The organism is Bacillus sp. SD088, assembly GCF_017355205.1.
Lineage (GTDB): Bacteria > Bacillota > Bacilli > Bacillales > Bacillaceae_C > Lederbergia.
Genome location: NZ_JADIJK010000012.1, coordinates 57672 through 115342, shown reverse-complemented (window position 1 = coordinate 115342; position 57671 = coordinate 57672). Strand labels below are relative to the sequence as shown.

Genomic DNA, 57671 nt, shown 5'->3' with positions numbered 1-57671 from the left:
GGCAGCTGAATTAGCTGGTCTGGAAGTGGATAGATTAATTAGTGAGCCTACTGCAGCTGCTCTTGCCTATGGGTTAAACCAAAAAGAACCCGAGACAAAATTTTTAGTTTTTGATTTAGGTGGAGGGACGTTCGATGTCTCTATCCTCGAATTATTTGAGGGGATTATCGAGGTACAATCAATCGCAGGCGATAATTATTTGGGTGGGGAAGACTTTACAAAGCTGTTAATCTCCCATTTTATTGAACGGCATCAATTAGAGCAAGATCACTTAGATCCAAAGACAAAATCACTACTCAATACGCAAGCGGAACGCTGCAAACTTTCACTTTGTGAATCTTTAATCGGGACAATGAGCGTCACTATTAATGGAGAAACTTTTGAAACAAAGATCAAAAAAGCAGAGTTTGAAAAACTTTCGCAACAGCTACTTCTACGACTTCGTTATCCCATTGAACATGCTTTTTGCGGCAGTTGATTGGGCCTGGGCTATCTATGTCGAGTTGGAAGGAGACTCGGGTATTTAACGAAAGATGAGGCAAAAGCACTGATGATCAAAGCTGCCCAACTCTCGCAAGAGTCTTATTCAACTTGGAATGAATATTTTACTGCCTTTCATTTAGGCAACTATTTTAAAGCCGAGGACAGCAATCATAATCATTATGCTAAATATGGATTATCTGCGATTTTTGGTTTATTAGGTGGTACTAAATCACCGTTATTAAAGATAAAATGGAAGAACAATTTAGTGGACAACTAAAAAAAGCTGGGACATAAGTAAAACGTTAAACTTCAAGAACGAACGATGCATTATCTTAGCAGAGGAATATCCATAGACTTCTGAGAGAAGTGAGGCTTGCCACTCGCCCTCGGAAAGCAAAGTATATTCCCGGAGCGAGGGCATATGCATCCTTATCATTCGTTTTCTCTTTGGTGAAAATACTTATGTCTCAGCCTCTTCTATTTTTTTATCCCTTTTCCCACTCATTTACCAGCTCTTGTACCTGCTGTTGAAGGGTATCTTTTGCTTCGGGCGCAATATCTTTTTGCATTTGTTGCTTGTCTAATGTATCTAAGCACTTTTTCAAAAACTTAATCGCTTGTTTTTTATGTTCTTTTTGCTTATGATGCTCTGCCTGTCTTAATGTGTTGGCTAATTGATTACTTAGTGGCTTTCTGACTTTATTATCCGCAATGAATTCATCAAGAAGTATACGGACGTCACCAATACTCACTGTTTCCTCTTGCATCCCGGTAGAGAAGCTCCACATTGTAGATCTTGCTTTTTCTCCTTCTTCATTCTCAATCGTTGTGTACCAATAATAAGTCTTATTTTCGTCCAAATTATTCCATGGAACGGTTAGCAACTCATCATCTACAAACCTTTTACTGACTGTATCGATCTTTTGATCTACATAGGCATTGATCGCTAAATAGTTTGTTGATACACGCTTCGTCATTGGCTCTAAATCAAGTTCCAGGGTGTATGGTGGAAATAAGTCATAGTCATCGAGTGTTGGTGAATACGTATTGACATAGATTTTATCCCTTTCCATGTCTATATTCATCACATTCATATATCCATCACCGCCGCGATTCGCATCTTGGAAATTCCCCAATAATTGATGAACAACCCGATTAGGCGTCCCATCCTCATTATCATCCACTTCAGTCGATAACACTCGAATAGGTTGAGAAGCGTTTTTCAGGAGCACTTCACTTCCATGATAATGGCCACCAAGGACGAGCTTTACATTTTCATTTGGTAACACTACATCTTGGTAAATACGTTCTCCAATATTTGAACGTTCTCCATTCCCATTCAAATATTCATGAAAATTTAAAACAGCAAAACGATCAGGATATTGCGCTAACACATCATTCATCCACTTAATCCCATTCTCATCTGGTTGCCATCCCATATAGACCATTATATAATCCATACCATGTGAAGAAATTAAATCATAATGCCCACGGTTATTTTGATAAGAACCGCCATAGTATGGTTGATGTAGGAATCGATCTTCTCCAAAATAAGTATAGTAATTTGTATAATCAAATTTTGGACGTAATTGAATATCATGATTTCCCGCTAAAACACCATACGGGACATCTGCGTCCTCTAATATCTTCATATATTGATCAGCAAATTCCCATTGATACATTTGATTATAGGTATTAACAATATCTCCTGTATGGAAGACATATTCAATATTCAGCTCATCTTTTTTGTCTGCAATCCAATTCACCTGCGATTCATACAGTTCTGGGAATACTTCTGTGTAAAATTGCGTATCAGATAACCAGACAAAACTGTAGTCATACTCCTCTCTTGGTGGAATTTCATCCTGTACAAGCACATTGATGACTCCATCATGTACATAATTCTCTATACGCACTTCCCCTTTTAAAGAAAAGTTTTCTTCGGAATCCGCAACAAGGAAATCGACAATCTCCCATTTACTCGAATCGAAATTCCAAGCATACATCGTTACTTTTCTTCCCTCAAGGGAGGAACCTTGCCACACGATCTCCACTTCGTTTTGTTGTAACGAAACCTCATCTAACGGGATCTCAAAGCGATGGTATGGGAATTCGCCTTCAGCATCTGTTGTAATTTTCCCATCCTTCGAATCTCGTAATATTTCATATTCTTCCTCAGTGAACTCCGTTTCTCCAGCAGGTACTCTTTCTGCCGGTGGTTCCGTATCCACCGCGTTTTTGTATATTTTCATTTGCTGATCCTGGGCAGTGTTTATCGATAAGCCTTCATAAAAATGTACACCTAACATCGCTTCTTCTTCATTAGGGATCGTGACACTTAAGTCTATATCTGTCTCTAAATCCGCTGCATGATTTTCTGGTGATTGAAGATTAGCAGGTTCTACTATCTTCTCTTTTTCTAAAGTGAAGGTCTCTGTTTTCGTCTGATTGAAACCATTTGATGCAACAAAGTAATATTGAAGATCATCATTTCCAAATTCAATTGTAGATTGAAATACCCCTGTCTCTTCATCACTTGTTAATGAAACAGATTGAAAATCTGCTTCCTCGGCCTCTTTATAGAACAACTTCACATCCGCAACTAAAAAATCATCCTCTACTGTTGCTCTGATATCCACCTTTTCCCCTGGTTGAGCACTTTCTAACTCGGTTTGATTTTGGATGATTGGTTCAGTGTTTGAATCAATAGATTGTAATTCTCTTGGAATTAAATCTGCTTCCACTGTTCCTGGTGTAGCAGGTTCATTGTCACGAACTTTAATTAGTTCATTTGAACCGATTGGGAAATGATAGAAGATCCCCATATTCTCGTACACATCATTTGTTGCTTTATTATAGCCTGCTACCGCGATCTCATCATTAGTATTAGTTGAAATGACTAGATCACGTTCAGCCCCGTTTGCCATCCCTCCACCAGCAGGTGCTTTGACAATATCGACATTTTCCTCTAAATCCGTTCCATAATTTTCATTAAAATCAGCTACCGTTACTTCATCATTTTTCCCATTTTCCACCCAAAGAACAAGAGGGCTTCCTGGTTCAATCATAATATCTGTCAATCCTTCAAACCAAACAGCTTCTGAGCCTGTTGGATATCGGTAAATAATATGAAAGTCTCCGAAATTTAATGGCTGATTCGTATTATTATAGACTTCGATAAATTCATACGCATCCGCTCCATTTAAGTTTGAAGAGTCTGGAACTACCTCAGTAATGAATAATGGTGGTATCTGATTATTCTCTGCTTCCGTAATGGTGATAGAATGTTTATCCGTTGACGTTTGCTTAAACCCATTAGAAGCCTCTAAATAATATTCTATCTCCTCCTTATCAATTAAATGTTGGATAGGAATCTGGTGACGATAGGTCCCTTGTTCATCCTTTTCTAATTGAAGAGAATGATATTCCTTGTCTTCTTTCCCTTTATAAAATAAGGTCATAGTTGTGATAAGAAAATCATCCTCAGCTTCAGCAACTACTTGAACATGATCAATCGGTTGTTGAGACTTTGTCTGATTTTCCACCCGAGGAGCTTGTTCAGGGTCAATTATCACAGGATTCTCAGGTACTAACTCACTCTCAACAATTCCAGGAGTACCCAATTTCTCAGCTGCACTCACCTTTACCATCTGATTAGAACCATCTTGCGGATACTGATAGAAAATCCCTAAATTTTCCGCAACATCAAAAGTAGCTTTATTATATTGAGCAACAGCTACTTCCTCTCCTGTGTTGGTTCGAATAATAATATCTCGCATTCTTTGATTGGCCATTCCACCTGGCATTTTTACAATATTTTCGTTTTCAATTAAATCACTGCCATAAACTTCATTAAAATCTGCGACTGGCGTATCCTTATTTCCACTATTTTCAATCCATAACACGAGAGCCTTCCCAGGCTCAATCTGAATTTCTCTCTTATTTGGCGTCCAAACTGCATCATCTTCGGGTCCTACAGGATACCGATAAATAATTTGATAATCCGCAAAGTCTATTACTTGATTGGTATTGTTGTAAACCTCAATAAACTCAAAGCCGTCGACAGAATTAACACGGGTAGATTGAGGAACAATTTCTGTAATTAATAACGGCGGGGCTGTATTCTCATTAACTTTTTTTTCAGAATCCTCTGCGTGAGCTGTTCTATGTAAGGCAAATGTAGAGAACAGCATAACAGTAACGAGCAACATAGATAGAACGCGACTTATATTCCTTTTAGTCGGAAAATAACTCTTCATCTAACCTCTCCCTCATATAATAAATTGAATAACTCGCACAAGCCTCCTCCCATATAAATAAATTGAATAACGCCTATTATAGATAGCGTTTTCATATCTGAATTTTCACTTTATCCAATTTTTGGTAATTAGTCAATGGACTTGATTTAATTTTTAATGTGCATTCTATTCTTATGAATAAGATAATTTATCCATGTTTTTCCTAAAACTCTTGGCAAAAGTGTTATAATTTAACTGTACAAATAATTTCATTTTTAAGCGGTTTGCTAAGGAGGACGATGATTTGAAAGCAAAGTTTGCGCGATCCATTGCAGCTGATTGGGTTTATACACAGGCTCAGCATGAACAAGGATATGGAGGGGCTTATTTTAGTGGTTCCATCATTGGACTATCTGATCAAACAGATTTAGATCCCTCTTCTGATGTAGATATTGTGGTTGTGACTGAAAAAGAAGAACCTCCTCTTAAACTAGGGAAATTCATTTACAAAGACGTTTTATTAGAGATCACTTATTTAACTTGGAAGCAATTGGCCACGGCTGAGGAAGTTCTCACCTCCTATCACCTAGCGGGCAGCTTTCGTGTCGATACAATTATCGATGATCCAACAGGGCGTTTACGAGTTCTACAAAAGGCGGTTTCCCAACGCTTTTATCAGTTGGAATGGGTGAAGAGTAGATGTCTAAATGCCCGGCAAAAGGTAGAGAATGGCCTAAGCTCCATAGATAGAAAAGCCCCTTTTCATGAACAAGTGACCTCTTGGCTATTTCCAACAGGCGTCATGACTCATATTATTCTTGTTGCTGCACTAAAAAATCCGACTGTTAGAAAGCGTTATCTTGCAACTAGAGAAGTATTAATCCAATATGGACATGAAACTCTTTATAATGATTTATTGTCCTTATTAGGCTGTGCTCACTTGCAGCCTCAACAAGTACAAAAGCAGTTGACTGCGCTTAGTCAAACATTCGATAAAACAGTGGAAGTGGCCAAAACGCCCTTTTTCTTTAGCTCGGATATTACCAGTATATCTCGTCCGATTGCGATTGATGGAAGCCAAGCCCTTATTGATAAAGGACACCATAAAGAAGCTGTATTTTGGATCATCGCCACCTTTGCACGCTGTCATACGATCCTTGCTATCGATGCCCCTTCCTTACATCATGAATATTTCCCCTCTTTCCAAGCAGCTGTTGGTGATTTAGGTATATTTTCCACAGTGGACCTACTCCAACGTGCTGAGACAGCCTTGCAATTTCTCCCTGGATTATGGACAGTAACGGAGGATATTTTAAATAACAATCAACAAATCCAATAAAAAAATAACTCATGGATGGTGTTTCTCCCATCCATGGGTTATTTTAAGTTAGTGCAGCTTTACTCTTCTTCATCCATATCATTATCGGATTCAGTTTGGAGATCTGCTTCACCTGAATCGTCCTCTGTTTGCTGTCCATTTGGTCCTTCTACCGTTAAGGTCTGTCCTACTTGGATATTATTAGGGTCACTAAGATTGTTCCATTCTACAAGATCGTCCTCTGTTACGCCAAATTGTGTAGCAATGCTTGTTAGTGTGTCATTTTCTTCAACTGTGTAGGTTTCTCCATCTGAGTTTGCTAATGAATCATCCGATAGCTCTAAATGCTCCCTTAATAACGTTTGGTATTTCTGAACCTCTTCTTCATCTGGGAAATAATACCAGTATTTCCCAATTTTACCTCCATCGCCTTCTTCAAATTGATATTGCTCGATATTCTTTTCTATCCCTTTATATTGTTTTTGCAGACTGACCATTTCCTTAAAGGAAAAATTTGTTTTCACTTGGTCCCCTAACTCGTTTAGCACATCATCATACTTTAATAATGAAGATAAGCTTCTTGCTTTATTTAAGATTGCTTGAATGATTTGCTTTTGCCTGATCTGGCGACCAAAGTCCCCTCGCGGATCTTCATAACGAATCCGTGAAAAAATAAGGGCTTCCTTTCCAGTCATCGTGATTTCTCCCTCTGGAAAATGATGTTTTTTATAGGTTAAATCCATATCATTCTTAACAGTCACTCCATCAAACGCATCGATAATCCCTGTAAATCCCTCCATATTCACTTCCACATAATAGTCAATTGGAATATTTAAAAATTGTTCGACCGTGTCAATGGACATTTTCGCTCCACCACGGGCATACGCATGATTAATTTTTTCCGTTGTGCCATTTCCAACGAGCTCTGTCCGTGTATCCCTGGGAATACTTAACATTTTAATTGAATTTAACTTTGGATTTACAGTTGCCACAATCATCGTATCAGATCTTCCTACATCACCATCTTCATCATCGATTCCTAAAAGTAGAACAGAAAACGGGTCTTTATCTTGAATCGACACTTCCTCTTCCCGTTTTTCAGACCTATCTACCTTCTCATGCATATTATCTAATGCTGAAGTAAAGGAAAAATAGAGATTGGCAACATAGATCCCCACTCCAATGACGAGAATCAAAAACACACTCAAGATTCCCCATATTATTTTCTTTTTTTTCTTTTGCTTTGGTTTGTTTGCTCTCATTTTTCTCTCCCCATTAAAACAGTTTTATTTTTCTTCTAGTAAAGAAAGCATTATTCGTTCCATTTCTTGCTTGGATAGAGTACTCGCATAAATCACGTTTTATAGGCCGAATTTTCACCTGCGGCGGGAACAAGCATTTTCATGCCTGTCGCACTACTATCGTTATACATCCCATAAAAAAACTGATTTCCTGTCAGTTGATAGGATTTAATCGTATCAAAGTTGCCTTCAAAAGGATCTCGATCTCCAGTTATTACTTCAGATTGTTCGATACTTATGCTGGCTTCTCCATTCATACTATACCGTGTACTCACAATCGGCTTTGGATGGCTTGATGTAATATCGGGGTCTATGACCTCTTCTTCTATATCATACCCCTCTGGAAGATAAGCTGGAGAATCCAGGGGGAAACCTATAAGAGCTTGGACTTCCTCTTTAGTATATATAAAATGGGGCATAATTTTATCCCAATAGTCAGAGATCTTTTGATCGATTTGGTCAAGTTTATTTTGCTCTTCTTTACTCATATTCATCATAGCCTCTAACGTAGACAAGCCATCTTGCTTCTTGGCTTCGTATATCTTGATCCGTTCACTTTCTAAACGAACATAATCGTTTAACTCATCTTCTGTCAAATATTTTTCCACTTGCATCTCATGAATGCGCTCTTCGTTTCCCTCTGATGTCATATGAAAGTGTTCCTCCTGTTGATAGATCATCTTTCGTTCCAATATGCGGATTCGTCGCCATGCCTGTCGTCTCCAGTCTTGTGACTTTCTCACAATGAGGCCATGCAACCAGAAGCGGAAGGAGCGCGTTGAATCATATTGCTTTATTGATCTCTGGTAAAGTCCTTCCTAACATATATTCGCCCTTCTTGTCGAAAAGGTTCATTTTTTCTGTAAAAAATATATATACTATAGAATGAAGGAAATCCTTGCAAAGAACAAGGGATATTGCAAAATTTCATTTTAATGACAATTTGGCATCGCTCTGCCCCCTAAGAGAATTATAAAGAGAATTCAGGCGCCTATTTTAATGAAAAAGCAACCTAAGAACACTGGAATCTTATAGTTTACTAGTAAAAAGCAAAAAACCCGAAATGTTCCATCACATTTCGGATTTAATCGACTTCTTATTCCGTTATCCCGCATGAACGGACAGCAATCTTCCCACTGATTGAAGTTTCACTTTATCTCTATTTGATGTTCTTCATGTTCGTGTAAATCCTCATCATCCTGAACATGGATTCTTATATGATAAACACCTGTTTCCTCAAAAGTAAATGACGAAGAGTATTCCCCTGGTGTTCCTTCTTCAGCATCAAGCCAATCATGTTCTTCGGCGTCATCTTTCCAAACTTCGTAACGAACTCTGGCATCTTTCAATGGTTCGTTTTCAAGTTGCAGATGGACAATAAAGTCTACTTCATTATCCTTTTTTACATCTTCTGGCTCCATAAAATGCATACTAAAGCCTTCCGCATGTGCTTCATGGTTATGATCTCCATGCTCATGGTCCTCTTCTTCTGCTGCTCCTTCTCCTACCGTCACAGTTTGCTTGGGCATATTGTGCATACCTCTTGCTGTCACATGCACCTGAACAGTGAATGCACCGTCATGATCAAAAGTTGTTTCAGCCTCATACGTCCCATCCTGATTATTCACAGCATCAATCATGGTGCTTTCCTCTTTTCCTCCTTCTTCCCAAATTTCAAATTGGACTTCATCCGCATCGGCGACATCTTCATCCCCTTGTGTTACCACAGCTTTTAGATCAACCTTCTCATCCACTTCAACATGTTCGGCTACTTCTAGCTGCACTTCCAGTATCGCAGGTACCTCATCATCTTGACTTTTGGCATCATTTCCACAAGCCACTAACGTTAAAAGCGCAATTCCTAGCAAGATACTTCCAATTGTTTTTTTCATATAGATTCTCCTCATTATCTTTATTTCGAATGCGGACATTTAGACCCATTCATTTTTTTATCAATCGCCGCAACAGCCTCATCAAATGGGTAAAGTTCTCCGCCAAAACCTGTTTGGAATTGGGTCGCCTGTTGGAACGATTCAAATACAAGCACTTGTGGTTCACAACAATTTAAGTTTAAATTAGTTCCCATCATAAATGTTGCCATTTTTGCACTGATAGTCGTATCCTTTAAAAAATCACGACAAATGATTTGTGATACATCTTTTTTAATATCTTTATAGCGTAGTAGTCCACAATGAGCACAGCAGGTTGTTTCAATTTTTTGGTCTACTCTGATTAATTGAACCGAAAATCTTGATTTTGCTGGCTTAAAACAATATGTACAGACATCTGGAGGTATAGATTGTTCTGGTGAAATGGAAATTCCTTTAGAAGTCTTTAACACTTTTTTCTGATCCAATAACGGTTTAATATCACGATATATCGTCATTTCTGAAACATTGAATCGTTTACTAATGTCCGATATACGCAAGCTTCCTTCTTCCTCCAGCCATATTAAAATTTGTTGCTGTCTTTCAATTGGTAGCACGCTATCTCCCCCTCCTTCTCTATTATGCCTAATCTAAATTCGTCCTGGCAAGTATACCTACGATAAAATATGTGAATATTTGTTGAAGTTTAACAAAAATAACACATCTAGGAAATTCATTCTGTTTGAATAATATGTTCGCGTATTTCAATTAAATTAAGTAACGTTGAAATTGATTAAAGATAAAAAATGTGTTGAATCGAAATTTGGCATGCTTTGTTCATTTCTAATTACCTTATGAATAGAGCAAACAATTGAAATTCCTCTTGACACAATTGCATTCTCGCTATAGGATTAATGACAAATACATAGACTATTCTTATCAATAAAGATGGAGGGATTTTTAACAAAATAGTTTCTCTAATTTTCTAAAACAATCATCTCCAAGGTAAAAAGAGTAGTAAAATGATGTGTTCAAACAGGAGGATAAAAAGGACCAAGGAGTTCGAGGCGGCGTAGCTTTGAGGAGCGGATAAGCAAGCCAACGAACTTGGGCGTGTGTGATGACTTCGACGTTTGACACAGGACGTGTCGTTGCTTAGTCGAAGATCATTTATCCCACAGTGTCATTTTTACCGGACTTTTTGAACATCCTCTAAAAGGGATTTTTCAACCTCTTCCGATATTTTGAAGGGGTTATACTTAGTTTAAAGGAGCGGGGAAAATGACAAGAACACTGGCAAAAACACCATTTCGAGCAGATATTGTAGGAAGTTTCTTACGACCACAGGTATTGAAGGATGCGCGAAAGCAATTCCAAGAAGGAGAGATAACGAAAGAAGATTTGCGTTCAATTGAAGATTCAGAGATCGCTAAGCTTGTAGAAAAGCAAAAAGAGTCTGGTTTACAAGTCGTAACAGATGGAGAGTTCCGTAGAAAATATTGGCACGCTGACTTCATTTGTGCTATTGAAGGAATTCGTACTGTAGAAGTAGAAGTTGCCGGCTTTTTCCAAGGGGAAATGAAAAAGCTTACATCATACACAGTTGCTGCTCCTTTAAAATTCCCTAAAGACCATCCATTTTTAGCTGACTTTCGCTATTTGAGTGAAGTAGCGGGTGATCATACGGCTAAGATTACCATTCCGGGTCCAAATATGATTTTTCATTCTGGTGTGCTGAATAGTGACATCTATGCAGACAACCCTCCATACCCATCCTTGGATGCTGTCGCAAAAGATATTGCAAAGGTTTATCAAGATGCAATTCAAGCCTTTTATGATGCAGGTTGTCGCTACTTGCAACTGGATGATACAAGTTGGGGCGCCTTTTTCAGTCAAGCATCACGTGAGAAGATGGAAGCTAAGGGCTGGGATGTAAATGAAGTCATGGAAAGATTTGCCGATATCACCATAGAATCGATTGCTCATAAACCAGATGATATGATGATTTCACTCCATGTTTGTCGAGGCAATTTTAAATCGGCCTGGTTATATGAGGGAGATTACGAAGCTGTTGCTAAGCCATTATTTTCTAAAGTTAACGTTGATGCTTTCTTCTTGGAATTTGATAATGAACGTTCAGGAGATTTTGATCCACTTCGCTTCATTCAGAAACAAAACGTAGTATTAGGATTAATTACGACTAAAACAGCAGAATTGGAGAATTCAGAGGAAATCAAGCAACGAGTAGCAGAAGCTGCTGAGTATGTTGATCTTGATCACCTATGTCTAAGCCCGCAATGTGGATTCGCTTCTACTGAAGAAGGAAACCTCATTACAGAAGAAGAGCAATGGGCGAAAGTACGCCATGTTGTTCAAATTGCTCATGAAATTTGGCAAGAAGAGAGATAAAAATCAAGAGGCTGGGATATAACTAAAATGTTAAGCTCCAAAGACGAATTACCTTAGCAACGGAAATATACGTAGACTCCTGCGGGAAGTGAGAGTCCGGCAAGACCCCGAAAGCCTGAGGAGGCTTTCCACTCGCCCGTGGAAAGCGAAGTATATTTCCGTAGCGAGTATATTCACCATACTAGTTCGTTTTTTTCTTTGGTGAAAACATTTTTATCCCAGCTTCTTTTTATTGCCTTTGATCATTCTATTAGTCCTCGTCTTTGTAAAAAATCAATCACTTGATTCACAGATGTTTCAATATCTTGTTGATCGTTTTCTATCACCATTTCGGGATTAACAGGTTCCTCATAAGGGGCATCAATTCCGGTAAATTCCTTGATTTCTCCAGCTCTTGCTTTTTTATACAATCCCTTAGGATCCCTTCGTTCACATTCTTCTAGACTACATTTTACAAACACCTCGATGAATTCATCAGGCCCAACCATTTCTCTCACAAGCTTTCGATCTTGCTGATAGGGGGAAATAAAAGCTGTGAAGGTGAGGATGCCCGCATCGATAAATAATTTACCCACTTCACCGATCCTGCGAATATTCTCGGAACGATCTTCTGGGCTAAAACCAAGATTTTTATTTAGACCATGGCGAATATTATCCCCATCTAATACATATGTGCTTAATCCTTGTTCATGTAATTTTTTCGCGATCGCAGCACATAATGTCGATTTTCCTGAAGCCGAGAGCCCTGTGAACCAAACAATCGCACTTTTATGACCATGCAATTGTTGTCTTTCCTGCTTTGTCACTTGTTGAGCTTGCCAAGTGATATGTTGTGATTTCACCCAGTTTTTCTCCTTTCAATCTATATGTGACTGTAATCCATCAATTAATACTTGCGCTACTTCGGGACGAGAAAATTCGCTCGGTGGTTTTTCCCCTTTTCTTAGCAGTTCTCTAACTTTTGTTCCACTTAAATGAATGTGGTGCTGCTGATGATGGGGACAGGTTTTAGAGGTGGCCATATTTTCACAACGCTTACAATAAAAGGCATGTTCAAATTTTAAAATGGTCATCCCAATCTCTTCTTCATACTTTCCTACAAGCTCCTGTGCTTCATACGTTCCATAAAAATCCCCAACCCCTGCATGATCACGCCCAATAATAAAATGAGTACATCCATAATTTTTTCGGACAAGTGCATGCATAATCGCTTCCTTAGGGCCCGCATACCGCATCGCTGCTGGGTAAATAACGAGTTCTACACGATTTTTGGGATAATAATGCGCTAGTAAAATCTGGTAGCTCTTCATTCGCACATCAGCTGGCACATCATCCGCCTTTGTTTCTCCTACTAAGGGGTTTAACAGCAAGCCATCGACGTTTTCCATAGCAATTTTTTGAATATACTCATGAGCGCGATGAACGGGATTTCTTGTTTGAAAACCGACAACGGTTTTCCAGCCTAATTGTTGAAACATTTCTCTTGTTTCCTTCGGTGTCTTATGAAAAGCGGTGAAAGGATGATGGCTTGGTTTTTGAATCATATAAACCGGACCCGCAAAGTAAATTCCCGCTTTTTCAAGAGTCTTTTCGACCCCAGGATGTGTACGATTGATCGTTCCATAGACTTTTTCGGCCTCAGTTAACTTATCATAGCTATACTTTTCTTCCAAAAGCAGTGTGCCATATATTTTTCCATCTTCACCTTTTAAAGCGATTTCCTCTCCAACCGAGAAATGGATGGCTTCTTCACGAGGGACGGGCAATGTGATTGGGATACTCCACAGCAGACCATTAGATAAATGCATATGTTCCAAAACACTTTGATAATCTTGCTGATTCATAAACCCCTTTAATGGGCTAAATCCCCCATTAGCAAGTAACTCTAAATCTGATAAACTCCAATCGGAAATCGTTAAACTCGGTAAGGTTTCCGCTTTTTGAAGCGCTTGTTTTTTTTCGAGATCGGGAACTTCTCGATTCATCAAAATCCCACCATGTGGACAAATGGTTGATGACTGGGATTCTTTCGTTTTCATACACTCATCCTTTCACGATTCCATCGTTGCTTCCTGTTTAATATGACTCTCGACTTGTTATATATATGTTCTGATGCTGTTCCCTGAATTTCCCCGGAGAACACTTCACTTCTCTGCGGAATAATCGACTAAAAAAAGCTGGATCATCATACCCTACCTTAATTGCAATATCAATGATCTTATCATTACTCTCAATTAGAAACTTCTTTGCTTTTTCAATTCGAATAAACTGCAACATTTCCACAATTGTCTGATCAGTTTCTTGCTTAAAAAGACGATTTAAATGACGGGGACTGATCGTAAATAGCTTACATAATGAAGGAATGGAAATTTTTTGATCATAATTTCTAGAAAGATACCCACATACTCGCTGGACTAATAGGCTACTAGATTCAACAGTAGGGGAATCCGGTTGTTTGATTTGCTGCTCATTGTATATTCGCGATAATAGAATTAATAATTCCACTAACTGTAAGCGAATTAAGGTAGAGTAGCAGGACCCTTCTCCTGTGTATTCATTCATCATTCCTTCTAATAAAGAATGTAGTCGCTCGGCATAAACGCCTTTCAGATTTAACAAATGATGAAACCGTTCCTTATTATCTAAAAATGGATGAATATAGAAATAATCCATTGATTGCGAGACACCTAGTTCCTTCAACAAAGAATCCTGAATCAAATTAGGTAGAAATAGACAATTGATAATATCAATTTTTTTCCCTACTTCCACCTCAAATGTGTGAACCTCTCCAGGATTAATAATAAAAATATCATTCGTTTGAATACGGTACGTTTGCTCTTCAAAAACGTGCTTCGCCTCACCCTTGACTACGTATACTAATTCAATAAAATCATGTGAATGAGCTGGTGGAACATTCATAGAATCATGCCGATATTGCTGAATCCAAAATGGAAATGCATTATTTTTCATATATTCTTGACTTCGATATCTCATTACACTCATCTTCAATCCTCCTTCTAGATTAAGATGAAAAGATAGAACGATTAGATTTGTTTGAAATTATCTAATTTTACAAAACAACCTTTCGTTAGTCAATTTTATCCCGCATTAACGGGCAGTAATACCCCCACCTCAAGGCTTTAGAGAATACGGAGAAGCATAGGTGGGGGATACACTGCCCGTAAAAGCCCGATTGGTTCAACTAACAATCAGTGGGGGATGAAAGCAGACTAAGTACGCGACATCCTGTCGCAACGTCTGCACTAGCACGTCCTGTGCGTCGAAAAACCCCCACTGATTGAAGGTTCACTTTATACTGGCATCATCAATAATTCTATTCCACATAAGGCGATTGAAGGAATGCGATTCCCGTTTAGTTTTTTTGTTTAAGTGTATTCATCTCAATGACCGCACCATTTTCTTGCTGGGAACGGATGGCGGCCTCTATTACTTCCTGTGCCGCTAGCGCCTCCGAACCTGAACCTGTTATGTCATCTGGAGAAATGTTCAATGTGATTTCTTGAATAAATGTTTGCAGCCTATTTTTAAATGTGGCATTAAATCCTTCCATTCCTGTCAAAACAGAATTACGCATCACCGTTAGTTCTGGGCGACCATGGGGATAATAAGTGACTTCATTATATACATCATCGATCACAAATCTTCCTTTTGTTCCCGCTACCTCACATTGCTCAATGGGATGACGACTATCCATATCATAGCTACCCGTTAAATGTCCTACAGCTCCTGAATCAAATTCCATATTAATAGAAGCAGTGGACCAGACTGTCCTACCTGGAGCTTTTGTCATAAATGCCTGTACTCGCTGAATCTCTCCACCAAAAAAGCGCATAACATCTATGGAGTGAGGGTGCAAAGCACGTAGATGGATCCATGGCGTTGATTCATTGGGATTACCAATTGTTAGTTTCATATTGACATATAATAAAGTACCTAATTCCCCTTGTGTCACCCATTCTTTGGCCTTATGAGCGGTTGGAGCAAAACGGTGGTTTAAGTTACAAGCGAGTCTTACTCCTTTCTCTTTTGCAAATGTAATCATTTCTCGTGCTTCGGACAATTGGTTGGATAAAGGTTTCTCCACCAGTACATCTTTTCCCTTTTCAATCGCAAGCATGGCAGGCTCAAAGTGATGAGATCCGTTCTCTATTCCGCCTGTTGCAATGCTGACCACATCAATTTCTTCATTTTCTAATAATATGTTTAAATCAGTATACGATTTCACACTGAATTCTAGGGCGGCTGCTTCGGCCAGCTTTTCATCCAGATCGCAGACTGCTACCAATGTCACATTAGGGATCTCTTGATAATAACGACAATGCAATTTTCCGATATTGCGCAATCCAACGACAGCAGCTTTAAGCAAAAAGATCATCCCTTTCTGTACTTAAGGAGGCTGGGACATAGCTAAAATGCTCATCTTCAAAGACGATCAATGTTTTGCCTTTCCCGAGCTAGGCGATATGCACCTAGTAGTTCGGTTTTGTCTTGAGTGAAAACACTTTTTTCCCAGCCTCATGCACTTTTATGAGTTATCCTAATACGGAGAGCAATATTCCCTATACCTTTGACTCGTTCGTCTTTTTCTCTTCCTTTTCTTTCGCTTGTAGATCCTGTGCTGTTTCTATTGAACCTATATACATCGAATCATAGGCTTCTTGAGATGTTTTAAAAGGACCCTGATCCAGCCCATGCCATTGTAGATTTGTATACATGGGATTCGCTCTGCCTGTTGCATGCTCCCTTTTCGCAATATACGCTTCCATTCTCTCTGTTAATGCTTTGACAATCTCCGGCTCTCGCTCTGCTACATTATTTAGTTCAAGCGGGTCTGTAAAAATATTGTATAATTCCACTTCTGGTTTAAAATGAAGATCAGGCTCCAATGCACGAATTAATTTCCATTCCGGTGTTCTCCAACCGTGCTTGCGCATCCATGTACATTCTGTAATATAAAATTCAGAGGTTTGTTGAAAACGCTGATTATCATTATCAACGAGCGAGAGTAAACTTTGCCCATCAAATGAAATATCTGTTTTTATATCAAGTAATTCTAGAATTGTTGGGGTTAAGTCTTTGATTAAGGTAAATTCCTCCACCCTTTTTCCAGCTGGTAATTTTCCCGGAAATTTAAGAATTAAAGGGACGACTAGATTATGTTCATAAAGACCATGATGATCATACCAACAATCATGTTCATTTAATGTTTCTCCATGATCGGAGGTGATAATCACCAAAGTTTCTTCTTCAATTCCTAATGTTTGAATACTTGTTAACATCTTTTGAATACAAGCATCCATATAAGCAACCGCTCCGTCATATTGTGCATCGACATAATCAGAATCTGTACATCCTTCTGGCAACCATGAAGTAATATAGTCAGCAAATGGCTTAAATTCCTTTAGCTTATCCAAGGATGTATTTGCTGGGTCGCATTCATCCCCATCATAAAATATCTTGTCAAAAGGGGCAGGGGGTAAATAAGGAGAATGAGGATCCATATGACGCATGAATAAGAAAAACGGCTCATCCTCACTTGCTAATCTTTTCAGTTCTGGGATCGCAACTTTATTTAAATTCTCTGCTTTAGGGCTTTTTCCCGTTGCATCAGGCCCCCATCCTGAATAGTCGATATATTTTTGAAACCCTCGTGAGGATGGGTTACCCGTAAATCCGATACAAGTTGTTTGATATCCGTGGTCTCCAAGTATCTCCGGCAGGGTTTGCACATGATCCCCTAATGGCCCTTTATGGCGAAGCGCCACCACATCTGTGCCAAAACAATCCATTCCTGTTAGCATGGAAGCATAGCCTGGTGTTGTAGGAATACTTGGACTAAAATAGTTCTCAAACAACACACCATCTTTCGCAAATTGATCGATATGAGGGGTTGTCAAACGATCATATCCATAGGAACTCATGCGATCTCTGCGCAGACTATCAATTCCGAACATAATAATATTAGGCTTTTTCATGGTTCACCATCTCCTTTTAAGAAAAGCGCAAGCGCCTTGATCTAGGAAGAAAGGCTAAATTCGCGCCGTCCTGGCGGCAGACTCAAACGCGACGTCCTGTCGCTTCGTCTGCACTAGTACGTCCTGTACGTCGCAACGCCTTTCTGACCAACATTCTATTGGCCTCCGACAAGCAAATGTTCTGAGACAAAAAAAAGTCCGATTTTGACTTTTATTGGCTCAGGTTATAAGCAGAACATCGGCTAAGAGCGTGCCATCCTGATGCAACGCCGATGAATTCACATCCTGTGAGCTTCTCGGGGCTAGCCGCTGGGGCTGGACAACAACTCCCCAGCCTTGAAGCAATCTTAAGAAAAACTTTATGCTTTCTTATCTTTTAAAAAGGGAGTGTAAAGAACTCCCTTACTCTTTTACCATTTTTTGATCCCGTGCACCTAAAACCTGTAAGCAGGCATTTAAATATCCATAACTTTCAGCAGCAACAATCGAAACATCAGCTAGGGAATGTTGATTTGCTCCAATTACTTCAAGACATACAGGGCCATCATAATCTCCATCTACTAAAGCCTTGCAATAGGCGAATAAATCGATGTCTCCCCGTCCACATGCTTGATTTTGAATGTCCCCAGGACCAGCCATTCGGCCTTTGCAATCTCGAATATGCACATGCTTCATTCTATTTAACACTTTTGGCAGCTCTTCCTCAGGATTTTCATTTCCTCGAAAAATATGACTTGGGTCCATATCAATTCCGAAAGCTGGTGAATCAATCTCATTCATAGCTTGTAATGTTGTTGGTGTATTATAGATCGCATTTCCTACATGAGCTTTCACACATAATGTAACTCCATATTCCTCAGCCTTTTTTGTTAAAGCACGAAGCGTTTCAATCGAATGGTGCAAACTATCCTCATCACCCGATTTTCCACCTGGTCCTACATTGATAACAGGAATCCCTATTTCAGCTCCAGCTTCAAAAGCTTTTGTTAAGCGCTCTTCATCAAGGGAAGCCACTTCCATAGATAAAAATTCCAAGCCATTTTCCTTTACAATCGCTTTTAGCTCTTCCGCCTGTTCACGCCAACGATCCAGCTCAAGATGTTCACACATTCCTTTAATGGCCGCTATCTCTACACCATCATAGCCACAGTTCGCAATTTGCTTTGCGGCAGTCGCAAAATCAAAGTCCTTGAATAAAACAGAATTGACACCAAGCTTCATTATTTTATCCCTCCCGGAATTCGTTCAAGATCCTTTACATCGACAATCGTCCCCGTTTCCCAGGAACGGATCGCTGCTTCAATAATCGTTTGTGCTTTCAGGGCATCCTCTCCAGAGCCGTTTACTCGATCGTATGTCACACCAGTCTTGAGCTGATCCACAAAGGAATTGATCCGGCTTTTAAAAGTTTCAGGAAATGCTCGCATCCCACCTAAATAGCTGTATTTTTCAGTTTCAATACTATGACGCGGATAAAACGTTAAATCTTCACAAGCATCCTCTAACACGAATCTTCCTTTCGACCCAACTACTTCACAATGCTCAAGCCCGTAGCTAGCACCTGCGTCATAGCTTCCTACTAAATTACCAATCGCGCCATTTTCAAACTCTAAAATGATCTGTGCATTCGACCAAATCGCACGCCCTTCCCCTTTCATCATAAAGGCTCCTACTCGTTTGACATCTCCACAAAAATAGCGAATCACATCAAAGGAATGGGGATGCAAGGCACGAAGATGAAACCACGGTGAACTTTCAACAGGATTATTAATCCACATTCTCATATTAATCATATGGACTTTCCCCAAGCGTCCTGCTTCAATCCAAGACTTGGCCCGTTCAGCCGCAGGGGTAAAGCGATGATTGAGGTTAACCGCGTAAGGAATTTGATTATCCCGCGCAAAATCAACCATTTCTTGTGCTTCCTCTAATTTGTTTGAGATCGGCTTCTCCCCTAGTACAGGAATCCCTGCTCTAAGTAATTCCATTGTCGGTGCATAATGTTCCCCACCATTTTCTTCCCCTTTAGTGCAAACACTCACTAAATCTAATGGAATCTCGCTATCGAGCATTTCTTTGACACTGTAAAAAGCTTTCGCATCATATTGTTGCGCGGCTTTGTCTGCCTTTTCCTTAATAATGTCGCAAACCGCCACAATCTCCGTATCCGCATTTTCCATGTAAACAGGAGCGTGCGTATTCCCAATATTCCCCACACCAACAATTGCTACTTTTAACGTCATGAAACCATCCTCTCTAAATCTTTTTATTAACGATGCCTTCTGTCTACCAATCTCCCATCCCACAATGTTTGAAATGACAGGAAGCGCTTGCAACATATCATAAAGTTCTCTCTGCTGTTTAACTAGATCTTAACAAGCTTTCGGCAAACCTTCATTGTGTATCCTGCCAAATTCATGGTCAATTCGGACATTTTGTAAACCTCACACTTCCAAACATTGTCTCTTATATTCCGTTGGAGTTAAGCCAGTCAATGATTTAAAATTTCGGCAGAAGTAATGGACACTTGAATATCCAAGCTGATCAGCCACCTCTTCAATCAGTTCCATATCAATGAGTAATTGCTTGGCTTTTTTTATGCGTTCTGTAATTAAGTATTGTTTAGGTGCACATCCCATAATATCTTTGAACAGATTGGAAAAATACGTTGGATGATACCCGCATAAATCAGATAATTCCGTTAAAGGCCAATGATAGTCTGGTCTTTTTTGAATTGCTTCTAGGGCTGGAGCAATTTTTCTCTTTTCGCTCTTCCATAGTCCATTCTGTAATTTTTGTCGAATAATCGTTGTAATCAATTGTAAAAACAAAGCTTTGGACATGCACCCATACCCTGGTTCCTCTAAACGAAATTCTGTTACAAGCTGATCAAATAAATCTTCAATGTTTGGAATTGTCATATGATTGGGAAACACAAGCTCTTTTTGCTCATTGACAATGATTGTATAGCTCGGAATTTGTTGACTTAATTGCTCTTCTGAACAGGATCGAATTTGGTGAAGGGGATGTCTAGGTTCGACCTCATCTGTACACCAATCAAAATGAATACTCATAAATGTAAAAGGATCATCCTCTGCTGCGATTAGTTGATGTGGACATTGCGGACCATAAAATATGAGATCCCCTGCTCGCAAATCAAATATTTGATTCCCCATTCTTAATGTTGCCTTACCAGAAAGGGTGTAGACAAATTGACAATCCCCTATGATCCGTGGTCCCCACGCTTGGCCAGGTGATGACACCATTTTATTTGCAAAATGGACCATCGGTTGTAATTCGGAAAGTTTAATCACTTCTCCTTCTCGTTTCATTGCCTATCCCTCCGAAGAATCGTATATGATCTGTGAAATGTGCAATCTTCTATTAGAAAAGTCTAAAGACAGAGTAAAAACTAGACTGTTATCATGAATGTACAATCTTTTGAGATTGAAAAAACCAATGGAAAGGGATGTCTAGCATGTTAAGTACAGAGCAATTACGGCAGTTCGAAGAAGATGGTTTTGTCAAAGGTGATGTCATTCTGGATGATAATCAAGTGAGTTTGTTACGTGAACAATTAGACCTTGTTTTGGATGGGAAATCAGTCAAAAAACCCGTGCTGAATCGCGATCTATCTAACTCTGATTCTGAATTCGGCATGAAAATGTCCAAAAAGGATACCGTTGTTCAAATTGTCAATATGTGGATGGTTAGTGATGCCTTTTTCCAGCACGCGGCTAATGAACGTCTATGTGAAGAAGTTGCTCAGCTCTGTCAAACAGATACACTCCGAATCTGGCATGATCAGGTTCAATACAAACCACCTGTTATTGGTGGACCTGGAGACTGGCATCAAGATCATCCAGCTTGGCCGATTATCCAACCAGCTGATCTAGTCAGTGCTTGGGTTGCCCTTGATGATGCCACTGTTGAAAACGGTTGTATGTGGATGGTCCCGAAAAGCCATAAATGGGGTGACCAACAAGCCTACTTAACCAATACAGCTGATTATAAGCCTAGTCATCAGCAACCGGAACGCCTGCCTGAGGGAGTCAATACCCAAGCGGTTCCATTTGAAATCAAAAAAGGGCAGGTAGGCTACCATCATTGTCTCACTTGGCACGGCAGTGGACCAAATCGTTCACAACGGAAACGGAGAGCCATCGCAGTCCATTATATGCCAGGTCATATACGCTATGAACCGACTGGGGCACATCCAATGGAGCCATTTGTGACTGTGCAACCAGGTGAAATTTTAACAGGCGATGATTTCCCTATTGTTTATCGAAAGGAAAGCGTTATTCCCCAATAATTCGCATAAGGGATGTCCTTTTTCACGACATCCCTACTTTCTTACTTATCCCGCATTAACGGGCAGTAATCCCCCCACCTCAAGGCTTTAGAGAATACGGAGAAGCGTAGGCGGGGATACACTGCCGTAATCTAGCTTCAGCGACTGGCAAATTTACGATTTCTGTTTGCGTAAGTCAACATCGATTCGTCCTTTGGGCTCATCGTGTTTCCTTTATCTCGTCAGAACCCTTTAAATTTGTACGTCGCTGGACAGGCACTTCCGCCTTTTTGAGTAAAAGCCCGATTGGTTCAGGCCAACAGGATGTTGGTCACAAAGGCGTAGCGACGTACAGGACGTACTAGTGCGGGCGAAACGACAAAATGTCGTGCTTTGAGTCTGCAGACAGGATGTCGCGATTTTAGCCTTTGTTCCTCTGAAATCAGTGGGGGATGAGGAAGCAGTCTAAGTTCGCGACAACAATCGCCACGTCTGCACTAGCACGTCCTGTGCGTCGAAAAACCCCCACTTTCACTTATTTGGTCGCCAAAGCCTCTTTGTTAAATTGTAAGACACGATCTCGGATAGCACAGCAATTATCTATGTTCACATATTCCATAATAAAAGGGATACCTTCCGTGTACTGATGATATAGCTGGAAAAAGAGTGGCCAATCAATATCGCCATCCCCAATGGCACGTCCGTATGCATCATTAACTTTCCGATCCTTTCCATGAAAATAAGCAATATGAGTAGATAAATAGTGAAACATATCTTCTTCTGAATGATTGGCAATCAAATTAGCTGGATCTAAAAGGACCTTAAGATGACTAGATCCAATTTGTTCTATCAAATCTACTGTCCGCTTTGCGCTTGGGATAATATCTAAAACACAGGGTTCCAAAGCAATTGAAACATGATATTCCTCCGCCTTTTGCACAAGCTGGCCTAAGCGATCTTTAAACAGATCAAAAGCAGATTCATAAGTGTCCGCATTGATTCCTCTCTTCCCAGGGATAAATCCACACTCTGTGGAGACATAGGGAATGTTATTCGTAGAAGCAATTTCCATTAATCTCTGAAAATAAGCTAGATTCTCTTCCGCCTCCTTTTCGCTTCGCTCTAATAGATTCGTAAATACACCAATCGCTACTACCTCAATCCCATGGTCCTGATAAATATCGATAATCTCTTTACTTTTTTTATTTGTAAGTGTCTCTAAATTCGATCGGCCATTATACACCCAGTAATTAGAATCGGTTTGTGAAAAACATAGCTCTGTCCATTTAAAGCCCTCTTTTGCTAAAAATTGAGCTGTCTCCTTATTACTCAATTGCGGAAAGCTTCTTGACACAACGCCTACATCCATTCATATCCCTCCATTATTTTGCCTCATCCCTACTTCCGAATCGCTTCTTTATTCTCCATATATAAGCTCCGATCAAACACGCTAAGCTTAACGTCAGTTCTCCTCCACGAAGAAATATGCTGGACCACTCAGGATGGTTGATTAGTAATAATCTTGAGCCATTACAAATACATAACAATAGAATTTGGTAACCGCAAATGATTAAAAAAGTACTAAATACTCCGTTCCTTTTCAGACTTTTTGTTAAAATATGATGCATAATTAACACAAAAATGAGCCAACCAATCCCTAATAGCACAAATGAAAAATTATCCACTGCCGGTACCTTCCAAGTATCGATCGAAAAGTACAAAAGGTACGTCATCAATGTATCTCTGATTATGAACCAAAGAATCAATCCAATTCCTGCCGTTAGTGTCGTTAACCCCAATACTATTAGCTTTTGTAAAATTTCTTGACCTTTGGAGCTATTATTCATTTGGAAGTTGATTCCTCCATTGTTGACGTGTTTTTTCAAGATCCGAAAGCAATGTAGAACGGGTCTCTTCACTATCCACTAAATTCGTCTTTTGGATATAATGCACTAATCGCTGTAATTTTTTTGCATACGTTTTTTGCGCTGTCCGTTGTATATGGGAAATTCGCTCAGTATTACCTTTCGCCTCTAATTTCTTTATTTTCGTTTGATAATGCCGGGACCATTGCTCCGGAATCTCACCATTTGCTACCTCCTCTAAAACGAGATGCTTTTGGCCAATATATTTCTTTGCAAAAGTATTCATAGACCAAATAGAGCCTAACATGATAAGAAAAAGCGAAAGCGCATAAATCAACACAAGCAAAAGGATCATATGGCAACAGAGCCTTTCAAATCTAATTCTTTTGCAAAATGGCAGGCTACATGATGTCCTTTGCTGATCTCCTGGAAGACTGGGCTTTCTAGCTTACAAATTTCTTTAGCATAAGGACAGCGCGGATGGAAATAGCAGCCTGTCGGTGGTTTTGCTGGGTTAGCCACTTCTCCTTTCAGAATAATCCTTTCCTTTTTCGCCCTAGGATTCGGAATAGGTTTAGCGGATAAAAGTGCCTCTGTATACGGATGCTTTGGCGTTGAAAATAAGGTCTTTGTATTGGCCATTTCGACCATCTTTCCGACATACATAACACCGACCCGATCAGAAATATGCTCGATGACCCCTAAGTCATGAGAGATAAATAAATAGCTCAAATGGAATTCTTTCTGCAAATTTTCTAAGAGATTAATAATTTGTGCTTGTATGGATACATCTAGCGCAGAAACAGCCTCATCACAGACAATGAATTTTGGGTTAGTGGCAAGCGCACGAGCAATTCCGATGCGTTGACGCTGCCCCCCGCTAAAGGCATGGGGATATCTTTCTAGATGACGACTATTTAATCCAACAATTTCCATCAATTCTTTTACTCTCGTTTTCAACGCCTCTCCTTTAGCTATTCCATTACAAATTAACGGTTCCCCAATAATATTTAATACTGTCATTCTCGGGTTTAAGGAAGAATAAGGGTCTTGAAAAATCATTTGCATATCTCTTCTAATATCTCGTAATCCTTTATAATCCAATGTTGTTACATCAACTGTTTGACCATGGCGGTTTTTAAATTTCACATCTCCACTGGATGGTTCAATAGCCCGTAATAAACCTTTTCCTAATGTCGATTTTCCACAGCCAGACTCCCCTACAAGCCCAAAAGTCTCTCCCTCTCTTACATAAAAGGATATATCGTCTACGGCCTTTACTTCTCCGACACTTCTTTTAAAGAAACCCTTTTTAATCGGGAAAAACTTTTTCAATGATTCTACTTCCAATATCTTATTCTCCATTTTTTTGCCCCCCTTCCCTTTCATTTGGATTTACTTTGACACATCTTACATAATGACCATCCTTAACTTCAACAAGTGGAATGTCTGCCACATTGCATAAACCATCCTCAGCAAGCTGACATCTAGAATAAAATCCGCAACCCTTTGGTAGATTAATTGGAATCGGAACAATCCCCTCGATAGATTCTAATGGTTGATTTGCTTTTCCCACTGTTGGGATCGACCGCAGTAATCCTTGTGTATATGGGTGTAAGGCTCCAAAAAACAATGTGTCGACATCTGTATATTCCACTACTTTGCCAAGATACATAACCGCAACTTCGTCGGACATTTCAGCGATCACACCTAAATCATGGGTAATAAAGATGACAGCCGAATTAAAGTCTTCTTTTAGTTGATTAATTAAATTTAATACCTGCGCTTGTACCGTTACATCTAAGGCTGTTGTTGGTTCATCCGCAATCAAGATCGAGGGATTACAACAAAGCGACATCGCAATCATTGCCCTTTGTCTCATTCCACCTGACAATTCATGTGGATATTGGTCCATTCTTTGTTCGGGATTCGACATCCCTACTTTTTTTAATGTATCTATGGCAACTTTTTTAGCTTCCATTTCATCCTTTGTAACATGCAAAAGGATGGCCTCAACCAATTGATTACCAATGGTGTAGATGGGAGAAAACGCCTTCATAGGTTCTTGAAAAATGACCGCAATTTCCCCACCACGTATCTCTCTTATTTCTTTTCCTCTCGGATGGAGCTTTGCGATATTCACAATCTCTTCTTGATTTTCATGTCTTCGAAAAAGAATATCTCCATCGGCAATTTTCCCTGGAGTATCAACGATTTGAAGAATTGCTTTTGTAGCAACACTTTTTCCACTTCCACTTTCTCCAACAATACCTAGCGTTTTTTTCTTCTTTAATTTAAAATCAACTCCACTTACCGCCTCCAAAATCCCTTCCTCTAATGGAAAATGAACATTTAAATTGGTAACCTCTAAAATAACCTCATCATCCTGATGAATCGTCGAATCTATTGTTGATGTCTTTTCCAGTACAACCTGCTTTTTCCTCATTCCTCGCTCACTCCTCTATTTATAAGGATCTGCCGCGTCGCGTAAACCATCACCAAGGAAATTAAACACTAACACAGCCACAATGATAAAAGCTGCTGGCCATAATAACCAAGGGTGATGCGCTAAATTCTCCAGTTTCTGCGATTCTCCTAATAACACTCCCCAACTTACTACAGGCGCCTGTAAACCAAGACCTAAGAAACTCAAAGAAGTTTCTCCCAAAATGGTTGCGGGAATGGAAATCGTGACATTAATAATGATATAACTCGCAAAGGATGGGACTAGATGCTTCATAATAATTCGAAAATTACTTGCCCCGGCAAGTCTTGCTGCCATTGTAAAATCCTCTTCTCGTAGAGAAAGTATTTTCCCACGGACAACCCTCGCAAGCCCTGTCCAACCAATAATTGATAAGATCATGACCATACCTAAATAAATTTGGCTTGGCGACCAGCTTGATGGTAAGGCAGCAGCTAACGCCATCCACAACGGGATTGTTGGAATACACATTAATAAATCGATTAAACGCTGAATGATTGTATCCGTAACTCCACCAAAATAACCGGAAATCCCTCCAAGGACAACCCCAAGAATAACCACAAGGATAATCCCTAAAAAGGCAAAAGAAAGGGAAATTCTTGAGCCATGTAAAATTCTACTGAATAAATCTCGTCCAAGCGAATCTGTCCCCATGAGAAAAAAGGGAGCATCCGCCTCTTCTAAGCCAATAATATGACGATTGGTTTTAAATAATCCCCAAAATTTATATTCCGTTCCTTTTGCGAAAAAATGAAGATAATACGCTTTGGACTCATCTTCTGTAAAATTTTTCCGAAATGTTTCCTGATCCATTTCTTCTTTTAGATCAAAGACAAAGGGACGTAAGCTAAACCCATTTTCCGGATGGACAAAATGCAAAGTTTGTGGAGGTGCATACTTATAATCAGAAAATCGCTCTGCTGGAACATGCGGACTTAAAAATTCAGCAAATGCTGCTAAAATTAATAAAACAAGCAAAATAGGTGCAGAAATAATCGCTAATTTATGCTTTTTAAATTTCAACCACATTAGTTTCCATTGAGAAGCGACCTCATAATGTTCATCTGCATTTTGATTAGGCTGAACAGGCATTTGTTGATTATTCGTAGAGATTTCAGGATTCACTCTTCCACCCCTCCAAATCTTATTCTAGGATCTAACCAGGCTAGTAAAATATCAGATATTAATGTGCCAATGATCGTTAGAATACTTAGTAGCAGGATAAAGCTTCCAGCTAAATACATATCCTGATTCATTAAGGCCTCCAATAACATTGGCCCTGTTGTTGGTAGATTTAAAACAATCGATACGATCGCTTCTCCTGATATAATGGCAGGAAGTGTCCATCCAATTGTGCTAATAATTGGATTGATGGCCATACGAACAGGATATTTAAACAATAGCTTTTTCTCCTTTACTCCCTTTGCTCTTGCGGTAATCACGTACTGCTTTTGTAATTCGTCCAGAAGCATGCCCCGCATCACACGGATTAAACCGGCCGTTCCTGAAACAGCGATGATAAGAACGGGTACCCAAATTCTTTGTAACATATCTAAAATCTTGTCGATGCTCCACGGTGCTGACACATATTCAGGAGAAAATAAGCCCGTAATAGCCACTCCCGTATTAACAAACACGGTGTAAATGACAAATAAAGCAATTAAGAAATTCGGAATAGCCAGTCCAATAAAACCAATGAATGTAAAAATATAATCAAAGATTGAATATTGGCGGATCGCTGAGTAAATTCCGATAGGTATTGCGATAATCCACGTTAAAATTAATGTTAGAATCGAAATCACGATTGTTAATCCTAACCTCTCGCCAATCACATCTTTTACAGGTTCATTCCAAGTAAAGGATCGGCCAAAATCACCATGGAAAATAATATTCTTGATCCATATAAAATATTGGGTATATATCGGCTTATCAAGCCCATATTGTCTCTGTAAACTCATAATCGTTCCTTCAGATACTTCCGTTCCTGACAACTCCAGCTGATTAATATAGGTTGTCAGATAATCACCGGGAGGTAATTGAATTAGCGCAAAAGATATAATACTAATGGCGATGATTAGCGGGATCAATTGTAATACACGATGCCCAATATAATTTAACATCCTATCCTATCCTCTTTTAGGAAGGAACTTAGGTAGCTTTATTGTAAATAGAGCTACCTATGTTCTATAGCATTATTCTTTAAAAAACATTTGTTCACCAGCAAAGTTAATCGCAATCGCCAAACCATCATCTGTTACATTTCCTAAATTTGCATTGACAATTAACGGTTGCTTTGCATGCTCAATATGGACAAAATAGTATATATTTTCGTTCATTTCTTGCCGTAATTCATCCATTATTTCTACCGCTCTTTCTGGTCCACTGACGTTCATCTCATCCATTAAGTCATAAAATCTCTTCACATTCTCAGGTGGTTCTTCCCCTTTTGTTCCACCAGATTTCCACCAGTCATGCCACATCCTTCCCCAAAAGCCCGTTCCTAAATCCTGCATATAATAGAGTGGGGTATGCGTCCACATAATCGATGCTTGTAGCTCATTCGCCTCATTTTTGTTCCCATGGAGGCTCGAATCAATCGTTTTGACAGTGACATGGATGCCAATTTCTTTCCACATTTCTGTCAGCAATTCTGCTAGTGGTACAATATCAGGTGCTGCTGCTTGTACTTCAAATGGAATTGTAAATCGCTTGCCATCCGGCCCTTTTCGATATCCGTCCTGGTCTTTTTCCATCCCCATTTCATCTAACAACTCATTTGCCTTAGCAATATCAAGCGTGCTGTCAATCATCGTAGAAGGCTCAGCAAACCCATAATAGAGGGTGTCAATAATTTCATCACGGTCAATCGCATAATTAAGCGCTTGTCTAAAGCGTAAATCCTGAACAACTTCGCGCCAGACAGGATCATCATAAGTCATATTTAAGAACACGTCTGTCGGGGTTAGATGCATATCTGCTAAAATCGCTTTATATCCACCCTTCTCAGCATTTTCACGATAAACAGGCATTTTCGTTAAGGCAGTTGCTTCACGGTTGAAGTCTACTTCTCCAGCAATAACTTTTAAAGCCGTTACTTCTGTATCCTGCACAATCGCACTCTTCAGGCTGTCAATATAGGGAAGTTGATTCCCTTCTGCATCTACTTTGAAATAATAAGGATTTCGTTCATAGGTCACATGCGTTTTTGTCTTTTCTTTTGGTAACCACGGATACAAAACAGGAAAATCTGCCGCATTGGAATGATTCAGTTCCCTTTCTGTAATATCCAGATAGGTAAAATTATTAACCCAATCCGTGTCTTCTCCTTCATCAAAATTATTTTCTTTAATGCTTTCTTCCAATTCTTTGGGGTCTGCATAATCTTTATGGAATTTCTTTAAATAATGAGCTGGTTTTAATAAATCAGCATAGCCGCGCCAGTTTTGGATCGCCAAGCTAATCGGAAAGCCGCCATTTGCTTCATCAAAAGAAATTTTAAAGGTATAATCATCGATAACATCTAATTTCATAGGTGAGCCATCTACATTTCCTCCCGAATGAAGCCATCCTGGTAAAATTGATGTAATCTCTTCATTGAACTGAACATCTTCAATAGCAAATCTCACATCTTCCGTTGTAACCGGTTCACCATCAGACCAACGCAATCCCTCTCTCATATAAAATGTAAATTCTTTTTCATCATCGGAAACTTCATAATCTTTCAGTACATTCCCCGTTATCTCTTCGCCTAGAATTCCCGGTGTATTTAAGAGCGGTTCATTATTCATAACAAATAAATCAGGATCCCAATCTATACTTTGAGCAACAGTGTTCAAAGTCCCACCATATTTTCCTATTTCAACAGTAAGCTGATCAGGTGGTAATTCATTGGGAATCTTAGGTTCCTTCGGTAGTCGCTCTTCGACCGGTGGGAGGTCCATTTCATCAAGCATCGGTGCCTGTTTAAACTCTGTAATCTCTGTTACATCCACCACGTTTTCTTCCACGTTCTCCGTATTCCCCTCTTTCTCAGCATCTTTTTCAGAGGTGGTTGGATCGCTTTTTGAAGAACAGCCGCTAATGACCATTGATAATACGAGTAAAAAGATGAAAAGTAATCTAAACGAGACTTTCATTTCCTTCCTCCTTTACAACATTTTTTTGGATAATATTTTAACGCAATATTCCGACATTTTCTGTCAAATTCCTCCTTTTTTTATTTAAATGTATATAATAGAAATTTCCCAACAAAACTTGTTAGGAAATTGTTCCATCTATTTCAATTTTTCCAAAGCCTAACTTTTCACACCTCTATCAATGCGCTCTCTTCTAGGATTTTCCTTCCACTCATCCCAATCCAATCCATATTCTTCTAAAACCTTTTTGATCCTTCGTTTAAATGGAAGTCCTTCTGTTCTTAAAATATATTGCATTGGATCCTCCTGCTCTCCAATCTTCCCCTTTACCCAGGTATGCAAGCGAGTATGAAAGATCTTTGCTTGGTCTGAGAGAGAATCGACAAGATTCGTCGTTTCATCAGGATCAATTAGGAGGTCATATAGTTCTGCAGGCGGGCGGGTAAAAGGACCAGCATCATAGGTTTCAATATATTTAAATCGTGCGGTTCGAATGCCTCTAGCTGCTTGCCAAGCACATTCACTTAGAAAAATTTCTTGATGATGCTTGTCACTCGTTCCCTCTATTAATGGGATAAGACTCTTACCATCCAGATCATTTGGAATATCCCGCTGTAGCCATTCTAATATAGTTGGCATAATATCCACATGTTGAACGAGGGATTGAACCTTCTTATTGGTTGGGAGTTGGCCTGGCCAACGCATAATCAGAGGTATATGAACCGTTTGTTCATACAAACCACAATGGTCCCAATAAATATCATGTTCTGTCAGACTCTCCCCATGATCGCCGAATAAAACGAGCAGTGTGTCCTCTATTATGCCTTCTTCCTCCAAAAACCTATCTAAATCTTTTAATAAATCATCTAAATAACGGACTTCCGCATCATATAATGCATTTACATAGTCTGTATCGGTAATGCCACCAAGTAAATCATAATGATGATATTTAAAAAATGGATAGGCAGCATGATTAAACGCTGCTTCCATACTTTTATTCGCAGGGTTATATGGATCCTTCGTTTGGTCATAAAAAGCCGGAATATAGCTCTTAGGTGGTAAATAGGGAGTATGTGGATCCCAATAATGAAGAAAAAGGAAAAAATCCTCATCTTTATGCTCTTTGATCCACGGTTTCGCCAATGAGTTGATATTTTTCCCATCAATCCATCTGGTAGGTTGCTTCGCATTAATATAATAACGATACCCCCTTGCGAACCATTCTTTTAAATTGTACATATTATCAACAGCCCCAGTGGTAAAACCATTTTGCTGTAATAAACTAGGGAGCCATTGCTGATTCTTAGGTAAATAGGTTGATGCAGATCCATGTGAAACAACCCCAGTCGTTAATCCAACCTTCCCAGTAAAAATACTTGTATGGGCAACCTCTGTCGGTATGTCCGAGGAGAAAGCGTTTTCAAAAAGTACACCTTCATGCGCAATTTTATCCAAATAAGGGCTAGTCGGGAGGTGATAACCATAACAACCTAAACGATCCGCCCGTAAAGTATCTAGAGAAATAAAAATTAATTTCATTTTGCTCCTCCTTGTTGTAAACATACTTAAAAATGTGTGTTCAAAAGAACCAGTCGACAGCTATGCTGACAACAATCGCTAGCGTCCGACACTCGTACATCCTGCTTTCGCACAAGGGAAAGCTTCCCTGAATCTGTATCGCACGAAGGAAAAGTGGGTTTCTTTTCCAAGGAGCGGACTTGCGTGTATTGAGGTAGCTTCGATGTTCGACAGAACGTGTCGATATCATTTATCCCGCTGTGTCATTTTTACCGGACTTTTTGAACACCCTCTTAAACTTATTTTTCATTTTACTAAGGGGATCCCCATAAGTCATGGTCGATTAGGACAATTCATATGGTTTATCCAGCCAATTTCTTGGATATCATTTTGATTATCTGTTTTTCTCTTTATTTTTTATGGAATATATTTAGCAAACCGAAGGATTCCCAACTAGAAGAAGCTCCAATGCCTATGTCTATGCTCAAACAAAGGAGGAAGTACAACCATTAGAAAAAGAGGCTGCGGCTTATAAGAAGCTTTCTATTCTTGGTGGCCTACAAATGGACTGTCCTCTTGATTTGGATGTACATTCCGCCTTAATTATGAAAGATAAGGCCCAATTTAATCCGGTTAAATTTTCATTGGGAGTGCTAAAAGAGATTGATCAACTAGGGGGAAGCGTCTACCAGGATACCATGGTGACAGATTTAAAAAAAGAAGGAAATCGCATCCATTTATCGACTAATTCGGACTATACGGTGACAAGTAAACATGTTGTATTCACAACTCTTTTTCCGACCTATGATCCCGATTCCTTTTATGCAAAACATTTGCAACCTGTCACATCATTTATTAGCGCTACGTTATCCTCAAGATTTTCCAGGTGGCATGTATATTAATGTGGACCGCTCAGTACGAAGCATTCGCCACACCAAGGTAAATGATGAGGAGTATCTCCTAGTTGGCGGGGAAACACACAAAACCGGAGATCAACATTCCACCTCTGATCGCTACCAGCAATTAGCTAAGTTTGCAGAACAAACATTCAGTTCTTCTGAGGTCTGCTCATATTGGTCCGAGCATGATTTGGTTACTGAGGATCGTCGTCCATTAATGGGATATCTCGCTTCAGAGGATGAGAATATCTATACCATTACCGGATTAAATAAATGGGGATTAACCAATGCTGCAGTTGGCGCAAAATTAATCTGCAACTTAATCATGGAACAGAAAAACCCATACCAAGAAATTTTTGCTGCAAATCGATTGCAAAATAATGACGAGAAAGAAGATTCCTCTTTACAAACAAAAGCAGCGCATTTAAAAAAGAACCAAGCAGCAACCGTTGAAATCGATGACCAACAAATTGGCCTATTTAAAGATCAAAATGGGGATATCCATTATTTAGACCTTGCTTGTACCCATTTGGGATGTGAGGTGCACTGGAATGATGGTGATCACACATGGGATTGCCCTTGCCATGGCTCTATTTTTAATAGCACCGGAAAAGTAGTAACCGGTCCTGCCGTACAAGATTTAAAAAAGGTAGACTCTAATGATATTTCTAATTGAAAAGAGACTGAGACATAACTAAAATGCTAACCCCAAAGACGAACAATGTATTTCCTTAGAGGAGGAAATATACGTAGATCCTGCGGGAAGTGAGAATTCGGCAAGACTCCGGAAGGCGAAGCCTGAGAAGTCTTGCCACTCGCCCGCATTTCCGGAGCAAGTATATGCACCATACTAGTTCGTTTTTTTCTTTAGTAAAAACACTTTTGTCCCAGCCTCTTCTTCTTATCGATGTAATCTTTGCTCTACATCTTCAACAATTTGCTCTACAGACATGCCTTCCATGCTCACAAATGGAAAATCAAACTGCTCAGCTGCTGCATCAATTTCATTTAAACTTCGAACAACCGCAAGATTGGATCCTTTTGCTTCTTCCTCATTTGTAAACATAAAGACTTCATGCCCCTTTTGTTCTAGAGCATGTTTCACATCTTCAAGTGGCGTTTCTACAGCAATTTTTGCCAATTCCATCACCTTCCCTTTTATTTTAATAATTAGTTGGAAAGGTTAGTATTCCCGTGATAAAGGGATTTACTCATTTAAAAATTGCGGTTCATCAATCGATTCTGGTTTTTTCCACTTTAAAGAAAGGACAACGCCGATTACCAAAATGATCGTTGAAAAATAGAAAGGATAATCTAAATTTACATCAAAGAGCATCCCGCCGATAATCGGACCAAGGATATTGCCGATACTCGTGAACATGGAATTCATTCCCCCCGCAAACCCTTGCTCATCACCGGCAACTTTTGATAAGTAAGAGGTGACGGCTGGGCGCATTAAATCAAAACCTACAAAGAGAATGATGGTGACAAACAAAATACTCATATACGTTTTCACAATGGTAATCAAAAAAACAAGGAGCGCGGAAAAAATCAAACTAAACAAAATAAGGCGTATTTCCCCGATATATTTTGTTAGACGATCAAATAGAATCACTTGTGCAACAGCTCCTAGGAGGGCTCCACCAGTAATGACGATCGCTATATCCTTCGGAGTAAAGCTAAATTTATGATCAACAAATAAACTAAAAATCGACTCAAACGACGCTAACCCAAAAGAAAAAATCATAATGATCATAAAGGGAATAAAATAAATCGGCGCAAATACACGTTTAAATCCTGGCTTCTGCTCTTGCTTCTGTTCATCTTGATTTCGCTCTGGTTCCCGAAGCATAACTACAGAAAAAATGGCCGCAATAAAAGCAAGAAGCGATGCGGAGAAAAATGGAATTCGCGTGCCAATTTCCGCAAGGAACCCTCCAACACCTGGTCCAACAATAAAACCTGTCGATATAGCTGCTGACATATAACCTAATGCCTTTGATCGAGTTTCCACTGTTGTGATATCTGCTATAAACGCCGTTACAGCTGGCATAATAAAAGCCGCACTCACTCCACCTAAAATACGAGAAAAAAATAACACGATCAGCTCCTGCCCAACCGCGAATAATAATTCGGAAACACTAAAAAATAACAACCCAATCACAATCATTTTCTTCCGTCCAAACTGATCAACCCATCGTCCCGAAAACGGGGACATGACCAACTGGGAAATGGCAAAGGCAGCAACCATATATCCAACAACAGAGCCGGAAATACCTAGTTCGTTCATAAGCGTTGGCATTACAGGGATCACAAGCCCAATTCCTAAAAATGCGATAAATAAATTTATTAATAAAATGGGTAGTGTAAATTTTCTCTCTTCCATCATTCTTTCTCCCTCTTGTTGAATTGTATCTAAAATACTATATCTCTTCAGTATCTATAGAGTCAATATTTAAGAAGTGGGGAAGGTTGATATTTAACCCGGGTGCAAAAACTTCGTTAGGATTTTGTTGGGTATAATAGCGAAAAAGCCAATAAACTTCTTCTTTTAAATGCATTATGTCCCTTCAATTTCAAAGAAGAGATAAAATGGCTCCTTCTCCCATTTTTTTAATTCCAGTTCAAGATCAAACCACTCGCGCTCCTTATTGCTCATCTTATTTACAATGAAGGGAATATCCTCTTCCTCAGCAATAGCTTTCATTTGAAAGGCATTGCCCAAAACATCTTTAGATAGACTGCGAAATGAATAGGTAGTACTCATCCCATTTTTATTCATAAAAATCATTTTCCATGTAAACTCCGTTTCATCTGTTGGATCACCAAGACTAGCTTGATATAAACCTGGTTCCACGTATATTCTTTCGATTTGACTAAAAGACTGAACAATCTGTTCCCCTGCCCAATTTTGGGAAATTAAGCCTAATTCTTGATGCACTCCGCGGTAATCTAACCACATGTAATACCGGAATCCACCGTAAAGGAAAATCGTCATAATGATTATCGTACTCATTAATCGTTTTCGCTTTAATTCAGGACTAAAAAGCCTAATCGGAATTAAAAGAAAAAGGGCCATTAAAAATAGTAAGGATAGACTCCCGAATTCATTGGATCCTGGTTTATAAAATATGTATTTTCCATCATCAATCGCCTGCCATTTCATATCTTCGTATAGTTCATAGGAATAAAAAATAAGAGGAAGTATGATCAAACAAAAAACAAAGATTTTGAGCCAAAGGATTCCACTACGTTTCATTTCCACTTTAGATGTTCGAACTAGCTGTCCTAGAATATAAAGCGGGAAACTAATGACCAATAATGCAATGGTGGAAGCAATAGGTGTATGTCTGAATTCCGCTAAAGCCCCAATCGCGATTATAACACCGAAGATTATTATAAAAATGCCTATATATTTCCTCATCTCATCACCCCCGGATATAAAGGTGATTACGAATTAAAACAAAAAAAGTTTCAAAACTTGCTCATGTAGAAAGGCCCGCTAATGCACGGACCAGTTTAAGGGATAGTGGTTGTGCTTTTTACTCTTCTTCATCTATTTGCTTTTTTACTTTTTCCTGTATTTGCTTTTCTACCTTTTCCACTTTATCATTAGCCAGTTTACGTCGTGGTTTGGGATGGAACCATTCTAACTTTCCATTCCGGACCATTCCTTTGAATTGTTCCCCTTCAATATTTAACTTAAATTGATGAGCTTGATGGACTTGATCCGGAAACATTGGCTCAACTTCGAGGCCATCTAACTCTTCAGCATTATCTATCACTTCATTCTCTGATAATAATCGACGCACCTCTGATTCAATCCATTGTAACTGATCTTCATTCAGATCTTGTTTCGGATGGGGATGAAGCCATTGAATTTCCCCCTCATGGAAATTCCCTTCGTATTCCCTACCGCCTATGGAAAAACTAAAACGATGCCGTTCATATGTGCGTTCTTCATAAACGGTCTTCACTTTGAAATCGTCCATTCTACAATACACCTCACAATCAGTAGGAGTTTTCACATTTCTAATAGACAATCTAAGATTATTTTTTCCGGAGATCGATTTTCTATTCTCGTTCGTGGAAAGTATACAAAATATGGGGAACTGAAACAAGCATTCCACCTTTCAAGTATATGAAACAAGGAAGTTCTCTACTGTATTTCCTTTCCTCTATCCACAACCTAAAAAAGTTCCCGCTCAAACAATTTACTGAATGAGCTCATCAAAATGAATGATGCGATCACTAATTCTTTTTAATAAATATTGATCATGACTAATAGCAAGGATTCCAATCTCACGCTGTTTGGCTATCTCTAAAACGGTTTGCCAAATCTGTGCTTGGTTGACAGCATCCAACATTGTTGTTATTTCATCAGCAATTAAATACTTTGTTGCGGGCCTAAATGCTCGCGCCAGACAAAAACGTTGTAATTCTCCTCCCGATATTTCACTTGGATAACGAGACAACCAATCTTCTTGAATATCCAGAACATTTAAAAGCGGTTTTTCTGGAATACCACCTTCAGATAAGGTCTTCCTCATTCTCCATCGCGGATTAACAGCTTTTTCCGGATGCTGCAAGATTAATTGGACGGGATGTACCCCCTTGATCGGGTAAGGGACATTATCTACTGTTACACTACCCTGATTTTGTTTTAAAAAACCCGCCATTATTCTTGCTAACGTAGATTTTCCTGATCCACTTTTTCCAAATAGGCCGACTACTTCGCCTGGGTGAACATGAAGATCGATCTGGCGAAATAACCAGGTTTGGTTTGGATAATGATAACCGACTCCATTCGCTTTAAGCATGAAAGCACCTCACCATTCCATGATTCAAAGATCGATCTTGTGGTTGCTTTTGTTTACATATCGTGGTCGCCAGTGGACATTTTGACGCAAAAACACAACCATCTAAAGTAGTGCCTGTTGCTGGTTGAGAGCCTGGTAATGGCTTAAACTCATTCTGGGGAAGGGAATTCCATAATGCCTTTGTATAGGGATGTCGAAGTCGTTCCCCTTTTCCAGCAAAATCTTCAATATTGGCGATTTCAACTGTTTGGCCCGCATAAAAAACAGCAATTTTGTCCGCTATTTCTAGGGCTGCCATAATATCATGGGTAATAAACATAACCCCTTTTCCTTCATTAGCTAACTGCTTTATATATCGGATCGTTTCATCTCGGGCATGTTCATCCAATCCAGGTGTTGGTTCATCTGCAATAATCAGTTTAGCATGACTAGCCATAGCTATAGTCACCAATACTCTTCTTGCCATACCTCCCGATAATTCAAACGGATACTGATCCCCTGCTTCACTTGCTAATCCCACTCTCCGAAAAAGTTCCTGTTGAATCTTTTTCTTGTTTTTCCCCTTTATCACCGTTTGAACCTGTTTTCCCGCTTTCATTAACGGATCAAGAGCATTCGTTGATTGTGGAATAAGGGCAATTTCTTTTCCTCTCAGGTCTTCTTGTCTTTTAGGTGTTAAGGCTTCCCCTTCGTACAAAATAACTCCACCTGTTTCCGCATTTTCAGGTAATATTCCTAAAACAGCGTTAGCTAGTAAGCTTTTTCCTGATCCACTTGCCCCAACAATTGCCACAATTTCTCTTTTGTGGATCGTTAAGTCAAACTTACTAATAGCTTGAATTCTTGATTCCTGCCATCCTTTTTGATATTGACGAAAGACAAGCGAAAGCTGCTTCACTTCAAATAAAGGTGGCCCTTTCCGTGCTTCTCCAATCATTGATCGTTTCTTTGAAATCACACTCTCACCTCTCCCTAAAAACCTTTGCCATGGAAAGGATCATTCCATTTCCGAATATTTCGGCCGATTATATCAAAAAGTCCTACCATGACTAATAAAGATACTCCTGGAAAAAAGGCTAGCCACCACATACCTGTGGATAAGTAGCGCATAGCTTCGGATAATATAATACCAATAGCCGGTGTTTCTGAAGATAAACCAAATCCCAAAAATGTGACAGCGGCTTCGTGTAAAATGGCATGAGGAAAGAGTAAAACAAAGCCAACAAAAAGCTGCGGGATGATATGTGGGAGAATATGATGGATCGCGGCCCATAAACGTGAATTCCCCAGCTTCAATGAAACAGCCACATAATCCGTTGTTGTAATTTGCAAAACTTCCGCCCTTAGCAATCGTGTCAGACTCGGCCAATGCGTAAGCGCCAATCCAATGACCACTCCTTTAAATCCTCCGCCTATCGCAAAGGAAATTAATATTAAGGTGACCATATGCGGCACACTAAGAAATAGGTCAATCACCCATGCCACTAGGGCATCCACCCTTTGATTTATTGAAGCGAGCATGCTTAATATAAGGGCAATCAGGGTACTTACAAACGCAGCTAACAGGCCAACCCCAAGACTCAAAGACAGACCCTTCAATGTCCTTGCTAACATATCCCTTCCTAGCCAATCGGTTCCAAAAGGATGCTCCCATGAAGGAGGACTATTCTTTGTTGTTAAATTCACCCCAAGTTTGTCTGAATCGATAAAGAATCCACTTACAATTAAGCTTACTAATAGGATAGTTGCGATACATACTACGGCCACTATCCTTCGACGAATATTTCCTGTTCTTGGAATAGATGTACGTGAATTCATCTCCCTCCCCTCCTTCTTAATCGGGGGTCAATGAATTGATATAATAGATCTGCCGTCAGATTGCCAGTAAAGACAAAAAGAGTACTAAATAATACAATCCCTAAAAGGAGTGGAACATCTCCCCCTAAACCAGCCTGTACAATCGCTTGCCCAAGACCTGGAAATGAAAATACTTGTTCCGCTAAAATAGCACCGCCAAATAATTCACCAAAAGAGGCAAAATGCAAGGAGACCGCCGGAAGGGAAATATTCCGCATACCATGTCTAAAGAGCAAAAGGAAGCCTCGCTCACCTTTTGCTCTGGCAAATCGAATAAACTCACTTTGCAAAACTTCGACTAATTTTTGCCTTGTATGTAAAGCTACATTCGCTACACCTAAAATACTAAGTGTTAAGGCCGGTAAAAATAAATGCCGTAACCGTTCAGCCAAAGACACATCTTCCGTTAAAACACCCGCGGGGGATACAAGCCCAACTGGAAACCAGCCTAACCATACGGAGAATACGATTAAAAGCAATAATCCTAACCAAAAAGCAGGAGTGGAAGCGAGGAGGAAACAATATCCTTTGATCAATCGATCCAAGATGGCTCCTTCTCGCATTCCAGCAATTATTCCCAAGATAAAACCGATAACACCAGACAAAAGCCAAGCAATCCCCATTAAGGACAAAGAAGCGACAAAACGTTCACCAATCACACTCACCACTGGAGCTCGGTAAATTAAAGAGGTACCAAGGTTTCCGTGTAAAACGGCTTTTCCCCAATTAAAAAATTGCTCGATACGAGAGTCATTTAACCCCCAGTATTCCGCAATGTTTTCTCGTTGCTCTGGACTAACTCGGATCATATCGGCCCCAACATATGTCTGTACTGGATCAATAGGGGAATGGCTAACAAGTATAAAAGATATTGAACACGTTGCTAAAAGTAAGGTTACTAGTTTAAATATTTTCTGAAAGCCAAACACAGCTATTTGTTTGATAAGCCATTCCTCCCATTCTTTTTATTCTTTCCACTGCCATTCTTCGATAAAGTCGGTCACAGGCCACCCATGACCATGTGGTTGTACTTTTTGCTCCCCGATTTCTAAATCATCACGAACAAAATACAGATGTTTAAGATTGACTAACCACACCCAAGGTGCGTCTCCTTCAACAGAAAAACCTGTTTCTCCATCCCATTGAGCTTTCATCCAAAACGCATTGGCTTCATCTTGATTATTCGCTTGTATCGCTTTATTCAAATATTTATCTACAACTGAATTATAGTAATAATTGGCATTGTAAAAACCCTGTCCTCTTGTTTCACCACTATAAATATCATACATTTCCAACGGATCATGACTTCCCCACCCCATCATCACCGGGTTGGCATGCATGAGCCTTTCTAAATCATTCCAACTTTTATCTTCTGTTTTAATTGAGATCCCCAACGGACGTACCATATCAGCAAAAGCTAATGACAAGGATTGACGTATTTGATCGCCTGATGGATAAAGCAAGGTTAATTCAGCTTTCAAACCATCTTTTTCCCTAATGCCTTCCTTATTTTCCTTCCAACCAGCATTTTCTAACATCTCTTTAGCAGCATCCATCTTTCCATCTTCAAATATTGTATCTGGATTCCACCAAGGTAATTGGTCGGCAACAGAATAAGCAGGTGTCCCATATCCATCTAAAACGCCATTGACTAGAGACTTACGATCCACAGCAATATTTAGCGCTTTTCTAATCGCTTCATCGGCAGTCACATCATTTCCAATTAAAGTACCATCCTCTAATTTTTCCTCTTTCACATAAGGAAGCATTACCCCTCGGTTATCAACACTCTCTAATTCTACCAAATGCAGTCCTGCTATATCTTCATCAGCAAATTCTGATGTAACAGCTGCGACATCTACTTCACCTGCTTTAGCCGCCGCAAATACAGCATCTTCTGATAAAAAAATAAACGTAAGTTTTTTAAAGAAAGGCTGTTTACCATAATAATAGGGATTGGATTGGACAATTAATTGCTGACCTTTATTCCATTGGACTAATTCAAACGGACCCGAACCAATGGGATGCTCATTATAGGAATCATTATAAGCATGTTCAGGTACAATTCCCATGGAAGCTAATAGATAGATAAAGGTAGATTGTGGATGCTTTAACTTAAATTGAATCGATTGGTCATCCAAAGCCTTCACTTTTTCTAAATTTGTCAGGTCAACAATGGAAGCACTTGATTTAGCGGTGTTAAATGTAAAGACAACATCCTTAGCTGTCAGTGGCTCTCCATCGGAAAACTTCACATCATCGCGAATGTTCACCGTCCATTCTAAGCCATCCTCACTAATCTCATACTTCACAGCTAAGTCATTTTGAATTTCAAAATCTTTGTCAAAAGTGAGTAATGTGCTTTGAAAAAGTGGTGAACCATAACGTCCCCAACCAGTAGTGGGATCGAACCCCTCATCTGGTTCACCACCGATTGCTAGTGTTAATTCGTCCTTTACATCCTTATCGGATGATTTTGGTGTCGCTGAATGAGTGTCGCCTGAATGGCTGCAAGACGCCAAAAGAATAAGGAAGAAAAACAACAATAAAACTTTCATAGCATGAACCTTTTTCATCTAGTCCCCTCCCTTAATGTACTAGTTATCTCTGTAGTTGTACGTAAGCCTGCAGAAAGCGGATCAGAACGGCGTCGCAACAAGACGTTGCGCTCTCAGCCGTCTTCCGCATTTTAATTTAATATTTTCTTAGGAAGCTTGGTTTTGATTGGAACCATTCCAAACTTATTGCATGATGGCAAGCTGTAATGATACGTTCAATCAATTGGGTAGAATTGGCCATTATTCGAATAGATAGTCCTTCTGTAGTAAGTCTAGAAATGCCAGCTCTAAAGTCTCCATCCATTTGGTCGATTGTGTTATATAATGTTTCGATGAATTCATCATTCACTTTTTCACTTATTGCAATTAGGGATCCTAAATGTGTATAACCTTCCATATGCCCAAGTCCATTCATCGGCTTTTCCTTTGGAGCTAGATGAAGGTGATCAAAGACAACGATCTCATCATTTACATATATTTTGTTAACCAGTCGAAGTGACTCGTAGCTGAAGTGTGTTCCTTCTGGTGACCACCCCGGCGTTAATATATCCGTATATAAAAATTCGGCCCCTTTTTCCATATAGACAATATTCTTTTGTACGTAACGGGCATTTTTATAAGCGATTAACGGGTCAGGTAAATACTCTAAATAACTCCCTTGCTTAAGATGAATTTCTGTTTCTTGATAAGCATGCTTGCTTGGTGTTTTATATATTTTGGTGGCTGATTGAGTCGTGAGAGTGACTTTTGCCTGTTCTTGGACAGACACCTTCATTTGATAGGTATCACCATTTAAATAACCGCCACCGGGATTTAAAATATAGTAACAAGGATGCTTTGATTGTTGATGATAGACGGGGCGCATAATTTTAAACGCCCCTTGAAAATACAAGTTTTTTGTAACGGATTTTCCTTGACGATTTTCTACGTCAAGCTGAAGGATTCCTGTCCAATCAGCCATTCTGTTCTAGGTCCTTTAAGAGAACATCCTTTACTATCCAGTCTATCACTTGATCAAGCCCCTGATTATCTTTTAAATTCGTGAATACAAATGGTTTATCACCACGGAATACTTTTGTATCAGATTCCATTACTTCCAAGCTCGCTCCCACATAAGGGGCTAGATCTGTCTTATTAATAATGAATAAATCCGATTTGATCATCCCTTGTCCACCTTTACGTGGAATCTTTTCTCCTTGAGCTACATCAATAATGTAGATGGAGAAATCAACCAATTCAGGACTAAAGGTAGCAGCTAAATTATCTCCGCCACTTTCAACAAAAATAAGTTCGACATCTGGATGTTTCTCTTCTAATTCCTCAATCGCAGCAAAGTTCATCGAAGCATCTTCTCGGATTGCCGTATGCGGGCATCCCCCCGTTTCCACTCCAATGATTCGATCTTCTGGTAGAATTCCATTTTTCACTAGGAATTTCGCATCTTCCTTTGTGTAAATATCATTTGTAATGACCGCCATACTAATTTCATCATGTAAATGGCGAGTTAACTTTTCAACTAACATCGTTTTTCCTGCACCAACAGGTCCACCTATTCCAATTTTAATTGTTTTCATCTATATTACACATCCTTCTCTTTAAAAATAAATCATTTATGACATAAAGATTCGAATATTCACTCTTTCATGTTGCATTTGCGATAATTCTAGTCCGGGAGAAACAACCCCAAAATCTTCTTCCTTTAGATTGTTGATCTCCCTTACTGCCTCGGTTAACTGGGTTTGAAAGCTATAAATAACTTTTTGTCCTGTTGTTTGTCCGAGCGGAATGGCCCGGACAGCATTTTGAACAAGGCCTGCGATAGTAGAATACAAATAATATAAAAGAATGGTATCTTTCTCTACGCGTAAGAAATGGCCTACCATAATAAATATGATAGCAGGGTGTCCATATGATTGTTTCTTTTTAATTCGATCTTGATAAATCGCTAAAATCGGTGCTTCGTACAAAGTTTCAGTGATTTTTAATAATCTTTCCCCAATCCGCTGGGTGCCTTCCCGCGTTTCTCTAGCAAGGTTTTGCACAGTTAGTAAACGATCAAATTTCCATACCGTTTCTAAATCATCTTGCTCCAATGCATCATATACAAGGGCAGCAGCGAGTCCATCGGAATAAACAAGCTGTTCATGTAAATAGACTTGAAGCCATTCAGAAAAGGTATCTGCATTATGAACAGTCCCCTTTTGAATATAACTCTCAAGACCAAATGAATGGCTGAAAGCCCCTGTCGGGAAATTTGAATCACATAATTGAAACAATGTTAAGGCATTATTCATGACTATGCCCAATATGGCGAAATGCCTGTTTTACTTTTCTTTCTTCACGCGTAAAAGGAATCCTTAATTCTTCTAATAATTCTTCTACGAGATAATCGTATTGGATAAGCATTTCATCTCCTTCAAATTGAGCAGGTAGATGACGATTACCTAATTGATGAGCAATATTTCCCATTTCATTAATGGAGCGGGGACGGATAATTAATAAATCATCAGAAAGAACATCGATGACAATCATATTTTGATCATCCATATACAACACATCCCCAGCTTCCAAATCACGTGGTTCAGTTAAACGAATTCCTAATTCTCGACCATGGTCTGTTTTGACCCGCTGAATTCTTTTTACTAAATGGGCGCTTTCAAGATAAACCTTTTCCATATGACGTCGTTTAATTTCATCCTGTCCTAAAGCATCAAGATTTGTTATCACTTTTTCAATGATCATTTTTTCACCTCAAAATAAGAAATAACGTTGACCCATTGGAACTTCATCAACAGGATCACATGTAATAAGTTCTCCGTTTATTTTTACTTCATATGTTTGCGGATCGACCTCAATATCGGGTGTCTCCGTATTTAATTTCATATCCTTTTTCGTCAAAGTACGAATTCCTCGAACGGGTAAGATGATCTTCTCTAACCCTAGTTTTTCATGGACTTTATCATCATAAGCTGCTTGCGAAATGAATGTAATCGAACTGCTTGGCAGAGCTTTCCCGACAGATGCATACATTGGACGATAAATCATCGGCTGTGGTGTAGGGATGGAGGCATTGGCGTCTCCCATTAAACTTTGCACAGCTAAGCCGTTCTTGAGGATCATTTCCGGTTTGGCCCCGAAAAATTTAGGATCCCACAGAACAAGATCAGCTATTTTACCAACCTCAATCGAACCAACATACTCAGAAATTCCATGGGTTATAGCTGGATTAATCGTATATTTAGCAATATACCGTTTCGCCCGATTGTTATCTGCGTACTCCTTATCCCCTTTCATAATGCCTAATTGCTTTTTCATTTTATCTGCTGTTTGCCAAGTTCTAAGTGCCACTTCTCCCACGCGTCCCATTGCTTGGGCATCTGAGCTTGTCATACTAAAAACGCCCATATCTTGTAAAATGTCCTCTGCAGCAATCGTCTCTCTCCGAATTCTTGAGTCAGCAAAGGCTATGTCCTCTGGAACGGATGGATTTAAATGGTGACAAACCATTAGCATATCTAGGTGTTCATCAATTGTATTAACTGTATACGGGAGGGTTGGATTGGTGGATGAAGGTAATACGTTCATCATCCCAGCCGATTTTATTAAGTCAGGAGCATGTCCTCCGCCAGCTCCTTCTGTATGATACATATGGATCACGCGATCTTTTACAGCTTTCATCGTGTTTTCCATAAATCCTCCTTCATTCAACGTATCCGCATGAAGGGCAACCTGAACGTCATATTTGTCAGCCACGCGAAGTGAATAATCTAATGAAGAAGTTGTTGCGCCCCAATCCTCATGGACCTTTAACCCAATTGCTCCGGCTCGTACTTGTTCTGCTAGTGGTTCCTCAGTCGCTGCATGGCCTTTTCCAGTTAAGCCAACATTGATTGGAAGCCCTTCTACTGCTTTTAGCATTCGATGGATATTCCACTCTCCGGGGGCTACTGTCGTTGCCCGGGATCCAGCTCCTGGACCTGTTCCTCCACCAATTAAAGTTGTCGTTCCAGCCGTTAAGGCGACATCTACTTGAGCTGGGTTGATGAAATGAACATGGGTATCAATCCCACCTGCAGTGACAATTTTCCCTTCACCAGCGATGACCTCAGTCGATGCACCAATGACAATATCGACATTGTCCATAATTAATGGATTTCCACTTTTACCAATTCCAGAAATTTTCCCGTCACGGATGCCAATATCAGCTTTGTATATACCGGTATAATCCAAAATAATGACATTGGTAATAATCGTATCAGGTACTCCATCCCCGCGTGTTGCTAATGGATGTTGCCCCATGCCATCTCGGATGACTTTCCCTCCACCAAATACGACTTCTTCCCCGTATGTTGTAAAGTCCTTCTCAATTTGAATAAATAAGTTTGTATCCGCCAAGCGAATAGAATCACCAGTCGTCGGGCCGTACATTTGTGCATATTGTTCCCTTGACATTTTAAAACTCATTACAATTCCCACCTTCTAATGGACCGTCCACTTTATTATTAAATCCATATACCTTTCGCTCTCCAGCATAATCAATTAATTCTACTTCTTTTTCATCACCTGGTTCGAAACGTACGGCAGCACCTGCTGGAATGTTTAGGCGCTTCCCATATGCTTCTTTGCGGTTAAATTTCATCGCCTCGTTTACCTCATAGAAATGAAAATGGGAACCGATCTGTACGGGGCGGTCTCCCGTATTAATAACCGTAACTTTTGAACTTTCTCGACCAGCATTACAAACGATCTCTTCTTCTTTTAATATATATTCTCCAGGAATCATCGATTATCCCACCCTTTCAGCATTAGCGAATCGGATCATGTACAGTAACGAGCTTGGTTCCGTCTGGAAAAGTAACTTCTACTTGAATATCATCAATCATTTCGGGAATCCCTTCCATGACATCATCTCTCGTTAAAATGGTTGCACCATACTCCATTAATTCCGCAACCGTTTTTCCATCCCTTGCTCCCTCCATGACTTCATATGTGATTAAAGCCATCGCTTCAGGGTGATTCAACTTTACTCCTCTTTGCTTTCTTCTTTTTGCAAGGTCTGCAGCCACTACGATTAATAGCTTATCTATTTCACGCGGCAATAATTGCATTATAAGTCCTCCTTCATGAATGCATATACATTTAAATATGTCCTTTTTCTTTATATCTGAATCGTTTAATAGCGAATTAGTTCATAAAGAAAGTAAATAACTCGCTACTTTCCAAAAATGCAATCAAAAACCTCGTACAAGATTTGTGAAAAGGGTAACAAATAGAATTGTTTTTGACTTACTAAATTGTTTGATTTTTTCAGACTGTTTTCTCCTTTTGTTTAGTTTCTTATAATGAAAATTTTAAAATCAGTTCGCTGTCCTCACTCCTTTCTTGATTTGTGAAACCAATAACAAAATAAAGCACTAATAAACCTTATTCTTAACGAAAAAAGCGCTGCATGTTGCCTAGATAAATATAATTTTTATTCTTAGGGTTTATCAAGTATGTGTCGTTCCATTATGAGTTGAGAAAGAGGTTCTCCTGAACGACAAATAGAGGAAGGTATTTCATTTACATCTGGTAGATCAACCAAGACGAATTGAGTATTATAGAATGATGATATCTTGCTTCTGAACCTAAGTCATAGGTAAGCTAATGAGATTTATTCAAATCGATTTATGGACAGCAATATTTTCTGTATCCCCCCTTCCATCATATGCAATGCTTTCGAGGAAATCGATTCATCTTCAACTTTGTCGCTAAATGCCAATGATCAAGTCTTAATGTGCAAGAATCATTTTCTACTCTATTCTACATAACACCGGAGGGAAATCAAGTTTAACGCATTTCCCATTAATTAATGCAGGAACCTCTCTAATAGGAGGTCTTTCAAAACAGGACACTTCTTAAACAAAGTGCCCTGTCCCATAAATAGTATAAGAACAGTTCAAAACCCATATTCTGCTTCTTTCACTTCACGGATCTTTTCATAGGTTTCTGCCAATACAATTGTATCTTCTACCAAACGTTCAATTCGGAATAATACATCATCATTTATAATTTCTTTTCGCTGGAAATCTTTTTCTTCGATAAAAACATATGTCTGAACAATTTGTGCTTTCATATAAGACAAGATTGGTTTTAATTGTTGTTCAGGTATTAGATAGTGCTTTGTTGATCCAGCTGTTATGATCATGCTTACTACTTTCTCCCGAAAAGCGCTTATAGGAAGCAAATCAAAGATATTTTTTAATGTCGCAGGAATGGATGCTTGGAAAATTGGAGTTCCAATGATAATTGCGTCTGCTTCCATAATCGTTTGCGCAACATATCTTGTATCCCCCTCGTATTCTAGGTAATTTCGTCCGTCACTAAATTCTACATCATAATCCGCTAGATCAATTACTGCTGAATCTATATGAGGATATTTTTCTTCGAGCGTTTTGATAGTATAATCGATCGCGGTTCTTGTTTTTGACCCCATTTTTGAGCCAGATAACCCAACAACTTTCACATTTCACACCTCTTCATTTTTAGCTGTATATTTCCGAATGGCTGGAAGAATTTCTGTACCAATGATCTCAATATTTTTCTTAACCTTGTCAAAGGGTACGCCGCCAAAATCAATTTGAGCAATATATCTTTGGTGGCCAAACACTTCATGCTGATAAAGTATTTTTTCAATGATTTGTTGCGGACTGCCGATATTCATAATACTATGCGGATCGGTCCCTTGGGCAAACAGTTGCTTTGAAAAGCCCTGTCCATTTGTGCGCTTCATACCCTCGTTGATATGAGGATAATATTCTCGTAGAGCCTGCTGGGATGTCTCCGCAGCATAGAAGAAGCCGGCCGTCGCAACAGGCAATTCAGATGGATCAAAGCCATTTTGTCTAGCTGCTTGACGATAAGCATCTACTGTGTGTTTAAAAACACTAGCTGGACCACCTAAATGCGCCATAAACATAGGTACACCAGCATAACCGGCTTTGATTGCACTTGCAGGAGATCCGCCAACTGCCCGCCAAATAGGTAATGAACCATTCTTTGGACGTGGAAGAATTTTTGCATTTTTTAATGGAGCCCGATATTCCCCACTCCAATTGACTACTTCCTCTTCATTCAATTTCCGCAATAACTCAAACTTCTCTTCATATAATTCTTCATAATCACGAAGATTATATCCGAGTAAATCAAATAATCCTACTCTAGATGCTCTGCCCGCAATAATTTCCGCACGCCCATTTGAAATTAAATCGATCGTTGCAAAATCTTCATAGACACGAACCGGGTCCGAAGTACTGATAATCGTAGAGGAACTGCCAATTTTTATTGTATCTGTCGCTTGAGCAATACTTGCCAGCACAACAGTGTGGGCTTGGGTGGCAAAATATTCTTGATGACTTTCCCCTACACTAAAAAAATCGATCCCTGCCTGTTCAGCTAATTTTGCATATTCAATTATTTCATGAACACGTTCACTCGCTGAGACTCTCTCGCCTGTTGAAGGATTTGGTAGATGATCACCTAATGTATAAATCCCAAATTCTAAGCCATTATGGGGATTGATGCGATATGTTTCCATTTATTTTTCACCTCAATAATGATAATTACTATGAACATAAAAGATTCTTTTCATTTTATCCTCGCTATGCTATTGTAGTTGATAATGACTATAAAGAGAAGTACGCACTTATAAGATACATAGTATACAAATGGATACTAAGGAGGAGAACCTATGGAAAAAGTTCCAGAAGAATGCCGTGTTGAAGATGCTCTTAGTATTTTAGTTGGGAAATGGAAGCCGATTATTTTATTGCATTTATTACAGGAAGGAACAAAACGTTTTAGTGAACTTAAACGTAGTATGCCTGGAATTACTCAGAAAATGCTCACAAAGCAACTGCGTGAATTAGAGGAAGAAGATATCGTAGAACGTGTTGTATATCCTCAAGTCCCTCCAAAGGTCGAATATTCTGTGACAGAATATGGAAAAGGCCTAGAGCCTATTTTGGAAGCGATGCATGAATGGGGGAGCAAGCATACACAGCATAAGAAGCAAAAAATAGATCAGCAAAACGCATAAAAGTGCATTTTGTTAAGTCGAAAACACACTTAAGCTTTAAGAAAAGCAGCTCGTAAACGCCTAGCAACAGCTCGTTAGCAGTGAGTCATGACTCGTAAGGGGGCAAATGCCTGCTACAGCAGTGCTCTTGGAATGGATTAGCCTAGCTTTCGTGCTAAAACAAAAAGGGTATCCAATCAACTTGTTGGATATCCCTTTTCTGTATTATTTTTCGATCGGTTTTAGTTTAAATTGATAGTGATAGGTTTGATCAGCATATAATGTGAATTCTGGATGTGTTTTTTGACTCCAACTATCATCGCCGCCTACACCCATTTGTTTATAGTTAACCCGAACAACGGTTTTATCCGTTTCCGGTAATTTGTATGAGTGGCTTGCTTCTTCGAGCTCTGCTGGTAGGTATGGAAGAACGTTTACTTCTATTCTAGGCATGCCAGTGATTTTCAAACCTCTCCCCTGTTCATCTGTTACAGAAGCCCATCTGACATCTGTTTTATTCCCACATTCTTGTGGTTTAAGATAAGGGACATATTGGTCCTTTACTTTTCCTTGATAGAGACCAATCTTGGCACTTTTCTTCTTATCCCAATAATTTTCGTGCGGCCCTTTTCCATACCAATCAATGTTGTCAAATTTCTCATCCATCGTAAATAGCATGCCTACTTCAGGGATTTCTGGTAGGTTTTCTCCCGGAATTAATGTAGAATCAACAACTATTTCTCCGGATTGATTGATCGTATAGATTACTTCAACAGTTGATTTAGTTAGGGTCGGTAATTGATAGTTTACGGACACGATAGCTTGATTTTCAATTGTTTCCACTCCAAAGCTTTGAAGTTTTCGATTGGCTCCAGCTTCCCTCCATGTTGCACTACGCTCGTCTAGCTTGCTCCCTTTATCATTGTCTGTCATCGCTCTCCAGTAATGAGGGTGTAAGGGTGATTTCAACAATTCTTCACCGGCAAATTGATAGGATACTAGATCGCCTGTTTCTTTTTGAAAACGCACTTTAAAGTTCTCACCCTCGATATCCCATTCAGTTGTTCCTTCTTCTACTTTTAAAGATCCATGTTGAACAGCTTCATTCTTAAGTGGATGTCCACGAAGGATAAATTGCTCAAAGGCAACCTCATGCCCTGTCTCTGCCCAAATAGAAGACTCTTTGGTTACAAGACGAATGGTTAAAACAAGTTCCCCTTTTTCCATAATCTCATCTGACTTAAAACCAAGTTCAATATTTTGTGTTTCCAGTGGGGCCACATCGATATCGACTTCCCCAGTCCTAACTTGTTTTCCATCTGCTAAAACTTCATAGCGCAATGTATATTCTTTTAAATTAGTAAAAAGATTTTTATTCCAAATTTGAACGATTCCTTTATTAAGATCGACCGCTTTAAACTCAACATTTTGATAGCATTTTTTTACTTCAACTAGCTTTGGTGTAATGGTACCGTCTGCGAAAATAAGACCGTTTCCAGAAAAATTCCCATCATGCGGCGATTCTCCAAAATCTCCTCCATAGGCTAAAAATTCAATACCATCCACTGTTTTGGTTCGTAAAGCTTGATCACGCCAATCCCAAATGAATGCTCCTTGCAGAATCGGATACTGATCAAATAGTTCCGTATATTGATATAAATTTCCATTCGAATTTCCCATCGCATGGCTATACTCACATATTATATATGGCTTGGCCGGTTGATCTGAGGCCTCTGCTTCAAGGGCATATTTCTCTACTTCAGCAGGAGCCTTATACATTGTACTCTCAATATCAGAAGCTGCATCAGACGGGCGATAATGGAATACGCCTTCATAATGAACTAAACGAGTTGGATCATTATCTTTAAAGAATTGATACATCTTTAAAAAATTATCGCCGCCAAAGGACTCGTTTCCTAAGGACCAGATAATAATCGATGGATGGTTTTTATCGCGTTGGAACATCGAATTACAGCGATCTAACACATTCTCTGTCCACTCTGGCTTACTACCGGGAACGGTATCCTCAAGCTCCTTCTGTCCATATCTCCAAGTCCCATGTGTTTCTAGATTGTTTTCATCAATCACATATAATCCATATTGATCACATAGCTCATACAAATACGGGTTATTGGGATAGTGCGAGGTCCGAACCGAATTTATGTTGTATTGTTTCATTAATTTAACATCATGAACCATATCCTCATAATTGATCGCTCTGCCTTTGTCTGCATGAAACTCATGGCGGTTCACACCCTTAAATACGATACGTTTCCCGTTAATTTTCATTAAACCATCTTTCAACTCAAATTTACGGAAACCGACTTTACAACTGACTGCCTCTAGTATGTTGCCCTTTTCATCCTTTAGATACAGAACAAGTGTATATAAATTCGGATGTTCTGCACTCCATTTGCGGGGATTCTCAATAAGAACACTCGTATGTATCTCACGGATATCTTGCTGATCAACATGAAGCTCAAGTAAAGCAGGATCCTTCATCACTTGCTGCTGATTGTGATCATATAGCTCCGCACCAAACGTAATATTTGCCTTTCGTTCCTTTACATAATTATGAATCTTGGCTTCAATATTCAATTCTGCATCATGATACTGGTCGTCTAAATCCGTCTGAACAAAGAAGTCTTGAATATGAACCACTGGCGTCGTATAAAGATAGACATCTCTAAAAATCCCGCTCAAACGCCAGAAATCTTGGTCCTCAAGCCAGCTTGCATCACTCCAACGATAAACCTCGACAGCAATTTTATTTTCGCCTTCTTTTAAATAAGGAGTGAGATTAAATTCCGCTGGTGTGAATGTATCTTCACTATAACCCACAAACTCCCCATTCACCCAAACATAAAAGGCTGACTCCACACCAGCAAAATGAATATAGACAGGCTGATCTTGCCAATGATCGGGAACTGTAAACGTTTGAATATATTGGCCAACTGGATTATATTTCGTCGGCGCAAATGGTGGTTCAATATCTTCGGTCTCGCTCCAAGGGTAGCGTACATTTGTATATTGAGGATAGTCATATCCTTCTAATTGCCAATGAGATGGGACATGAATCGTGTCCCAATGACTACTATCAAAATCTACTTGATAAAAATCTAAAATTCTCGTTTTCGGCGTTTCAGAGAACGAAAATTTCCATTGTCCATTCAATGATTGATAATTTTTAGAAGATTGACGTTGCCCCTGCACTGCCTCATCCACTGTATCGAACGGCATCAGTGTAGCATGGGCCTCACACCGATTCAATTGAAAAATTTCCGGATTATTATTCCACTCTGGATAGCCATTTTTCGGCGGTGTGTAGTGAAATTTCTCTACGTTTTTTAACATGACCTAACCTTCTTTCTATGGGGCCTGTCCCCCACCAGGGTAATGCGTTAATACAGTGGGGGTCAGGCCCCGAATTTTTACTTCACTGATCCCATCATACCAGCCACGAAGTGTTTTTGCATTAGGAAAAATACTAAGGCTGTTGGTAGGGTACCGATTACGATTGCCATCATAATGACGCCGAAATCTGGTGAGTATCCTGAACCCAAGTTAGAGATAAGCAGTGGGATTGTTTGTTTTTCAGGTGATTGTAAAACAACTAAGGGCCATAGATAATTATTCCAGCTATTCATAAAGGTAATAATTGCAGCTGCTGCATAGGCTGTTTTCATGGAAGGCATAAAGATCCGGAAAAAGACTCCTATTTCTGACAGTCCATCCATGCGTCCAGCTTCTACCAATTCTTTTGCAAACATTTTTGTATTTTGCCGAAAGAAAAAGATAAGATATGCCGTTGTAATGGTTGGCAAAGCAGCCGCAGCTAATGTGTCAATTCCAATCAATGGTACTGTTGTTGAAATCCCTCCAAACATCCGATAGAGAGGAACCATTAAAGCAGCAAATGGAATCATCATTGATAACAACAAAACATTAAAAAGAACATCCTTCTTTTTACTTCGGTAAATTTCAAAACCATAACCTGCTAATGACCCAATAATCAAGGCCATAATAGTCGTACCAATCGCGATCAGCGCCGAGTTCGTTAAGGCTGTCCCCATATCAGCTGTATCAAATAGATTTTTCATATTTTCAAATAAGTTGCCTCCTGGGAGCAAACGGCCTTTCGCTACATCACTCGATGTATTGGTTGCACTAATGATCATCCATAAAAATGGAAAAATAGAGATGAATGCAGCTATCGATAAGAAAAAATACGCTAAAACTCTTTTAATTATAGTCACTTTCTATCACCTGCCACTTTAAATTGTAAGGCTGAGAATAAGACAATTAAAATGACAATGACAAAGGAAACAGCTGCTGCATAGCCAAAGTCAGGAGTATATTTAAAGGATAAATTATAAATATATTGAGAAATGGAAACCGTCGCATTCCCTGGCCCACCTTTTGTGATATTCATAATTTCATCGAATAATTGCAGTGTTCCAATCGTTGACGTAATCGATGTAAATAGAATAATCGGTTTTAAGACTGGAACAGTAATCTTTGTAAAAACTTGGAATGCATTTGCTCCGTCCATTCTCGCAGCTTCATAGATCGATTGATCAATATTTTGTAAACCCGATAAATAGAAAATCATATTATACCCTGTCCAACGCCATGTAATCGCAATAATAATGGTCACTTTTGCTAATAGTGGATCCGTTAACCATTGTATCGGTTCTGATATTAACGAGATACTCAGTAAGAATTGATTGATAATCCCATCTTGCCCAAACAAATACTTAAAAATTATGGAATAGGCAACAAGTGAAGTCACAGCTGGTAAAAAGATCGCTGTGCGGAAAAATCCCTTAAGTTTTAATTTCGGATCGTTTAGTAACACTGAAAAAATCAATGCTAAAACGATCATAATTGGAACCTGAAAGATCAAATAAATAAATGTGTTTTTTATGGCGGCAATAAAGGTCGGATCTCCAAATAATCGAGCGTAATTACTAAATCCAACAAACTCTAAATTATTCCCCATCCCTGATTTAAAGGATAAAATGAAAGCTTGAATCATCGGATAAAAATAGAATAAGACGATGAAAAATGTAGCTATTAAAACAAACGACCAACCAATCGTATGATTCCTAAATCTATTACTCATTATTCTCACTCCTCGTATGGAAAGCGCTAGCGCCTAAAAGGAAGAGTAGCTATGCGCTGGTTCTAGATCCAGTACAGAATCATTTTTTCGGACAACCTCTTATTACAAATTGGTTGTCCGAGGCTCTGTAAAATTATTTCAACTGCGCTTCCGCTTGTTTTTGCGCATTACTTAGCACTTCATCGATCGCTTGTCCATTCAAGTAATTTTGCATTTCGGCCACAAGAATATCTTCAATCGCATAAGTATGCATGCCATAATTCACACCAGGTATTTCCTCCATCCACTTTGAAAAATCTGCGACCGTTTCCTGTCCACCAAAAAATTCATTTTTTTCTTTATACGCATCACCTTTTGCAGCAGGTATATAAGTGCCAATCGCTCCAATCTCTGAAACAAGATCTTGATAGAAATCCTCATTGGATCCGAATGTATTGGCAAGTAACTCAGCGGCCTTTTCTTTTCCATCAATATTTAAAACATAGAAAGAACTCCCGCCTAGATTTGAAGCATTCACAGCATTGGCAACATTTAATCTAGGAATTGGAACAACGGCCCATTTTCCAGATTGCTCTTCTTCTGCTGTAATACTTGGTGTAATCCAGTTTCCTTGAGCAACAGTTACCACCTTCTCCTCACTAATCGTAGCTAATAATTGGCTAAAATCTGAATGAATACCTGCAATCTCTTCATCAAGCATTGTTTTATAGATACGAAAAGCGTCAGCCATCGCTTTATTTCCATCAAGATTTGGGGTTGTTCCATCCTCTTTCAAATACCATTCTCCTGCTGTCTGGATCATCATCCTAATCGTCCCTAAATCATTGGGATCAACTGTTAGCATTTGTTTTCCTGTTTTCTCTTTTATTTTCTTGCCCATTTCGATGAATTCATCCCAAGTAATGTTCGTAAAGTCCTCTACTGTATATCCTGATTTCTCAAGCATATCTGTCCTCACATATAATCCTGCTACACCGGTATCGAATGGGAGTCCGTAAATTTTTCCATCTAAACTAGCAGATTCAATTTTATATTTTGCAAAATCTTCTGAGTTGAAGTAGTCTGACAAATCATAGAAGGCATCTGGATACGCTTGCAAAAAGCTTTGTGCACGATAATCCTCAATTAGTACAAGGTTCGGCATCCCCTTCATGGTTCCGGAACTTAAACCTGTGTTCAATTTTGAAACAATATCAGGTTGGCCACTCTCAATAATATCTAAGTTGATCTCTTCTTCGCCGGAATATTTCTCTTCCGCAAGTTTCAGAGCAGTAATATTAAAATTAGGATCCCATGCCCATGCTGTAATCGTATTAGGATCTTTCTTTCCGTCTCCCCCTGACTCTTCTTTAGATCCGGAACTACATGCAGCCAATACTACTAAACTTGCAATAAGAATAAATAAAATTTTCTTCATCTTTTAAACCTCCTATTAATTGAAAGCGATTACCTTCAATTAAAATTCTAGCACGCGCAAAAAAAGACCGTTAGAACGATCTTTAGATAAAGGTTTTACTTTATTTTGGTATTTTGCAAGCGGATTCTATTTAATTGTATTTTTTTTAGATATTTGCATTATTATTGGGTTTTATAACAGGAAGAGTTATTCTAACTCTTGTTCCTTTTCCTAATCTACTGTCCACCTCCAAACCATATTGTTCTCCATATAAAAGTTGAATTCGCTCTTGAACATTGTGAATTCCGATGCCAGAAAAGAAATGGCGTTTTCCCTTTGCTTTTGGAAGGTTAGCCTGAGATTCTATTTCCATTCCATCTCCATTATCAACAATTTCACAACGCAATACTCCCTCATTTTGAGAAATAAGCAATTGAATATATCCCTCTTTCTGATGATTGAAACCATGAAAAAAGGCGTTTTCTATAAAAGGTTGGATCATTAGCTTAGGAATTTCATGCTTTAAACATTCCGGAGAAATAAAATAATGCACTTTTATTCTATTTCCATAACGCATTTGATTAATATATACATAATTTTTCAGATTATTGATTTCTTGATCCACTGTATTTGTTTCACTGATATTCCCGATTGTATTTTGAAGTAACGATATTAAAGCGTGGATGGTTTGAGTTGATTTTTCCCGATCTCCTTGTTGAACCATAAACTTCACGGATGCTAATGTATTATATAAAAAGTGCGGGTTAATTTGCTGTTGCAGGGCCTCCAACTCTGCATTTCTTTGCTTTTTTTGCGTTTCCATCAATTGCTCAACATACTCGTGGAGTTCATCCAACATATAATTAAATGATTTTGCAAGTTGTTTTGTTTCATAACTTCCCGTCTCCGTTACGTAAAAGTCAAAATTGCTTTTACCCATACCGGATATTTGTTTCACCAACCCTGATAATGATTTCGTCATTCTCCGTGAGATAAGAAAGACAATACATACTGCAATAAAAACAATAGTAGCGCTGATAAGGACTATTGTT

The 57671-nt window shown here is 39.2% G+C and carries 51 protein-coding genes and 2 pseudogenes (2 of these 53 cut by a window edge); 8 read left to right on the top strand and 45 right to left on the bottom strand.

Translation table 11 applies throughout. From position 1 onward, the window contains the following. Window positions 1–463 (top strand): annotated as a pseudogene (locus IPU53_RS12290) (Hsp70 family protein); its annotated part reaches 370 nt to the left of the window's first position; the annotation flags it as partial. An 87-nt stretch (window positions 464–550) separates the two neighbouring features. Next, window positions 551–760 carry a DUF1266 domain-containing protein gene (locus IPU53_RS24990; protein ID WP_242698254.1) on the top strand — a complete coding sequence of 70 codons (210 nt, stop codon included), beginning with the start codon at window positions 551–553 and terminating at the stop codon, window positions 758–760. A gap of 208 nt (window positions 761–968) precedes the next feature. Here the strand turns inward: IPU53_RS24990 and IPU53_RS12280 are convergent, their stop codons facing one another. Then, window positions 969–4742: an FIMAH domain-containing protein gene (locus IPU53_RS12280; RefSeq protein WP_207451080.1), complete on the bottom strand. Its 3774-nt coding sequence runs from the start codon at window positions 4740–4742 to the stop codon at window positions 969–971. A 283-nt stretch (window positions 4743–5025) separates the two neighbouring features. Here IPU53_RS12280 and IPU53_RS12275 point away from each other — a divergent pair, with 283 nt between their 5' ends. After that, window positions 5026–6060, top strand: a complete 1035-nt coding sequence (locus IPU53_RS12275; protein WP_207451079.1) for a hypothetical protein — start codon at window positions 5026–5028, stop codon at window positions 6058–6060. Between the two features lie 59 nt (window positions 6061–6119). Here IPU53_RS12275 and IPU53_RS12270 read toward each other — a convergent pair whose 3' ends face one another. The 4 genes from IPU53_RS12270 to IPU53_RS12255 all read right to left on the bottom strand — a co-directional run bounded on the left by IPU53_RS12270 (window position 6120) and on the right by IPU53_RS12255 (window position 9825). Continuing rightward, on the bottom strand, window positions 6120–7301 hold the full coding sequence (locus IPU53_RS12270; protein WP_207451078.1) for an LCP family glycopolymer transferase: 1182 nt from the start codon (window positions 7299–7301) through the stop codon (window positions 6120–6122). Window positions 7302–7393: 92 nt separating this feature from the next. Next, entirely contained in the window at window positions 7394–7990 is a 597-nt protein-coding gene (locus IPU53_RS12265) for a hypothetical protein (RefSeq protein WP_207451077.1), read from the bottom strand. A 498-nt stretch (window positions 7991–8488) separates the two neighbouring features. Further along, window positions 8489–9232, bottom strand: coding sequence for a FixH family protein (locus IPU53_RS12260; RefSeq protein ID WP_207451075.1), 744 nt, complete (start codon window positions 9230–9232; stop codon window positions 8489–8491). A 20-nt stretch (window positions 9233–9252) separates the two neighbouring features. Beyond that, window positions 9253–9825, bottom strand: coding sequence for a DeoR family transcriptional regulator (locus IPU53_RS12255; RefSeq protein WP_207451073.1), 573 nt, complete (start codon window positions 9823–9825; stop codon window positions 9253–9255). Between the two features lie 664 nt (window positions 9826–10489). On the opposite strand from IPU53_RS12255, the gene IPU53_RS12250 reads away from it, so the two are divergent. Then, complete coding sequence (locus IPU53_RS12250) at window positions 10490–11617, top strand: 5-methyltetrahydropteroyltriglutamate--homocysteine S-methyltransferase (RefSeq protein ID WP_207451071.1); 1128 nt, start codon at window positions 10490–10492, stop codon at window positions 11615–11617. A gap of 242 nt (window positions 11618–11859) precedes the next feature. On the opposite strand, the gene cysC is transcribed toward IPU53_RS12250, so the two are convergent. From cysC to IPU53_RS12210, 8 genes are all read right to left on the bottom strand, one after another. Next, on the bottom strand, window positions 11860–12459 hold the full coding sequence (gene cysC, locus IPU53_RS12245) for an adenylyl-sulfate kinase (protein ID WP_207451069.1): 600 nt from the start codon (window positions 12457–12459) through the stop codon (window positions 11860–11862). Between the two features lie 15 nt (window positions 12460–12474). Next, complete coding sequence (gene sat / locus IPU53_RS12240) at window positions 12475–13656, bottom strand: sulfate adenylyltransferase (RefSeq protein ID WP_207451067.1); 1182 nt, start codon at window positions 13654–13656, stop codon at window positions 12475–12477. Between the two features lie 37 nt (window positions 13657–13693). Continuing rightward, the gene (locus IPU53_RS12235) at window positions 13694–14620 is read right to left on the bottom strand and encodes an AraC family transcriptional regulator (RefSeq protein WP_207451065.1); all 927 of its coding nucleotides are present in this window, start codon (window positions 14618–14620) and stop codon (window positions 13694–13696) included. Between the two features lie 370 nt (window positions 14621–14990). After that, complete coding sequence (locus tag IPU53_RS12230; protein WP_207451063.1) at window positions 14991–16004, bottom strand: Gfo/Idh/MocA family protein; 1014 nt, start codon at window positions 16002–16004, stop codon at window positions 14991–14993. 193 nt (window positions 16005–16197) lie between these two features. After that, window positions 16198–17613 (bottom strand): sulfatase, encoded by a 1416-nt coding sequence (locus tag IPU53_RS12225; RefSeq protein WP_207451061.1) that lies wholly within the window; start codon window positions 17611–17613, stop codon window positions 16198–16200. Window positions 17614–18015: 402 nt separating this feature from the next. Next, the gene (locus IPU53_RS12220; RefSeq protein ID WP_242698253.1) at window positions 18016–18834 is read right to left on the bottom strand and encodes a sugar phosphate isomerase/epimerase family protein; all 819 of its coding nucleotides are present in this window, start codon (window positions 18832–18834) and stop codon (window positions 18016–18018) included. Then, window positions 18834–19856, bottom strand: a complete 1023-nt coding sequence (locus IPU53_RS12215; RefSeq protein ID WP_207451059.1) for a Gfo/Idh/MocA family protein — start codon at window positions 19854–19856, stop codon at window positions 18834–18836. Before IPU53_RS12215 ends, IPU53_RS12220 begins: the two co-directional genes overlap by 1 nt. A 201-nt stretch (window positions 19857–20057) precedes the next feature. Then, a complete protein-coding gene (locus tag IPU53_RS12210) occupies window positions 20058–20945 on the bottom strand; it encodes a helix-turn-helix domain-containing protein (RefSeq protein ID WP_207451057.1) in 888 nt (295 codons plus the stop codon). A 146-nt stretch (window positions 20946–21091) separates the two neighbouring features. Between IPU53_RS12210 and IPU53_RS12205 the strand changes: the two genes are divergently transcribed. Continuing rightward, window positions 21092–21925, top strand: coding sequence for a phytanoyl-CoA dioxygenase family protein (locus IPU53_RS12205; protein ID WP_207451055.1), 834 nt, complete (start codon window positions 21092–21094; stop codon window positions 21923–21925). Window positions 21926–22439: 514 nt separating this feature from the next. On the opposite strand, the gene IPU53_RS12200 is transcribed toward IPU53_RS12205, so the two are convergent. The 9 genes from IPU53_RS12200 to IPU53_RS12160 form a co-directional block, all read right to left on the bottom strand. Beyond that, the gene (locus IPU53_RS12200; RefSeq protein ID WP_207451053.1) at window positions 22440–23273 is read right to left on the bottom strand and encodes a sugar phosphate isomerase/epimerase family protein; all 834 of its coding nucleotides are present in this window, start codon (window positions 23271–23273) and stop codon (window positions 22440–22442) included. Between the two features lie 13 nt (window positions 23274–23286). Next, window positions 23287–23751, bottom strand: a complete 465-nt coding sequence (locus tag IPU53_RS12195; protein WP_207451051.1) for a hypothetical protein — start codon at window positions 23749–23751, stop codon at window positions 23287–23289. After that, window positions 23744–24124: a hypothetical protein gene (locus IPU53_RS12190; protein ID WP_207451049.1), complete on the bottom strand. Its 381-nt coding sequence runs from the start codon at window positions 24122–24124 to the stop codon at window positions 23744–23746. Before IPU53_RS12190 ends, IPU53_RS12195 begins: the two co-directional genes overlap by 8 nt. Then, window positions 24121–25134: an ABC transporter ATP-binding protein gene (locus IPU53_RS12185; protein ID WP_207451047.1), complete on the bottom strand. Its 1014-nt coding sequence runs from the start codon at window positions 25132–25134 to the stop codon at window positions 24121–24123. The genes IPU53_RS12190 and IPU53_RS12185 overlap by 4 nt, the downstream gene beginning before the upstream one ends. Continuing rightward, window positions 25124–26215, bottom strand: coding sequence for an ABC transporter ATP-binding protein (locus IPU53_RS12180; protein WP_207451045.1), 1092 nt, complete (start codon window positions 26213–26215; stop codon window positions 25124–25126). The genes IPU53_RS12185 and IPU53_RS12180 overlap by 11 nt, the downstream gene beginning before the upstream one ends. Before the next feature lie 15 nt (window positions 26216–26230). Beyond that, window positions 26231–27379, bottom strand: coding sequence for an ABC transporter permease (locus IPU53_RS12175; RefSeq protein WP_313886481.1), 1149 nt, complete (start codon window positions 27377–27379; stop codon window positions 26231–26233). Then, window positions 27376–28374, bottom strand: coding sequence for an ABC transporter permease (locus IPU53_RS12170; protein WP_207451043.1), 999 nt, complete (start codon window positions 28372–28374; stop codon window positions 27376–27378). The genes IPU53_RS12175 and IPU53_RS12170 overlap by 4 nt, the downstream gene beginning before the upstream one ends. Before the next feature lie 72 nt (window positions 28375–28446). After that, on the bottom strand, window positions 28447–30390 hold the full coding sequence (locus tag IPU53_RS12165) for an ABC transporter substrate-binding protein (RefSeq protein ID WP_207451041.1): 1944 nt from the start codon (window positions 30388–30390) through the stop codon (window positions 28447–28449). Window positions 30391–30549: 159 nt separating this feature from the next. Then, complete coding sequence (locus IPU53_RS12160) at window positions 30550–31929, bottom strand: sulfatase (protein ID WP_207451040.1); 1380 nt, start codon at window positions 31927–31929, stop codon at window positions 30550–30552. Window positions 31930–32384: 455 nt separating this feature from the next. Between IPU53_RS12160 and IPU53_RS24980 the strand changes: the two are divergent. Beyond that, a pseudogene (locus tag IPU53_RS24980) lies at window positions 32385–32810 on the top strand (FAD-dependent oxidoreductase); the annotation flags it as partial. Continuing rightward, the gene (locus IPU53_RS12155) at window positions 32800–33483 is read left to right on the top strand and encodes an FAD-dependent oxidoreductase (RefSeq protein WP_242698251.1); all 684 of its coding nucleotides are present in this window, start codon (window positions 32800–32802) and stop codon (window positions 33481–33483) included. The pseudogene IPU53_RS24980 and the gene IPU53_RS12155, both read left to right, overlap by 11 nt. A gap of 225 nt (window positions 33484–33708) precedes the next feature. On the opposite strand, the gene IPU53_RS12150 is transcribed toward IPU53_RS12155, so the two are convergent. The 18 genes from IPU53_RS12150 to IPU53_RS12065 all read right to left on the bottom strand — a co-directional run bounded on the left by IPU53_RS12150 (window position 33709) and on the right by IPU53_RS12065 (window position 49618). Then, window positions 33709–33954 (bottom strand): YkuS family protein, encoded by a 246-nt coding sequence (locus tag IPU53_RS12150; RefSeq protein ID WP_242698250.1) that lies wholly within the window; start codon window positions 33952–33954, stop codon window positions 33709–33711. 60 nt (window positions 33955–34014) lie between these two features. Beyond that, entirely contained in the window at window positions 34015–35193 is a 1179-nt protein-coding gene (gene norA, locus IPU53_RS12145) for a multidrug efflux MFS transporter NorA (RefSeq protein ID WP_207451153.1), read from the bottom strand. Window positions 35194–35367: 174 nt separating this feature from the next. Continuing rightward, complete coding sequence (locus tag IPU53_RS12140; protein ID WP_207451033.1) at window positions 35368–36231, bottom strand: hypothetical protein; 864 nt, start codon at window positions 36229–36231, stop codon at window positions 35368–35370. A 118-nt stretch (window positions 36232–36349) separates the two neighbouring features. Beyond that, window positions 36350–36799, bottom strand: coding sequence for a HicA family toxin-antitoxin system (locus IPU53_RS12135; protein ID WP_207451031.1), 450 nt, complete (start codon window positions 36797–36799; stop codon window positions 36350–36352). 222 nt (window positions 36800–37021) lie between these two features. Further along, the gene (locus tag IPU53_RS12130; RefSeq protein WP_207451029.1) at window positions 37022–37627 is read right to left on the bottom strand and encodes an ABC transporter ATP-binding protein; all 606 of its coding nucleotides are present in this window, start codon (window positions 37625–37627) and stop codon (window positions 37022–37024) included. After that, a complete protein-coding gene (locus IPU53_RS12125) occupies window positions 37620–38585 on the bottom strand; it encodes an ABC transporter ATP-binding protein (RefSeq protein ID WP_313886480.1) in 966 nt (321 codons plus the stop codon). Before IPU53_RS12125 ends, IPU53_RS12130 begins: the two co-directional genes overlap by 8 nt. Window positions 38586–38599: 14 nt before the next feature. Further along, complete coding sequence (locus IPU53_RS12120; protein ID WP_207451027.1) at window positions 38600–39445, bottom strand: ABC transporter permease; 846 nt, start codon at window positions 39443–39445, stop codon at window positions 38600–38602. After that, window positions 39442–40293 (bottom strand): ABC transporter permease, encoded by an 852-nt coding sequence (locus IPU53_RS12115; protein WP_242698249.1) that lies wholly within the window; start codon window positions 40291–40293, stop codon window positions 39442–39444. Before IPU53_RS12115 ends, IPU53_RS12120 begins: the two co-directional genes overlap by 4 nt. Before the next feature lie 156 nt (window positions 40294–40449). Next, window positions 40450–42060 carry an ABC transporter substrate-binding protein gene (locus IPU53_RS12110; RefSeq protein ID WP_242698248.1) on the bottom strand — a complete coding sequence of 537 codons (1611 nt, stop codon included), beginning with the start codon at window positions 42058–42060 and terminating at the stop codon, window positions 40450–40452. 118 nt (window positions 42061–42178) lie between these two features. Further along, window positions 42179–43003, bottom strand: coding sequence for an urease accessory protein UreD (locus IPU53_RS12105; RefSeq protein WP_207451025.1), 825 nt, complete (start codon window positions 43001–43003; stop codon window positions 42179–42181). Continuing rightward, on the bottom strand, window positions 42996–43616 hold the full coding sequence (gene ureG, locus IPU53_RS12100) for an urease accessory protein UreG (RefSeq protein ID WP_207451023.1): 621 nt from the start codon (window positions 43614–43616) through the stop codon (window positions 42996–42998). Before ureG ends, IPU53_RS12105 begins: the two co-directional genes overlap by 8 nt. Before the next feature lie 36 nt (window positions 43617–43652). Next, a complete protein-coding gene (locus IPU53_RS12095) occupies window positions 43653–44336 on the bottom strand; it encodes an urease accessory protein UreF (protein WP_207451021.1) in 684 nt (227 codons plus the stop codon). Next, window positions 44329–44784: an urease accessory protein UreE gene (ureE, locus tag IPU53_RS12090; RefSeq protein ID WP_207451019.1), complete on the bottom strand. Its 456-nt coding sequence runs from the start codon at window positions 44782–44784 to the stop codon at window positions 44329–44331. The genes IPU53_RS12095 and ureE overlap by 8 nt, the downstream gene beginning before the upstream one ends. 9 nt (window positions 44785–44793) lie before the next feature. Further along, window positions 44794–46506, bottom strand: a complete 1713-nt coding sequence (gene ureC / locus IPU53_RS12085; protein WP_207451017.1) for an urease subunit alpha — start codon at window positions 46504–46506, stop codon at window positions 44794–44796. Then, complete coding sequence (locus IPU53_RS12080) at window positions 46496–46825, bottom strand: urease subunit beta (protein WP_207451015.1); 330 nt, start codon at window positions 46823–46825, stop codon at window positions 46496–46498. Before IPU53_RS12080 ends, ureC begins: the two co-directional genes overlap by 11 nt. Window positions 46826–46847: 22 nt before the next feature. Beyond that, window positions 46848–47150 carry an urease subunit gamma gene (locus IPU53_RS12075; protein WP_207451007.1) on the bottom strand — a complete coding sequence of 101 codons (303 nt, stop codon included), beginning with the start codon at window positions 47148–47150 and terminating at the stop codon, window positions 46848–46850. Between the two features lie 830 nt (window positions 47151–47980). After that, the gene (locus tag IPU53_RS12070) at window positions 47981–48547 is read right to left on the bottom strand and encodes an NADPH-dependent FMN reductase (RefSeq protein WP_207451005.1); all 567 of its coding nucleotides are present in this window, start codon (window positions 48545–48547) and stop codon (window positions 47981–47983) included. Window positions 48548–48550: 3 nt separating this feature from the next. Continuing rightward, complete coding sequence (locus IPU53_RS12065; RefSeq protein WP_207451003.1) at window positions 48551–49618, bottom strand: LLM class flavin-dependent oxidoreductase; 1068 nt, start codon at window positions 49616–49618, stop codon at window positions 48551–48553. Window positions 49619–49771: 153 nt separating this feature from the next. Between IPU53_RS12065 and IPU53_RS12060 the strand changes: the two genes are divergently transcribed. Further along, window positions 49772–50119: a winged helix-turn-helix transcriptional regulator gene (locus IPU53_RS12060; RefSeq protein WP_207451001.1), complete on the top strand. Its 348-nt coding sequence runs from the start codon at window positions 49772–49774 to the stop codon at window positions 50117–50119. Window positions 50120–50323: 204 nt separating this feature from the next. Here IPU53_RS12060 and IPU53_RS12055 read toward each other — a convergent pair whose 3' ends face one another. The 5 genes from IPU53_RS12055 to IPU53_RS12035 form a co-directional block, all read right to left on the bottom strand. Next, a complete protein-coding gene (locus IPU53_RS12055) occupies window positions 50324–53452 on the bottom strand; it encodes a glycoside hydrolase family 2 TIM barrel-domain containing protein (RefSeq protein ID WP_207450999.1) in 3129 nt (1042 codons plus the stop codon). 77 nt (window positions 53453–53529) lie between these two features. Next, window positions 53530–54354: a carbohydrate ABC transporter permease gene (locus tag IPU53_RS12050; protein ID WP_207450997.1), complete on the bottom strand. Its 825-nt coding sequence runs from the start codon at window positions 54352–54354 to the stop codon at window positions 53530–53532. Then, window positions 54351–55223, bottom strand: a complete 873-nt coding sequence (locus IPU53_RS12045) for a carbohydrate ABC transporter permease (RefSeq protein WP_207450995.1) — start codon at window positions 55221–55223, stop codon at window positions 54351–54353. Before IPU53_RS12045 ends, IPU53_RS12050 begins: the two co-directional genes overlap by 4 nt. Before the next feature lie 133 nt (window positions 55224–55356). Continuing rightward, window positions 55357–56640, bottom strand: a complete 1284-nt coding sequence (locus IPU53_RS12040) for an ABC transporter substrate-binding protein (protein WP_207450993.1) — start codon at window positions 56638–56640, stop codon at window positions 55357–55359. Between the two features lie 145 nt (window positions 56641–56785). Next, window positions 56786–57671 carry the end of a cache domain-containing sensor histidine kinase gene (locus IPU53_RS12035; protein ID WP_242698247.1) on the bottom strand. The gene runs 908 nt beyond the window's last position, so 886 of the gene's 1794 nt are visible here — the last part of the coding sequence; the start codon falls outside the window, past its right edge; it ends in the stop codon at window positions 56786–56788.

Coding starts and splice junctions, on each gene's coding strand:
- IPU53_RS24990 (WP_242698254.1), top strand. CDS start 551: ATGATCAAAGCTGCCCAACTCTCGCAAGAGTCTTATTCAACTTGGAAT.
- IPU53_RS12280 (WP_207451080.1), bottom strand. CDS start 4,742: ATGAAGAGTTATTTTCCGACTAAAAGGAATATAAGTCGCGTTCTATCT.
- IPU53_RS12270 (WP_207451078.1), bottom strand. CDS start 7,301: ATGAGAGCAAACAAACCAAAGCAAAAGAAAAAAAAGAAAATAATATGG.
- IPU53_RS12265 (WP_207451077.1), bottom strand. CDS start 7,990: ATGACATCAGAGGGAAACGAAGAGCGCATTCATGAGATGCAAGTGGAA.
- IPU53_RS12260 (WP_207451075.1), bottom strand. CDS start 9,232: ATGAAAAAAACAATTGGAAGTATCTTGCTAGGAATTGCGCTTTTAACG.
- IPU53_RS12250 (WP_207451071.1), top strand. CDS start 10,490: ATGACAAGAACACTGGCAAAAACACCATTTCGAGCAGATATTGTAGGA.
- sat (WP_207451067.1), bottom strand. CDS start 13,656: ATGAAAACGAAAGAATCCCAGTCATCAACCATTTGTCCACATGGTGGG.
- IPU53_RS12235 (WP_207451065.1), bottom strand. CDS start 14,620: ATGAGTGTAATGAGATATCGAAGTCAAGAATATATGAAAAATAATGCA.
- IPU53_RS12225 (WP_207451061.1), bottom strand. CDS start 17,613: ATGAAAAAGCCTAATATTATTATGTTCGGAATTGATAGTCTGCGCAGA.
- IPU53_RS12220 (WP_242698253.1), bottom strand. CDS start 18,834: ATGAAGCTTGGTGTCAATTCTGTTTTATTCAAGGACTTTGATTTTGCG.
- IPU53_RS12215 (WP_207451059.1), bottom strand. CDS start 19,856: ATGACGTTAAAAGTAGCAATTGTTGGTGTGGGGAATATTGGGAATACG.
- IPU53_RS12210 (WP_207451057.1), bottom strand. CDS start 20,945: ATGAAACGAGAAGGAGAAGTGATTAAACTTTCCGAATTACAACCGATG.
- IPU53_RS12205 (WP_207451055.1), top strand. CDS start 21,092: ATGTTAAGTACAGAGCAATTACGGCAGTTCGAAGAAGATGGTTTTGTC.
- IPU53_RS12200 (WP_207451053.1), bottom strand. CDS start 23,273: ATGGATGTAGGCGTTGTGTCAAGAAGCTTTCCGCAATTGAGTAATAAG.
- IPU53_RS12195 (WP_207451051.1), bottom strand. CDS start 23,751: ATGAATAATAGCTCCAAAGGTCAAGAAATTTTACAAAAGCTAATAGTA.
- IPU53_RS12190 (WP_207451049.1), bottom strand. CDS start 24,124: ATGATCCTTTTGCTTGTGTTGATTTATGCGCTTTCGCTTTTTCTTATC.
- IPU53_RS12185 (WP_207451047.1), bottom strand. CDS start 25,134: ATGGAGAATAAGATATTGGAAGTAGAATCATTGAAAAAGTTTTTCCCG.
- IPU53_RS12180 (WP_207451045.1), bottom strand. CDS start 26,215: ATGAGGAAAAAGCAGGTTGTACTGGAAAAGACATCAACAATAGATTCG.
- IPU53_RS12170 (WP_207451043.1), bottom strand. CDS start 28,374: ATGTTAAATTATATTGGGCATCGTGTATTACAATTGATCCCGCTAATC.
- IPU53_RS12165 (WP_207451041.1), bottom strand. CDS start 30,390: ATGAAAGTCTCGTTTAGATTACTTTTCATCTTTTTACTCGTATTATCA.
- IPU53_RS12160 (WP_207451040.1), bottom strand. CDS start 31,929: ATGAAATTAATTTTTATTTCTCTAGATACTTTACGGGCGGATCGTTTA.
- IPU53_RS12155 (WP_242698251.1), top strand. CDS start 32,800: ATGTATATTAATGTGGACCGCTCAGTACGAAGCATTCGCCACACCAAG.
- IPU53_RS12150 (WP_242698250.1), bottom strand. CDS start 33,954: ATGGAATTGGCAAAAATTGCTGTAGAAACGCCACTTGAAGATGTGAAA.
- norA (WP_207451153.1), bottom strand. CDS start 35,193: ATGGAAGAGAGAAAATTTACACTACCCATTTTATTAATAAATTTATTT.
- IPU53_RS12140 (WP_207451033.1), bottom strand. CDS start 36,231: ATGAGGAAATATATAGGCATTTTTATAATAATCTTCGGTGTTATAATC.
- IPU53_RS12135 (WP_207451031.1), bottom strand. CDS start 36,799: ATGGACGATTTCAAAGTGAAGACCGTTTATGAAGAACGCACATATGAA.
- IPU53_RS12130 (WP_207451029.1), bottom strand. CDS start 37,627: ATGCTTAAAGCGAATGGAGTCGGTTATCATTATCCAAACCAAACCTGG.
- IPU53_RS12120 (WP_207451027.1), bottom strand. CDS start 39,445: ATGAATTCACGTACATCTATTCCAAGAACAGGAAATATTCGTCGAAGG.
- IPU53_RS12115 (WP_242698249.1), bottom strand. CDS start 40,293: ATGATCCGAGTTAGTCCAGAGCAACGAGAAAACATTGCGGAATACTGG.
- IPU53_RS12110 (WP_242698248.1), bottom strand. CDS start 42,060: ATGAAAAAGGTTCATGCTATGAAAGTTTTATTGTTGTTTTTCTTCCTT.
- IPU53_RS12105 (WP_207451025.1), bottom strand. CDS start 43,003: ATGGCTGATTGGACAGGAATCCTTCAGCTTGACGTAGAAAATCGTCAA.
- ureG (WP_207451023.1), bottom strand. CDS start 43,616: ATGAAAACAATTAAAATTGGAATAGGTGGACCTGTTGGTGCAGGAAAA.
- IPU53_RS12095 (WP_207451021.1), bottom strand. CDS start 44,336: ATGAATAATGCCTTAACATTGTTTCAATTATGTGATTCAAATTTCCCG.
- ureE (WP_207451019.1), bottom strand. CDS start 44,784: ATGATCATTGAAAAAGTGATAACAAATCTTGATGCTTTAGGACAGGAT.
- ureC (WP_207451017.1), bottom strand. CDS start 46,506: ATGAGTTTTAAAATGTCAAGGGAACAATATGCACAAATGTACGGCCCG.
- IPU53_RS12080 (WP_207451015.1), bottom strand. CDS start 46,825: ATGATTCCTGGAGAATATATATTAAAAGAAGAAGAGATCGTTTGTAAT.
- IPU53_RS12075 (WP_207451007.1), bottom strand. CDS start 47,150: ATGCAATTATTGCCGCGTGAAATAGATAAGCTATTAATCGTAGTGGCT.
- IPU53_RS12065 (WP_207451003.1), bottom strand. CDS start 49,618: ATGGAAACATATCGCATCAATCCCCATAATGGCTTAGAATTTGGGATT.
- IPU53_RS12060 (WP_207451001.1), top strand. CDS start 49,772: ATGGAAAAAGTTCCAGAAGAATGCCGTGTTGAAGATGCTCTTAGTATT.
- IPU53_RS12055 (WP_207450999.1), bottom strand. CDS start 53,452: ATGTTAAAAAACGTAGAGAAATTTCACTACACACCGCCGAAAAATGGC.
- IPU53_RS12045 (WP_207450995.1), bottom strand. CDS start 55,223: ATGAGTAATAGATTTAGGAATCATACGATTGGTTGGTCGTTTGTTTTA.
- IPU53_RS12040 (WP_207450993.1), bottom strand. CDS start 56,640: ATGAAGAAAATTTTATTTATTCTTATTGCAAGTTTAGTAGTATTGGCT.